Source organism: Desulfolutivibrio sp., from assembly GCF_036584575.1.
Taxonomy (GTDB): Bacteria; Desulfobacterota; Desulfovibrionia; order Desulfovibrionales; family Desulfovibrionaceae; genus Desulfolutivibrio.
Genome location: NZ_JAZHDB010000212.1, coordinates 1 through 43,444, shown reverse-complemented (window position 1 = coordinate 43,444; position 43,444 = coordinate 1). Strand labels below are relative to the sequence as shown.

The following is a 43,444-nucleotide window of genomic DNA, read 5'->3' as shown; positions in this document are numbered from 1 at the left end:
GCCGAGGGCGGCACGCTCTTTCTGGACGAGATATCCGAATTGCCTCCCGCCATGCGGCCCCGGCGGGCACGGCCAGCTTGGGCCCCACCCCCAGGCCGAAGGCCGCCCCCGAGGGCAGGATGCGGCAGGACTGGCCAAGGGCCAGCCCCACGGCGGCCGAAACCTTGATGATGTCGAACCGGCCCGCCAGGGCGGCCTCGTTTAAGTTCTCCACGTCCCAGAAAACAAAGTCCGCCCGGGGGGCGTCGGGCACAAGCCCCAGTATCCAGGCTCCGAAAATGGCCATGTCGTTGGGGCAGGGAGAGACGGCCACGCAAAGGCGCTTCATGGGGCACTCCCCAGGAGCCGGGCCAGGGCCGGTCGCAGCCCGGCCAGGGCCCCTTTGAGATCCCAGTGTCCGGAGCGGCGGCTGCCCACCAGATTGGAGACGGTGCGGATCTGCAAAAAAGGCGTTTCGGCCAGACGGCAGGCCAGGGCGGCGGCGAATCCCTCCATGTTCTCCAGCAGGGCCCCGTGACGGGCATGCAGCAGGGCCGCTCGCTCCATGGTTCCGGTCACCCCGGCCACGGTCAGGGAGGCGGCCCGGCCGAAGGCGGCGGGAAGGGCCAGCCCCATGGCCGCAGCCGCCGCGTCGGGGTCGGCGCCCAGGGTCTCGTGAACCGGGCCGTCGGGGCAGATGGCCATGGGCAGGCCGATGCCCCGGGGGGCCACGCCGTCCGCCCCCGCCAGGCCGTATTCGGGCCACGTCTCCCGGATGACGCACAACGTCGCGCCCATGGGGGCCGCCTCCAGGTCGAAGCTTCCGGCCACGCCAAGCTGGACCACCCCGGAAATCTTCGGGCGTCGGGCCAGGGCCCGGCCCAGGACGGCCGCCGTAGCCACGGGGCCCACGCCGGTGCAGACCGCCAGCACCTCGCGGCCGGAAAGCGTCAGCGGGCTTTTGGGAAAGACCTCATGCGCCGCCGCGCCCTGGTCCGGGATGCCGGTCCCGGCGGGCAGGACGGCGTGCAGTTCGGTCCTGGTGGCGCAGGCCAGAAGAAGGGTCATGCGGGTCTACAGTCTCCAGTGCCACAGGCCCGCGTCGCGCACGGCCTGACGGTCAAGCGCCCCGCGCACGTCCAGGACGATGCCCTGGCCCTCGTCCCGAAACCAGGAGCGCAGGTCCAGGGGGCTTATGTCCTGCACATAGGCGGCGTGGGGCACGGCCAGGATCAGGGCGTCCAGGTCGCGAAAGGCCGACAGGGGCTCAAGGGTCAGGCCGTATTCGTGCATGGCCTCTTCGGGGGAGGCCAGGGGGTCGTGGACCAGCACCCGCACCTGGTAGTCGGCAAGCTCGCGCACGATGTCCACCACCTTGGTGTTGCGCAGATCCGGCACGTTCTCCTTGAAGGTCAGACCCAGGACGCCCACCCGGGCCCCGCGCACCCGGTGTCCGGCCCGGATCAGGCGCTTGACGGCCGTGTCGGCCACATGCTTGCCCATGCTGTCGTTGATGTGCCGTCCGGCCAGGATGACCTGGGGGTTGTAGCCCGTGCCCTGGGCCTTGAAGGTCAGGTAATAGGGATCGACGCCGATGCAGTGGCCGCCCACCAGCCCCGGACGAAAGGGCAGGAAGTTCCACTTGGTTCCGGCGGCCTCCAGCACCTCCAGGGTGTCGATGCCCATGCGCTCGAAAATGAGCGAGAGTTCGTTCATCAGCGCGATGTTGAGGTCGCGCTGGGTGTTCTCGATGACCTTGGCCGCCTCGGCCACCTTGATGCTCGAGGCCTCGTGGACTCCGGCGGTGATGATGGTTCCGTAGAGCCGGGCCAGGAGTTTCCGGGTGGGCTCGTCCTGGCCGGACACCACCTTGACGATGCGTTCCAGGGTGTGGACCTTGTCCCCGGGATTGATGCGCTCGGGGGAATAGCCCACGGTGAAGTCCCGGCCGCAGACAAGCCCGGAATGCTCCTCCATAAGCGGCACGCAGATGTCCTCGGTGAGCCCGGGATAGACCGTGGACTCGTAGACCACCACGCTGCCGGGGCTCATGTTTTTGCCCACGGTGATCGAGGCCCCGGTGACCGGGCGCAGGTCGGGATTGCGGTTGGCGTCGATGGGGGTGGGCACGGCCACGATGATCACCCCGCAGGCGGCCAGGGCGGCGGGGTCGGTGGTGTAGTCGACCTCGACCTCGGTCAGCCGGGCGGGATCGACCTCGCCGGTGCTGTCGGCCCCGGAGCGCAGTTCGTTGACCCGGCCGGGGCTGATGTCGAAGCCGACCACCCGGAAATGCCGGGACAGGGCCACCGCCAGGGGCAGCCCCACATAACCCAGGCCAACCACGGCCACGGCGCTTTTTTGGGAGACCAAATCGTCAAAATCGATCACGGCGAAACCTTCTTGTAAATATTGAGGAGGACCAGGGAACAGCCCGCAGGCGGGGAAAGGCGGCATCATGTCCTGATGCGTCGGTTCGTCCCTCCACAGGGAGGGATTCGCCCCCGGCAGGAAGGGTCTTTAGCGAACTTCGGGCCAGGCTTCAAGGCGGCGGTTTACAACCCGTCGCGGCCGCCGCATACTGGGCATATGGAATTCGACTGGAAAACCTTCCTCACCGCCCTTGGCCTGGCCTTCGTCCTGGAGGGCCTGCCCTATTTTCTGGCGGCCGAGAGGATGCCCACGGTGCTGCGCTTTTTGTCCGAGCGTCCCGCGCCGGAGTTGCGTCGGCTGGGCCTGACCGCCATCCTGGCCGGCCTTCTCGTTGTGACGCTTGTGCGCTGGTGAGGCTGACGCCGTGTTACTGCCCGCCGCCGAGAAGGCTGGAGCCCGGCCTGGGGTCGAAGGGGGCGGGCGAGAGGGGGATCTCGGCGAAGACCTTTTTTTCGGCCTCGGTCAGGGTGCGGGTGACGGTGGGTTTTTTGGGGACGAGCGAGGCGGCGGCGTCCTCTTTTTTCAGGCTGACGGGCTTGCTTAAGTGGGTGACCACCACTTCGGTCTTTGACTTGGACTGCCGCAGGGCGTGCAGTTCGGTTTCCACGATGCGTTCGGGTTTCCCGTCCGTGATTTCTTCCCGGACCTGGATCAGGTGGTCGGTGGTGGTGCCGCGGATGCCGATGCTGGCCAGGGGGGATTCGATGTGCAGGCGATCCGGGTCATGGGCCACGATTTTCCCCGTGGCGTAGCGGAAAAGCCCCTTGGCCATGTGGATTCCCTGGCGGAAATTGTCGCGATCCGTGGTGTCGTAGGCGAACTCCGCAATGCGGACCTCGCTGTCCGGGCCGATCTCCAAAACCGAATCGTCGGCGAAGACCACCTTGCCCTTGTCCGCCGGGCCGGTGGCGAGGGTGTCGGATACGAATACGGGGGCGTCCTTGGCCAGGGTGCGCGGATCGCCGCCGTCTTGTCTGGCGCTGACCACCCCGCGCAGGTCCGCCAAGACGCCCGCCGGGGCGTGGGAATCCGCCACATCGCCCGCCGGGGAGGCGGCGTTTTCGGCGGCCGGAGCCAGGGCGGAAAGGGCCGAAAAACACAGCAGGCAGACCGTTGCCGACATCAAAAGGTACCGATTCATGGCCTGTGTCCTCGCGTAGGCGTCAGGGATGGTCGCGGGCGCTGCCGCTTCTGGCCAAAAGACTGCGAATGTCGCTTAATTCCGCATGGATAACGCGCAGCAGCTCGGCCGCATCGCCTTTTTCCTCAAGTTTTTTTCGCGCGCCCTCAATGGTCAACCCGTCCTCGTGGAGCAGGGTTCTGATACGGGCGATGAGCCGCACATGCTCGTCGGTGTAGAGCCGTTGCCCTTTCGGGGTGCGGATGGGGGAAAGACCGGGGAACTCGCTTTCCCAAAAGCGCAGGACAAAGGGCTTGACGCCGCACAGCCGGGCCGCCTCGCCGATTTTATAGGTTTTCGGGTCCATGACCGGACTGATGTGCGCCAAGTCGTGTCCCACGGTCAAGCCCCCATGTCCGAGGCGATACGGGTCCGGGCGCGGCCCGGGGGCGTCAGGAGAAGCGCACGGGGAGGACCGTGGCCAGATGTCTGGTCAGGGCCTCGCGTTCCTTGTCCACGTCCTTGTCCTTGAGGGTGCGTTCGTCGTGGCGGTAGGTCAGGCGGAAGGTCAGGTTGCGCTCGGCGCCGCCCTCGGGGACGAACAGGTCGGCCAAAAACACGTCGCGCAGAAGCGGCGTTTTTTTTGCGGCGAGGGCCTCCAGGACGGCTCTGACGGACAGCTCGGCCGGGGCGATGACCGTGATGTCGCGGCGCACAGGCGGATAGACGGGCAGCGGCCTGAAGGCGATCCTGGTCTTGGCGGACAACTCGGCCAGAAGGTCCAGGGAGACCTCGGCCAGCCACAGCTCGCGCCGGGCGTGGAAGGCGTCGGCCACCTCGGGCGTCACCCGGCCGATGTAGCCGAAGTCGCGTCCGGCCAGGGTCAGCTCCACGCGCGGCGACAGCCAGGGGCTTTCCCCGGCGGCCAGGGCATAGTCGGCCCCGGGAAGCTGGAAGGCGGCCAGAAGATTTTCCACCAGCCCCTTGATGTCTTCGTAGCCGGACGTCTCGGCCGGGAAGGGCCAGCCCTCGGGGTGGCGGCTGCCGTGCAGGGCCAGCCCCAGGCGGCCATGTTCGACGCAGCCGGTTTCGGAGGCCGCGGCGGCGTGGAAGACCTTGGCCACCTCGAAAAGGCGCAGATCGGCGTTGCCCCGGGAGATGTTGATGCGCACGCTCTGCAAAAGCCCCGGCGCAAGCTCCGGGCGCATGACGTTTTGGTCCTCGGACAGGGGGTTGGCCACGGACACCCGGCAGGCCGTATCCAGGCACAATTGGTCCAGGTCGGCGTGGCCCACGAAGCTGTAGTTGACGGCCTCGTTGAGGCCCGCGCCCACGCCCCAGGCCCGCACCCGGTTCCAGAAGGAATGGGCGGACTCGGCCGCCGTGGCCGTGTCCAGGCTGCGGGCGATGGCGGGCAGTACCGGCTCGATGCGGTCCATGCCGTAGACGCGGCCCACCTCTTCGATGAGATCCACCTCGCGTTCAAGGTCCAGGCGGTGGGACGGCGGCAGCACCGCCAGTCCATCGCCGGACTCCGCGCCCAGGACGCAGCCCAGGGCGGCCAGGGTGTCGCGGCAGAAGGCGTCCGTCAGGGGCACGCCCAGAAGTTTTTCGGCCCGGGCCTTGCGGAAGGCCAGCTGGGGGGCGGCGAAGGGCCGGGGCTCGGCCAGGGCCGTGCCCGCGAGCACCTGTCCCCCGGCGGTCTGCTGGATGAGCGACACGGCCCGGTCAAGGGCGTAGGCCGAGCCCACCTGATCCACGCCGCGCTCGAAGCGGTAGGAGGCCTCGCTTGGGATGCCCAGGCGGCGGGCGGTCTTGCGGATGGTGGCCGGGTTGAACACGGCGCACTCCAAAAAGACCTCGGTGCTTTTCGCGGTCATCTCGGAGTTTTCGCCGCCCATGACCCCGGCCAGCCCCACGGGCTTCTCGGCGTCCCAGATGAGCAGGTCGCGGCAGGTCAGGGTGCGCTTCTGGCCGTCCAGGGTGGTGAACGTCATGCCGTCTGCGGCCGGGGCCACCCGGACCACGTTTCCGGCCAGGATGTCCCGGTCGAAGGCGTGCATGGGCTGCCCAAGCTCGAAGAGCACATAGTTGGTCACGTCCACCACGTTGCTGATGGGCCGCTGGCCCACGGCCAAAAGCCGGTAGCGCAGCCAGTCCGGGCTTTTGCCCACGCTGAGATTTTTGATGCGCCTGCCCCGGTAGACCGGGCACAAGGCCGGGTCCGCGATCTCGAGGCGCACCTCCCGGGCCGCATCCTCGGCGGTAGGGGCCGTCTCCGAGAAGGCGACGGCGGGCAGGGTCAGGGGCAGCCCGAAGGCCATGGCCGTCTCCCGGGCCAGGCCCAGGACGCTTAGGCAGTCGGCCCTATTGGGGGTGATGGACACGTCGAGCACGCAGGTGTCCAGGCCAAGGGCCTCGGCCAGGGGCGTGCCCGGGGCGGGGTCGCCGGAAAGGACCATGATGCCGGAGCTTTCCTCGGAAAGGCCCAGTTCGGATTCGGAACAGATCATACCGTGCGAGGACTGGCCGCGAATCTTGCTTTTTTTGATCTCCATGCCGTTTGGCAGCACCGCGCCCACGGTGGCCACGGGCACGCACTGTCCGGCGGCCACGTTGGGCGCGCCGCACACAATGGAAAGCGCCTCGGGGCCGCCCACGTCCACGGAGCACAGCGACAGCTTGTCCGCGTCGGGATGGGGGGCCCGGGTCAGCACCTTGCCCGTCACCACGCCGGAGAGCCCGGCAAAGGGGTTGTGGATGTCCTCGACCTCAAGGCCGAGCATGGTCAGGCGGTCGGCCAGGGTCTGGGGGGGGCCGTCGTAGGGGGTGAACTCGCGCAGCCAGGCAAGACTCAAAAGCATGTCGTTTCTCCACCAAGGGTCGAAGGATGCCGGGGACAGGCCGAAGGGCCGGAAGTCTTAGGGCCTGTTCCTGTCGGACGGATATTTCGTGCAGGAGTCCCGCGCCGTCATGTCAGCCTCACGGCGTTTTGCCGGGCCAGCCGGACAAAGGGCTCGGTCGCGTTGCCCGGGGCCTTGGCGGTGACGATGTCCAGTTTCTGGTTCCCTATGCGGTCTAAAATGGCCCGGCGGATGGCCCGGCGCACCGTGCGGTCCATGCGCCCGGAATAAATGAGCAGGTCGATGTCCCCACCCCTTTTGGCGTCGTCCACCCGCGATCCGAACAGGTAGACTTCAGCCGCCGGATCGTAGGCGGCCACCACGCTGACAATGGCTTGTTTTTCCTCGTCGGAAAGGCGCATGGGCCACCGCCGTATTCCCCGGGTCGCCGCCGGGATTCGACGTTACGCGAACTGGCGCAAAAACCGGATGTCGTTTTCAAAAAACATGCGCAGGTCGCCGATGCCGTACTTGAGCATGGCCACCCGCTCCACGCCCATGCCGAAGGCGAAGCCGGTATAGAGCTCGGGATCGTAGCCGACGCTGGCGAAGACGTTGGGATCGACCATGCCGCAACCAAGGATCTCCACCCAGCCCGTGCCCTTGCACACCCGGCAGGCAGCCTCTCCGGCCGTGCCCGTTCCGCCGCACAGGACGCAGGAGATGTCCACCTCGGCGCTGGGTTCGGTGAAGGGGAAAAAGCTCGGCCGGAAACGCACCTTGGTCCCGGGGCCGAAGATGGCGCGCACGAAATGGGTCAGGGTGCCGCGCAGGTCGGCCATGGACACGTCGTGGTCCACGTACAGTCCCTCGATCTGATGGAACATGGGGGTGTGCGTGAGATCCGAGTCCCGGCGGTAGACCTTGCCCGGGGCCACCACGGCCACGGGGGGCTTTTGGGACAGCATGGTGCGCACCTGCAGCGGCGAGGTGTGGGTGCGCAGGACGATGGAGTCGGAGATGTACAGGGTGTCCTGCATGTCCCGGGCGGGGTGCTCCGGGGGCATGTTCAGGGCCTCGAAGTTGTAATAGTCGGTCTCGATCTCGGGACCGGACACGATGTCGTAGCCCAGGCGCTCGAAGACCCGGCAGATGTCGGCGGTTACGAGGTTTACGGGATGGCGGCTCCCGGCGAAGGGAGTCCGGCCCGGCAGGCTGGGGTCGAAGGCCGCAAGCCTGGCCACGCTTTCGGCCCGGGCCAGTTCGGCCAGCCGCGCGTCATGGCGCTCGGTGAGCGTCTGCTTGGCGCGGTTGGCGGCCTGCCCGGCCTCGCGGCGCTCGTCGGCGGAAAGCGACGGCAAAAGGGCCATGGCCTGGGCCAGACGCCCCTTGCGTCCGAGAAAGGCCACCCGGGCATCTTCCAGGGCCTCGAACGTCGAAGCCTGGTCGAGGAGCGACACGCACTCCCCGACCAGGCTTTCCAGTTCGGAAAGAAGGGTCGGCGCCGACACGCCTAGACCGCCTGGGCTTTGGCCAGCTCCACCAGTTTGCCGAAGCTGTCCTTTTCACGCACGGCCAGATCGGCCAGAACCTTGCGGTCCAGTTCCACGCCGGCCAGGGCCAGACCGCGAATGAACACGCTGTAGGACATGCCGTGTTCCCGGGCGGCGGCGTTGATGCGCATGATCCACAGCTTGCGGAACTCGCGCTTTTTGGTCTTGCGGTCGCGGTAGGCGTAGGCCAGGGAGCGTTCGACGGTTTCCCGTGCGGTTTCGTACAGCTTGCTGCGCGCGCCGACGTAGCCCTTGGCCAACTTCAAATATTTTTTATGCCGCTTATGGGCGGCCTGGCCTCTTTTTACTCTCATGACGTCATCTCCTTGGACGGACGGCTACGCGGCCATCCGTGTATGGTGTCGAAGCGCGGGCGGTTGACCGCACCGGGACGGCAAACGCGCTTCTTTTCGTGGCGAGGGTCTTTGGGGGAGCGCCCGGGACCACTCGATGGACTTTTGACCTCGGCGCACCAGGCGCGCCTTCCAGCCTTGTCTTACCAGCCTTGCCTCCCCGCGTTTCCGGCGGGGCCATGACCTGGACCGCACCCATTCCCCATGGCGCTCACCCGGGGTAGACGCGGGCCAATGCCGACGCTAGGCGTAGGGCAGAAGCTTTTTGACGGCCTTGATGTTGGCCGAATCGACCAGGGTTCCCTGGCCCAGGCGGCGGGTGCGCTTGGCGTTTTTCTTGGTCAGAATGTGACGCAGGTTCTGACGGCGCCGTTTGAACTTGCCGCTTCCGGTCACGCTGAAACGCTTGGCGGCGCTTCTATTGGTCTTCATCTTGGGCATTTGCGGACTCCTTTATGGATTCCCGGGCCATGCAGGCGACCGGGGGATCACTTCCGGGGATCACTTCTTCGGTTGCGGGGCCAGAAGCATGGTCATGGTGCGGCCCTCGGACTTGGGCTCCTGCTCCGTCTTGGCCAGTTCGCCCAGATCGACCACGATCCGGTTCAAAATGGTCAGCCCCCGGTCCTTGTGCACAATCTCGCGGCCTCGGAAAAACACGGTGACCTTGCAGCGGTCCCCGGCCTCGAGAAACCGCCGGATATGCTTGAGCTTGGTCAGATAGTCATGTTCATCCGTCTTCGGGCGGACCTTGATTTCCTTGAGCTGGATGACGGTCTGCTTTTTCCGGGCTTCCTGCTGCTTTTTTTGCTGCTGATACTTGAACTTCCCGAAATCCATGATGCGGCAGACCGGAGGTTCGGCGCCAGACGCCACCTCGACCAGATCAAGCCCCTTTTCCTGGGCGATGCGGAGGGCCTCGGAAGTGGGAATGATGCCCAATTGTTGACCGTCATCCGCAATGACCCGCACTTCGCGGGCGCGAATCCTGTGGTTGCACCGGGGTTCACTGGGAGCAGAATTTATAGCTCATACCTCCACGCTTAAACGGTTCCTGGCAGTCGGCCAGGATCAAGAAAATCACTTCGTCAAGCGGTTTGAGCCCCAGGTTTTCCCCGGAGCGCAGCCGGACGTTGACCCCGCCGAGTTCCTTTTCCTTGTCCCCTATCACCAACATGTAGGGGATCTTTTCCATCTGGGCCTCGCGTACCTTGAAGCCCAGCTTTTCATTGCGATCATCCAGCTCGACCCGGATTCCGGCCTCGCGCAGCCGGTCCATGACTTGGCCCGCAAATTCGTCCTGGGCCTCGGTGACCGTGAGCACCCGGGCCTGCACCGGCGTCAGCCACGTGGGCAGCGCCCCGGCCGTGTGCTCGATCAAAACGCCCAAGAAACGCTCCACCGCGCCAAGAATCACCCGATGCAGCATCACCGGCCGCTTCCGGGCTCCATCCGAGTCCGTGTAAACCAGATCGAAGCGTTCCGGCAAGGTGAAATCGCACTGGATGGTGGCGCATTGCCACCGGCGCTCTAAGGCATCCTTGAGCTTGATGTCAATCTTGGGGCCGTAAAACGCCCCGTCGCCGGCGTTGATCTCGTAGGGCAGCCCCAGGGCGTCCAGGGCCTCGGTCAGGGCCGAGGTGGCCCGGTCCCAGTCCTCGTCGCTGCCGATGGATTTTTCCGGCCGGGTGGACAGCTCCACCTCGAAATCGAATCCGAAAAGGCCCACCATGTCCTGCACGAAACGCACGACGCCGGTGATCTCCTCCAAAAGCTGGTCCGGACGGCACAGGATGTGGGCGTCGTCCTGGGTGAACTGGCGCACCCGCAAAAGCCCGTGCAACACGCCGGACTTCTCGTGGCGATGCACCACGCCGAGTTCGAAGTAGCGCAGCGGCAGGTCGCGATAGCTGCGGATGCGGGATTTGTAGATGAGCATGTGGGCCAGGCAGTTCATGGGCTTGATGCCGTAGACCTGCTCGTCGATGGCCGTGAAATACATGTTCTCGCGATAGTTTTCGTAGTGCCCGGAACGCTCCCACAACTCGCGCTTTAAGATCTGCGGGCCGCGCACGATGTGGTAGCCGCGCCGCAGGTGCTCCCGGCGCTCGAAATCCTCCAGGATGGTGCGGATCAGCTCGCCCTTGGGATGCCAGATGGCCATGCCCGGCCCGGCCTCGTCGGAGAAGCTGAACAGGTCGAGCTGGGTTCCGATGCGCCGATGGTCGCGCTTTTTGGCCTCCTCCAGGTGATGGAGGTAGGTCTTTAAGTCCTTTTCCGAGGCGAACGCCGTGCCGTAGATGCGTTGCAGCATGGGCCGCTTTTCGTCGCCGCGCCAGTAGGCCCCGGCCACGGACAAAAGCTTGAAGGCCTTGAGGTGTCCCGAGGACGGGATGTGCGGGCCGCGGCACAGGTCGGTGAAGGCGCCGTTGGTATATAAGGACACGGTGTCGCCCTTGGCGATCTCGTCCAAAATCTCGATCTTGTAGTCCTCGCCCGCATCCGCAAAAAAGGTCCGGGCCTCGTCGCGGGGCAACTCGCGGCGCGAAAAGGGGGTGTCGGCGGCCACGGCGCGGTGCATCTCGGCCTCGATGGCCTCCAGGTCTTCCGGCGTGAACGGGCGCTCGAAGGCGAAATCGTAGTAGAAGCCGTTCTCGATGGCCGGGCCGATGGTGACCTTGACCGAGGGGAAGAGCTTTTTCACGGCCTCGGCCATGATGTGGGCGGCGGAGTGGCGGATGACCTCCAGGCCCTCGGGGGCGTCGGCGGACACGGGTTCGAGCTCGCGACAGTCGGCAGGGATGGGGGTGGTCAGATCGATAAGGGTCTGGCCGCACCGGCACAAGAGGGTGTTTTTGACACGCTTTCCGGAAAGGGCCTTGGCCAAGACCTGGCCACAGGCTTCGCCCTGTCCGGCTTCCACTGTTTTGTCCTCGACACGGACCTGCACGGCGCTATCTCCCCAGGGCGGTTGGAACCCGCCCGCGCGTCATCTCCGACGCTCAATACAAAGAAGGGGAGGCCAGGGCCTCCCCGGGATTACATGGTAGGACCGAGGAGATTTGAACTCCTGACTTCTTGCGTGTCAAGCAAGCGCTCTCCCCCTGAGCTACGGTCCTAAGCCAAACGGGAAGGGGTTTCTTGCCCCAAAGGCGGGGGGAAGTCAAGATTGGCCCGGCGGGAAAGAGGAAATTTTTTGAGGGAGGGTGGGTTGGCGCAGGGAAGTCCGGATTTGGGCTGGGGAGGTCGAGGGGTTTTTACTCAGGGGAGGAGAGAAAATAACGTTGGGGAGGATGGGAAAATGAGAATAGTTAATAACTTCATGTTGTTAAGTATGAATATCAAGGGGTTACGAAGGTCACGTCATGCATCAACCCTACCTTTATGATTCAATAATCCGCGCTTATTGCTGATTGAAACTTGCGCCTATCGGAAAATTAATTCATAATTTATAAACCGTTGACATTTCTAGCTAACAAGCTTGAAATATTGGAGATTATTCTTTATTTAAAATATAGCTAGCACACAGATGTAACTTCGACATAGCCCTTTCACTAAAACCGGCTGAGGACTGAGTATGATAAAATTTATCTCAAAAGCAAGTTCGAAAAAACTTATTTTATTCATCCACGGATTTACGGGAGGGGAAGATTCGTGGGTAAATAATGACAGCAAACATTTCGGGGAACTGCTTAGTTCCGAAGAAAATGTAGATAAATATAGTGTTGCTGAATTTGTTTATCATACAAAAATTTCCGACAATACTGTCCCCAAAAGTATTTTTAGACGATTATGGTCACACGGAAGCGACCCAATAAAAAAGACTGTTAAAATTAACGAGATATCTGAACTTTTAAAAACAGAGATTCTTGTGACTTTACGCGAATATAATGAGATAATTATTATCGCACACAGCATGGGGGGATTAGTCACAAAATCGTATATTCTTAAATGTCTTGAGGAACAACTTAATCACAAGTGCGTTTTATTTATATCATTAGCTGTACCTCACAAAGGTTCAGAAATTGCAACACTTGGAAATTTATTTTCCAGTAACGAGCAGATTTCCGACCTTCGTCCTCTTAGTGAATACATCAATGACGCCAACAAACAGTGGGAAGAGTGCAAACAAGAATTACTACCTCAACTAGTTTATATTTATGGAATACATGACTCAGTAGTACCGAAAGTAAGTGCCGCACCATCCCAACCGTGGCACGCCGTAGACCACGATCATTTAAGCATATCAAAGCCAAAAGACATTGACGACTTAATCGTAATTGTAGTTTTGGCAACAATAGCAAAAAATATAACTGAATTAAAATTAAAAAAGACATTTTTACTTCAACAACTTGACGATCCATCAAAATATGATCGTGAAGATTTTGTAATCAAAATGATCATTGCAGACTTGTACAGTGCAACAATTTCAAATGCTAAAACTCTTTTTTACAATACAGATATCGCTCAGCGGACCCTCAAAGATGACGACATTTCGATGCAAGCATTAGAAGATTTATATGTCAAAATTCAAGTTATATACAACGATGTATATGCTCTGTTTTGCGGTGGGAAAATAAATGACTCAAACGAACTTCTGAGCACTGTTTACAACAAAATATGCGAAGAAAACATAACGCCATTACGCGCGATTGCTGACAACATCAGTCAACATCACAAGAAAGGGATGATTCACCATTTAGCCAACGATAAATCACAAAATATCTGGTGGTCATTGCGGACTAATTATGAAGAGCTGGAAGGAATAAGAAATGCTAAACCATAACCTTCCTTTTGCAAATTTAAATAATGATTTTTATACTTATGCACTGAGAATTCTGATTTTGTTAAAACATTTAGACAAGACCGCAAAATCAAACAAGCCTATACTGACACTTAGGCGGTTATTTTTGTATGACTATTTACTCAATCGCCCTTTCTTGTTAAGAATCTTACTTAAAAAAAATGGATTAGGGGAATTAAATATTTTAGCATATGAAAAAACTGACATTCGAACCCCGAATCTGCAATATATCATTGAAAATCAGCGACTTGAAATTGTATTAAACGCACTCACATCAGCTGAGATAGCTAGCATCGCTTTTTCCAACGAACTTGGGTTAGTGTTTTTACATACTGATCGTGGCGGGGATATTTTGCAACTAATTGACACAAAATTTTTTGCTAGACTTGAAAATCACGCACAATCAATGAAACCACTTCAAACCAAGAAAGAATCATTTTTGGCATTAGAAATCAATAAAATCCATCAGGAATATTAAAGATGCAAAAACATCTACTAATCCTCACAAAACTTAGAATCATCGGATCAAGGAAAAATTACGATGTTAATTTCAGCACTGGTCTAAACATAATTCTTGGAGATTCTGACACTGGGAAGTCTAGCATTTTAGAGCTCATAAACTATTGTTTTGGGGCGTCTTCAATTAATCTTTGTGACGAACTAGAAGCAACAGGTAAGTTTTGTCTCTTAGAGCTTAGACTTGGCAGCGACATATTTACAATCAAAAGAGATTTGCTTAACAATAAGTTGTGGATAAGTATTTATAATTGTACCATCGACTCAATTACCACAAACCATACCCCTTACCTGCTGTCCACTTCCGTCCAAAAGATAGCTCCTGACGGATTGCTCTCTGATTTCATGCTTTCGAGACTCGATCTACCCATAATTAATATCAAACAAGCACCTACAAAAGATGATTCTACCATGGCGAGGTTAAGCTTTCGAGACATTTTCAAATATTTGTACCTGGATCAAGATGACATTGGCAGCAAAGGTCTCCTCGATCAGAAAAATTTTGTTATTGCTTTGAAAAATCGACAAGTTTTCAAGTACATATTTGATTTTCTTGACGAAGAGATATCTGAATTACAAGGAAATATAGCCGAAACAACCACTGCCAGAAACGCTTTTTCGCAACGCCTAAGAATTATAACTGAATTTCTCGCTGAAGCCAATTTTGAAAATAGCAAGCAAATCACCTCCGGTATGTCTATACTGCAAGAAAAACTTGAGGCTTCACAATCTGCAATTGATGATATTTCAAAAAAAATGCACTCAAACACAGAAGCAGTTTCTGATGCGCGAAAAACTTTATTTACACTGAGAAATACAGAAAATTCTTTAAGAATGTTGTTACAAAACACGCAAAAAAATATTGAACGTTATGTTAGGCTAAAGAATGATTATTTTCAAGATTTAGATAAATTAGTCACTGCAAAAAAATTAGTTCAAGCAATTCCTGACCTCACAGCCCCAACGAAATGTCCTATTTGTAGCAATATATTGAGCAAGCCAATACTTGAAAGCTATTTTCACAATCATGACGTCGAAATAATTTCTTTTGAAACTAAATCCTTAAAGCAAAAAATACGTGAGATTTCAAGCATTTTGGACTCTGAGCGACTTAAACAGCAAGACTTTGAAGTCCAACTGGAAACTCATAAACAGTCGATACGTGAGATTAGTGTTTTTTTTGACGAACAAACAAAAAATATGATTTCTCCTTATATTGAGGAAAGAGATGCACTAATAAGTCTTACAGCTAAAATTCAAGAAGAAATTAGGCACAAAAACGATTTTCTTAAAATATCAAATAAAAAAACGATGATCATTGATCAAATTGAAACATGCAATGCCTCACTAGCTTCTCTCCAAAAGAAACTAGAAGAACTTATCAGCAAAGCTCCCTCCGAAGAAGAAATCCTTGGAACCCTCTCCAATTATTTGCGTCGTTATCTTGATTTTATTTCTATTTCAAATAGAACAGGAATTCACATTAGTAGCAAAACATACCTACCGATTATTCGTGGACGTGATTATGTCAATTTAACCTCCGGAGGCCTCCGTACAATTGTGTCAGTGGGATATTTTCTATCAATCTTCAACTACTCTTTGGATAAAAATGTTTCTATTCCTTCATTTTTAATGCTCGACTCTATAGGGAAATATCTGAGCAAAACAACTAAACGAAAATATATGGACGAAACAGACGCCCGAGAAGACAAAAAAGAGAATATTAGCGATCCCAAAAAATATGAACATATGTATAAATATTTGCTTGCTTTGATTGACATCGCAACAAGGAATGGCAAAGAATCACAAATCATCATCGTTGACAATGATTTACCATTAACTATTGAGTCTGAACTTTCAGACCATATCATTATCGAATTTCATCCTGACTCTGATGGTAGCCATCCTGTTGGACTTATTGACGATGCGCCTCCAATCGATTATTCTTAACAAAGCTAGTGTGCGTCCATATTTTATTGCTTCGTGAATTGTCCTTCGTCAACTGTATCAAACTCCAGTAAATAATTAAAAAAACCCTCGTCACCCTTCTTCTCAGGACGGCGTGTGCCTATCTGCACAATATTCCAAAAAAAAGAGCTACCTAAATCTTCTCCAACACAATCTTCCCCTCTTACTCACCGAAAACCGAAACTCGTCGCCTCCGCTGAATCCGTAATTCTTCAGCAGAGTTGCCCCCAGGTGCAGGACCGTCTTTTTGATTTTCGGGGGACCGCTCACGCCCAGGCTTTCCATGCCCGTGATCTTGTAAAACTTCTTGTCCAGCATCACCAGCCGCGCCAGAGAGCATTTCACCTTCGGCATCTTGACGCCGAGGGCATCCATGATCCGCTGGGCGGATTTTTCTTCGACTTGGCCCACGGCCGACGATATTTCGGATTCTATGGAGAGACTCCGTCCTGGTCAATATCGCCAGCACGAATCCATCGTTCCTTTTTGGATTCCGGTCTGCGCCCCAGGCGCAGCCATCTTTGCAACCGCCAAAACCCTGATCACTCCCCGCCATCCATCCGCACGATCTTGAAAACTTGACTTCGCATCATAGAATGATATCATAAAAACATGAACAATCGGCTTCGCAGGACACTTGAAGCCATCCGCGCCAAGCCCGAGCGGGGCGATATCGCATGGTCCGCCGTGGAGGCGCTGTTGCTCGCGCTTGGTTGCCGAAAACTTGAAGGCGACGGGTCGCGCGTCCGCTTCGTCTCGGCGGACGGGGCCATCCTGCGCATTCACCGGCCACACCCCAGGCCGGTTCTGGACAAAGGCGCGGTCAAGTCCGTGCGCCGATTCCTCAGCGAAATGGAGATCGAACAATGAACGCGTTTCAGTACAAAGGCTATCTTGGGAAGTTTGAATTCGAGTCTGGCGATGACGCTTTTCATGGGGAAATTTCCGGAATACGCGACGTGATTCACTTCACCGGCCGTTCCGTTGACGAGTTGCGCCAGGCCTTTCAGGAGGCGGTGGATGATTATCTGGCCACCTGTGCGGAGATCGGCAAGCCCCCCGAAAAACCCTATTCCGGTCGTTTCATGGTTCGGGTTTCGCCTGAAATTCACCGTCTGGCGGAATCCGCCGCCAAAGTGACGGGAAAAAGCCTGAACGCCTTTGCCGCCGAGACCCTGGAACGGGCCGCGAGGGAGGCGATCCAGGCGTAATATGGCGCATGTGCCGTCTGTTTGCTGTCGAATATCGGTTTCGTCCCTATCGCCATCGCCAAGCTTTCATTTCTCCCCGTACTCCGCTACGCACGGACATCCCTGACGCATCGCCGTCCTGTCCCTTCACCACGCAGAGGAAAAACCATGTCCGCAAAAACGGTCCTGTCCTCCCTCATGGTCTGGATGATCCTGCTGGCTGCGGCGAACTGCTGCATAGCGGCGGACGACCTGACGCTGGCCGACGCCTGGAGGGTCATCGCCAGCAAACGGTTCGTGGACCTGACGCATGCCTTCGCGCCCGGGATTCCGCATTGGCAGGGTTTTCCCGACGAGACGCGCCAGACCGTCTACGGGTATGAACCGGGCCAGGGGACCATGGGCAGCGGGTTTTATGCGCAGACTTTCACGCATGTGGGGCAGTGGGGCACCCATGTCGACCCCCCGGCGCATTTCGTGCCGGGGCTTCGCACGGTGGATCAGATCGACGTCAAGGAGATGATCCTGCCGCTGGTGGTCCTCGACGTGCACGAGGCGGCGGCGAAAAACCCCGACTACACCGTGACCATGGACGACGTCCGGGCCTGGGAGACGCGCCACGGCCAGATCCCCCGGGGGGCGTTCGTGGCCCTGCGCACGGACTGGTCCACCCGCTGGCCGGACATGGCCGCCATGCAGAACAAGGACGCGGGCGGCATCTCCCACACGCCCGGCTGGAGCCTGGAGGTGCTGCGGTATCTCTATGAGGAGCGCGGCGTCACGGCGTCCGGCCACGAGACGACGGACACGGACCCGGGCGCGGCGACATCGCGCAATGACTATTCCCTGGAGGCCTACATTCTGGGCCGCAATCGCTATCAGATCGAGCTTCTGGCGCACCTGGACGAGGTCCCGGAATCCGGCGCGCTGGTCGTGGCGGCCTTCCCCAAGCCGAAGGAGGGATCGGGCTTCCCGGCCCGGGTGTTCGCCATCCTGCCGTGAAGGCCTGTCGCCGGGTTGCCCAATTCGCTGACGTGAAGAACGAGGCTTCTCATCGCACAGATTTTGGGGGCGAGGGAAGCCGGTCCTGGGGAAGGGCCGGGGCGGGGAAACGACAACTCCCGATTCATCCATGGACGCCGCCGTTCGATATCACGAGGCCAAGAAAACCAGAGCCGAACAGTGACCCCCTTGTCAACGCCCTTGCACATGCGCGTAATCTTTTGTTACTTGACCACAGAACGTGAGCAGAGAAGTCACCACTCTTAACGCGCCAGGATTTCCCAGTGAGGCGGACCAGGATTTCCCAGAATATCAATTGTCTCTCCAGGAATGAGGATACTATGATCCATCGTTTCAGACTCACAGGAGCCACCATCTGCGTTTCGTGTCTGCTGATGATACTTTTTGGGATCAGCGCTTCTGTCTCTTGGGCCAAGGACATCGTCCCCGTTGGTGAAAAGGTAGCGGTAGATGCCAAAGGCCACGACATTTACCAGATTAACGCCAACGGGATCAGAATCGGGTACAAGTTGGTCGGTTCCGGTGAACCACTGCTGTTGCTTACTGGGCTCGGCGGCACGATGGAGAGCTGGGTGCCTGAATTAATCGAAGAGGCGTCGAAAAAGTATCAATTGATCATCATGGACAACCGGGGAATGGGATATTCTACGGATAATGGCCAAAAATTCACGTATCGTCTTTTCGCTCAAGATGTGATTGGCTTGTTGGATGCACTTGGAGTCCAAAAAACAAACGTACTTGGGTATTCTCAATCGAGCGTGACCACACAAAATTTGCTTCTTTACTCTCCTGATCGCATCAACAAGGCTATCATCCACGCCACTTCAACCGATGGAAAAGACGTTGCCGCTGTTTTTAAGCACATAGCTTTGCCTGATAATCCTACGATAAAAAAACAAATTCAGGCTGCCATGGGCTGGAAGACCCCTTTGAAAAAGATGGCGCTGATCAAGAATCAGGTCATGTTGCTGGTAGGTACGGCGGATACTGTCGTGGGCACGAAGAGCTCAAAGATTTTGGCGAGTCTGATCCCTGGCGCCTGGTTGGTTCAGTTCAAAGGTGGAACGCACCATTTGCAATTTGAAGCACCCGCCGCCTTCACCCGGATCGTCTTGACCTTCTTGGCTATGGACGAAACGGTTCCTGCCAAGCAAAATCCATAGGGTAGGGAAGAGTGAATGGTGTGGGAAAGGGCGACAACCGAAGAGGCCCCCACCATCCGAGAACAAATAGAGCCCCCGGTGTTACCCGGGAGGCTGTCTGTTCAATAACCGTTGCTTAGGAAACGTCTCTCGAGTTTAAAAGAGTTACTTGTCATCGCTACGTAAGCACCGCCAATGTCTTGTGATATAATAAGGATAAATGTCTCTGTTCATGTGTCCTGGTCGTTTAAGAGTGACCGCATCCAATGATCGGTCGAAAGAGGAAGTCATGGCAAACGGGGATTCAAAAAGGCCTGGCGGTATTTTGCCAAGCGACGACTTGAATATGGTCAAGCCCATCACCCGGCGGAAGTTCATGAAATATTCCGTTGGAATGGCCGCAGCGCTCTATCTGGGCAGATCGATTTCAGGCTCTGCTGGGGCCGCTGTCAACGGTCAGGCTCCAACCTACCCGATTGATTCCACGGTCCTTACGACAAAAGACCGGGTGCTGGTATTCCCCGCCATCTCGCCGGGGCTCACGGCGTCCCAGCTCCCGCAGATATCCCGGTACAGTACGTACGGCTACGGCAACGCTACGTTTGGCCCTGGGCTCGAGAACGTGCAGCGGACCGATATCATGCCGAGCGGATACAGCAATGCTTCACCGCAAAGGCTACGCCAACTCTCAAGTTTCTTTTCCTTCACCGATGTTCATATTACCGACAAGGAATCCCCGAACCAGCTCATCTCTACGCAGCAGGTTGATCCTTTTTGTTATACAAATTCTTCAATATATTCTCCGGTTATGATGTGTACGACCCAGGTTCTCGATGCCGCCATCCAAACGATAAACGCGCTTCACAAGACAACGCCGTTCGATTTCGGCATATGCTTGGGAGATGTAAGCAATACTTCGCAACACAATGAGTTGAGATGGTATATTGACGTCATAGACGGCCAGGTCATTACACCCTGCTCCGGCGACCTGCGAGGGAACCTGACCATTGACTACCAAAAGACGTTCCAGGCCGCCGGACTCGACCCATCCATCCCCTGGTATCAGACTCTTGGCAACCATGATCATTTCTGGATAGGTACCCTCCCGGTCGACGCCGATAGCACCCTCGGCCTTCGGCAATCGTATATCACCGGTAACGTCATGGCTTCCGGATTGTTAGCCCCTGTCGATGCAGGGGCGCTGTTCCCATGCATGTACGATGTCTCGGCCAGCCTGAAAGAGCGGTCGGATTACATGGGCGTGCTCGACGGGGCAACCGCTGACGGCGCAATTGTCAAGGCTGGGCCCATTGGACAGTATTCTTCGCCTCCGACTGTCACGGCGGACAGTGCTCGCTACGCGGTGACGAAGACTCAATGGATGCAGGAATTTTTTCATACAGCCACAACGCCAATCGGCCACGGCTTCAATCTGGTTGACCCTTCGAGAATTGAAAAGGGTTTTGCCTGTTATAGTTTTGTCCCGAAATCCGATATTCCGCTCAAGATTATCGTGCTGGATAATACCCAGTCGGATACCGACGGCTCCCACGATTTCCACGCACATGGATTCCTTGACGCCGAACGTTGGGGCTGGCTTCAGGAGGAGCTTGCTGCTGGCCAGACGGCCAACCAGTTAATGATCATCGCCGCCCACATACCGATCGGTGTTTCCCCCATCGGTTCCGATATGGAATGGTGGGAGTCTGACAAAGACCCGAACGCCACGGAACACAATGCCGTCTCTTTGAACGGGTTAGTGAACGAACTCTGGAGCACTCCGAATCTTCTCATGTGGATATCGGGGCATCGCCATTTTAATACAATCAAAGCATTTCCATCACCCAATCCCAACACCCCTCAAAATGGCTTTTGGCAAGTCGAAACCTCTTCTCTAAGGGATTTCCCCCAACAGTTTCGAACATTCACGATACACCTGAACACAGACTATACCGTGTCCATCGTTGCAACCAACGTAGATCCGGCGGTGGCTGATGGAACGCCGGCCGCAACATCACGTTATTACTCCATTGCAACGGAACAAATACTGCAGAATAACTTGACTCCTAATACGCCGAATCTTGCCAACTACAATGGTATTGCTCTCGAGACAATGGACCCTAGTCGAGCGCAGAATGGCGCTTTGGATCTGACTATCAAATGGCCCCTGGTGACTGGATATGGGCCGTTTCCATCCTTACAAAGCGGCTTGTATGGTTCTCCTGTTACTAAAACAAATTCGTACCCGTCGAGCAATGCAGAGCTTTTCAAGCAGTTGAGTCCGACAATGATCGACGTTCTGAAGAAAAGGTTTCCCTAGGGGAGACATTACGGGTTCCCTTGGGTTGCTTCTCTTGACACCCTGACTGGATATGGTGGCAAGCCGGTAGGGTGCTGGGAGAAGGTCGCCAATTTGAAGGAAATGACCCACGCCAACCAACTTCCCAGGACGAAGTAGGCCTCTTTTCGCAATATGCTCATAAAAGTTGGTGACTAAACCTTCTCCAACACGATCTTCCCGGCCTCGGGCGCCGAAACCCGGAACGCATCCCCTTCGCTGAAACCGTAATTTTTCAGGAGAGTCGCCCCCAGGTGCAGCCCGGTCTTTTTGAACACCGGAGAGCCGCTCACGGCCCGTCCATCCATGCCCGCGATCTTGTAGAATTTTTCATCCAGCATCATCAGCCGCGCCAGATACGTCTTCAGCATGGGCTTTTTGACGCCCAGGGCGTCCATGATCTGCTGGGCGGATTTTCCTTCAGTGATGAGGGCACGAAGCTTCACGGCGTCGAAGTTCGATTCACGGGGCATGGGGCATCTCCTTATTTCTTTCTGAAATCATTGAGGTCATGTGCCGAGCAATAGTCATTTCCACGGGATTTGCCAAGAGATCAATCCGGGACTTATGCGCCGCATCCAATGCAGTTGTTGCGCGGGCTGAGCCGAGGCCATTTTGATTCGCGGGGGATGAATGCGCCTTTTGGGTTGGTTTGCGTGTGATCATGCTCGGAGCAGCAGTCAGCCGCCAGCGAGGAAATCAACTGCATCGTCGAGCGGGTGTCCGCCATTTCGAGCGAAACCGTCCAGGCCATGGGCCAGGCCTCCCAGGCCGTGTCCGAACTTGCCAAGCAACGCCAGGTGTTGCAGAGTCTGATCATCGACATGAAATCCGTCGGCGAGGAATCCTTAGCCCCGAAAACCCGGGCGATTGGCGGGTCGAGGCCACTCGCTCTGTCCCGGAGAGAAGGAGACGGCGTATGAGCGCAGAGCTGGGGCTTAAGCAGGACAACGAGTTGCTGCAACTGGTGACGTTCGCCATCTCGGAAGAGGAATTCGGCATCGATATCCTGCGGGTGCAGGAGATCATCCGGATCATGCCCATCACCAAGGTTCCGAACTCGCCGCCGTCCGTGGACGGGGTGATCAATCTGCGCGGCAAGGTGATCCCGGTCATCGATCTGCGCAGGCGCTTCGGCATGGGCGCCAAGGAACACGACAACTCCACCAGGATCATCGTGATCGAGATCCACGGCATGATCGTCGGCTTCGTGGTGGATGGCGTGTCAGAGGTGCTTCGGATTCAGTCGAGCACAGTGGAGCCGCCGCCTCCCGTGGTAGCGGGCGTGGAGTCGGAATACATCAAGGGCGTGGGCAAGCTCGACGACAGGCTGCTGATCCTGCTCGACATCGACAAGCTGCTCACCAGCGAGGAAATCCGTCACGCGCATTGATCCGCGTCTGGCCGTTCGCATGAAGGGGCTGCCCTCCGTTGGAGGCGGCCCTTTTTGGCGCATCCACATGCCCTCACGGCTTGGCCCGACACGAAAACGCCCCCGGGGGACTCCGCGCGAACGCCCCGGGATGCGGCCCGGGCAGGCCCGTGATCCGGTCCCGGCCGGGAAAATCACCTCGCCGCGCGCACCATCACCTGGTACCCGGCGCCGGTGAGCGGCTCCACCGCCTCCGCCCCCACCGCAAACCCTTGCCGGGCATAAAACGGCACGCTGCGTGGATTGAAGGTCTCAAGATAGCACATGGCGCCGTGGGAATCGGCCTCGGCCAGGGTTGACGCCAAAAGCCGCCCGCCAAGGCCCTGGCCCTGTCGGGCCACGGCCACCCCCATGATGGACAGGTACCACGCCGATTCGGGGATCAGCGGCGGAAGTCTGCGTTCCATGTTGGCCACCATGGACCGGTAGTTGGCGAATCCCACGGGGCCAAGCAACCGCCCAAGGGCCGCCAGCTTGTTTTCTCTGGCGTCCAGTATCCGTTTCAGGTCGCAGCTGGTGATCCAAACGGCGCACCCGTCGTCTCCGGCCTGACGGACCTGCCCGATGTCATGGCCCTCGCGGATCGACTGCTCAAAATACCGGGCCAGGCGCACCCCGGCATCGTCCTCGCAATCCGCCACAAGGGATCGATAGAAGGGGTCGTCGCCCAAGGCTGACGCCAGCGACAGGGCGAGGCTGGAAACCGTTTCGCTTTCGTGCATGGACGTTGTCCGACCTCCCGAGATTTTCCATTTCCTATCCGATCAAAATTCCGAAGTAAATCAAACGGGGAGACGGCAACCCGGACGGGCTTTGAGCCCTGGGCGCCATGGCGCCGGAGGGTGACGCAGGGAGCCGCCCATGCCGCGCCTGGGACGCCCGCGACGGTGTGTCGCGTGAAAATCAAAATGTCAGAATTTGAACGGCTCCCCTGTTCTTCAGGGACAGCCGTGAACGGGCCTGAGGCGCGAGATGACCATTTCTGCGCAGGCTGGAGGGATATCCGGAGGAGGAGGAAACGAACAAAAAATGCATAGAGGAAAATAATGAAGGAAAAGTTGCATCACTTCTTGCACTCTACAGATGAGAAAGGGTATTCTCCAAAACATTCCAAGAAATTCCAGCACGCAGAACCTTTACAGAAACGACAATATCATGAACACCTTTCGTCAGTTGGCAATACTTTTGCAAGAAAATGAATCTTTTTTGATGAATACCGTGCTCCATTATGCATTGGCGTATGGATATTCGAAGTATACGTCCACGCTTGTGGAGGCGTGGCGACTCTCGATCTCGGGTTTGACGAACGCCATATCGCAATACATTTCTGCAAATCCTGATGCGATTCCAGACATTCGGGTCGATTCAAATTACCGGGACGATGCCGTGGCCAGTTTTGGGGTGGTGGAGGCCAAGCGACATCGCAGTCGTGGCATCGATCTGGGAATGTTTCTGGGACTTTTCAAGTATTATCGTGACTCGTATCTTGATCTTGTAAAAGAAAAAATCAAAATAAATGAACTGGCATCTCAGTATTCAAGATACCTTATTCGTTGTTTCGATAGGATAGAATTATCATTTTGCATTGAGTGGGCAACTGCCTCGGAAGACATCAAATTAGAAGAATTGCAGACGAAAAATATGCTTCTGGTGAATGAAAAAAATAAGTATCTGACGCTGTTTGAAAGCTTTTTGAGCCCGTTGATTCTTCTTCGAGATGATCATATTGAAAATATGAATATGGCAGGTGTTCAGTTGTTGGAACCTCTCGAAGGAACGGGTATTTATTATTATGATCAGGAATATAGAAGACAACTTCGACATAAGAAGTCAAAAAGCATTCTGAAATTTAAGAATAAGAATATCCTGAGATTGTTTCCATGGATGGCAAGCGCCTTAACTGCTTTTGATAAATACAATGCGACGTATAATCAATTTGTTGCCAGCATATTTAATGAAACTTCTAAGATGCAGGAAGACTATTGTATAACCATTTTTCCCATGCGTGATCTCTCGAAAAAGTTTTCGGGGAAGATTATATTTTTTGATAATATTTCTGAGAAGAAAATGGCGGAGGTGCAACTTCGAGAGAGCGAGGGCAAATACCGAACCCTTGTTGAAACCATGAACGAAGGGATCCTCGTTCTCAACGAAGAACTCGTGGTCACCTATATCAATGAAATGGTGAGCTCACTATTGGGGTATCCCAAGGATGAAATCATCGGCCAGAAAATTCTGAAGTTTCTCCATGCAGAATGCAATGAAGATTTCATTGAGCAGCAGCGATTACGTAAAGAAGGTAATGCGGATTCCCATGAGTTTGTCATGGTGAAAAGCAATGGTGAGAAGGTGTTCGTTTTGTCTTCACCCACGCCGCTCTTTGACGCATCACATAAGTTTGTGGGATCATATGAAGTTCTCACCAATATTTCAAACATCAAGCTCATCGAAATGCAACTTATTCATTCGCAAAAAATGGAGACTATCGGGGTCATGGCCTCGGGTATTGCCCATGAGATTAACACGCCGCTGCAATATGTCATTGGGAATAGCAGTTTTATAAAAGAAAATATGGAAGATGTGCTGGATTTGACGACAAAGATACGAGAATCGCTTAAAATGGCTGCCTCAGAGGATATTCATGATGCGTTGCAGGGTCTCCAGCAGGCGTTCGAAGGCCTGGATATTGAGTTCATCACCGAAGAAATGCCGCGAGCGATCTCTGAGTGCATGGAGGGTTTGAACCGAATTGCCGCGATTGTAACGTCAGTGAAGCGGTTTTCCCATCCTGATTCCGATGTGTTCAAATCAATCAATGTGAACAGGGAGATAGCGAATACAATTACAATTTCCAAGAATGAATGGAAATCCGTCGCTCAGTTGACAAGTGATTTTGAGGAGAACCTGCCGAATCTGCAATGCATACCAAGCGACTTCAATCAAGTCATTTTGAATCTGATCATTAATGCGTCCCACGCCTTGCAAGAGAAGTATGGGGATACGTCGGAAAAAGGGACTATCCATATGAAGACGTATTCTGGAAAACATCATCTGTTTGTATCCGTCACCGATAATGGAGCAGGGATCCAAAAGAGCATCAGGGATAAAATATTCAGTCCGTTTTTCACGACAAAGGATGTTGGCAAAGGCACTGGGATGGGGCTGGCCATTGTCCTGAAAATTATTGAAAAACATAAAGGGAAAATATGGTTTGAATCGGAGGAAGGCCAGGGAACCACGTTTTTTGTCCAATTCCCGCTCAAGCCCGCCTTCTCCGAAGAGGTGCAGTTGAATCTGGAGGACTATGGCGACGACAGTCAAGCGCATTGACGCAATGGCCTTGTGGACATTGAGGCGGACGGATCGGTGCGCGGCGACTGGCCGAACTTTCCCAGGCAACCGGCATCCCGCGCCGCCACATTTCCGAGATGGAGAACGGAAAGCGCCCCATTGGCAAGAAAAACGCCCGCCTGCTGGCCGAGGCTCTGAACATCGACCCCCGGCGCTAGCTGGCCGTGTAGGCGCCAAGACCACACCACCATGACCCGATCGATGCGCTGTACCTCATCTACCTGGTCCTGCTCCTGGCGGTCATCATCGCCATGCGCTGGTGGCCGGGGCTGCGCCGTCGCAAATTAGACTGGCGGCAGTTCAAGGGGAAAACGCGCAAGAAAAAGTGAGCAGGTATTTCCCACGACCAGGAACAGCGTCATGAACCTGGTCGAAAAAGGCCGAGCAGTTCAGAGGCGTCGCAAAGGGAGAAGGGCCTACGGTCTTTTTGCCGTAAGCCCTTGAAATATCTGGTGCCGAGGGACAGAATCGAACTGCCGACACGGGGATTTTCAGTCCCCGTTCCTCGCTTCACGTTAGATCATGTGGCCTTACGAAATCCTTCCCAGGACGCCGCAACTGGCCGCAATGCTCGAAAAGAAGCCACGTAGGGAACCCGGCGAACTCGTGTTCAGGAACTCCGAAGGCGCAGATGGAAACTCATGCCCGCGAGTTTCCGTAAGGCCCGGGCCGTGGCCGCCCTTGGGGTTGCCGTGGAGGCCAAGCCCGGCAGGGTGACGCCATTCCGAAAAAGGGTTGAAGGATAGCCCGGACAGCATCTTGACTATGTACTAAAAATTAGTACAGTCATCTTCAAGGGGAGGCCATGGACTGGATAGTCACCATCGCGGCCAAGACCGAAAAGCGGGTCACTCGCCTGCCGGGGCAAGTTCAAAAAGCCCTGGCCCTTCTGATTGCGGACATCGAGGCGGGCGGCCCGGTGCGCGGGGACTGGCCGAACTATTCCAGGCTGCCCGGCAACCGGCATCATTGCCACCTGAAGAAAGGCCGCCCCACATATGTGGCCGTGTGGGAAGACGTGGCCGGAAAAATCAAGGTCATCGAGGTGGTCTATGCAGGCACTCACGAAAAAGCCCCCTACTGACGCCGTGGAGCTTTGCTTTACCGGCCCGGCGGCCAAGCGCCAGGAGGCCGTGGAGCTTTTGCGCGGCCTTGGCTTCGAGGCCCGGGAAGCGCCGTCCAGGCCGTGGCGGGAGGTGCTGCCCTTCGCGGACGCGGAATTGCCCGGCGTCTTTCTGGCCGGGGCGCGGTACCGCGAGGACATGACCCAGGTCGCCCTTTCCCAGGCAACCGGCATCCCGCGCCGCCACATTTCCGAGATGGAGAACGGCAAGCGTCCCATTGGCAAGAAAAACGCCCGCCTGCTGGCCGAGGCCCTGAACATCGACCCCAGGCGCTTGCTGGCCGTGTAGGCGCCAAGACCACACCACCATGACCCGATCCGACACGCTGCACCTCATCTACCTGGTCCTGCTCCTGGCGGTCATCATCGCCATGCGCTGGTGGCCGGGGCTGCGCCGTCGCAAATTAGACTGGCGGCAGTTCAAGGGGAAAACGCGCAAGAAAAAGTGAGCAGGTATTTCCCACGACCAGGAACAGCGTCATGAACTTGGTCGAAAAAGGCCGAGCAGTTCAGAGGCTTCGCAAAAGAAGAAGGGTTCAGGCGTGGCCCTTTCATCGGTCGTGGCCGCTTGCGCGTCCGCAAAAACGAAGCCGACCAACAGGAAAAAACGAAGGTGGGGCCAGAGTGGGGCCAAGAGCCTACAAACAGCAAAAAGGGGTTCCGGTTTTCACCGTAACCCCTTGAAATATCTGGTGCCGAGGGACAGAATCGAACTGCCGACACGGGGATTTTCAGTCCCCTGCTCTACCGACTGAGCTACCTCGGCGCCGGAAAGGGGTCTTTACAAAATGCCCTGGTTGTTGGCAAGAAGTTTTCCGCCCAAGCGCCGGGAAATGTCCCGGAAAATCCGTCCGGGCCGGGACGCGCGTTTTGGCCCATGCCGGGCCGGAAAAGTGAGGAGTCATGAGCAAGGCCGATAATGTCTTTTATTTCGCAGCGCTGGCGTTTTATTATGTGGTGTTGCTCTACCTCTAGCCGGGAGTGCGGCCAGGTCTTACCGCGGGCGGCCGCCTCGGGCCGAAAACCACACCTCGCATAAAAAAAGCGCACTCGCCGTCCCCAACACGAATCCCAAAAAGAGCATTCCCAGCATGGCCGTCCTCCCTGTCTAGCCGGGCGTCTCGCCCGGAATGTCCCGGCCCTTTTGCGGCGGACCGCATGGGCGGGAAACGGGCGCTGTGACGCGGGCGCCCCGGCGTGCATGGCGCGTTTCGGGATGCGCCCCCGTCCTCATGCCGGAATATCGGGGCACACCCCATGTCCCGTATTGCAAAGCCCGGGCCGATGTGTTGCGGCAGCTTCTGCCGCCTTTGTCATATCGGGGCTGGCGTGAAGCCAGCGGTTGGTGTAGGTGCCCGGTGAAGTGACAGTGATGGGATATGAAGGGGAGGGCCGCAGCCATGCCCAGGGTGCTTATCGTGGACGACAACCGCATCGTTCGCGACATGCTCAAACGGCATATCGCCATGCTTGCTGACATCGAAATCGTGGAGGCCGGAGACGGCCTGCGCGCGGTGGAGATTGTGCAGCAGACCGCCCCGGACATGATCCTTATGGACCTCATGATGCCCGGCATGGACGGCATCGAGGCCATCCGCCGCATCCGTGAAGACCCGCAGCACGCCGACATCCCCATCCTTTTTTTGTCCACCGAGACGGATCGGGGAAAATGGGTGGAGGCCTTCGAGGCCGGGGCCAACGATTTCGTGCAAAAGCCCTACGAAAAGCGGGAGCTTCTGGCCCGCATGGACACCCATTTGCGATTGGCCGCCCTGACCCGCGAACTGCGGATGAAAAACGCCCTGCTCGAACGCGAACACTATCTGGCCGGGCATGTGCAAAGCCAGCTTTTGCCGCAACGCCTGGAGTTCCCGGGATTTACGGCCAGCGCCGTCTATCAGGCCCAGGAGCAGATCGGGGGGGACTTCTACGACGCCTGGGACGACGGCGAGACCGTACGCATCGTCATGGCCGACATCAGCGGCCACGGGGCCTCGGCGGCCCTGCTCATGGCCGTGTGCAAGGGCCTGTTGTATTCCCTGGCCACCTCACGCCCGGACCCGGCCGACATGGTGGCCGAACTCAATCGCATGCTCTACGCCATGCTTGCCGGCGGCGATCTGGACATGTACGTGACCCTGGCCTTTGCCGCCGTCAGCCGCCGGACCAACACCCTGCGGTTTCTCTCCGCCGGACATGCCCCGGCCTACGTGCTGGGCGGGTCCACGCTCACCCTCGGCCCCACCGGGCCGGGGCTGGGGTTCCACCAGGACTTCACATGGCAGACCCTGACCGTCCCCTTTGCGTCGGGTTCCACGCTTTTTTTGCTCACCGACGGGGTGACGGAGCTGCGGTCCCCGACGGGGGAGTTTTTCGGCGAAAAACGGCTGGTGGACCTCTTGCATCCTGACATCGCGCCGCGGGAACTCATCGGCCGGGTCATCGACCAGGCCCTGCCGTTCTGCATGGGGCGTCTCACCGATGATCTGGCCATGCTGGCCATCCGGCGTACGGGCTAAGAATCAGGCGCGCGGGCGGTCCCGGCCGGGACTTAGTCCCCGGCGCCATAGGCCGCCACGGCCTCTGCCCGGGTCTCGAAGATTTCGAAGATGGTTCCCAGGGTGACCACCCCCACCACCTTGCGCACGTGGGGATGCAGTTCACAGATGCCCATCCGGTTTTTCCTGGCGGCGACGGCCTTGCGGATGGCCACCATGGCCCCGATGGCCTTGCTGTCCATGAAGTTCACCTGACGCAGGTCGAGCAGCAGATCCCCCCCGCCCAGGCTCGTGTAGCGGTCGAGGACCGTTTCCTTGAAGGCGTCGGAAACGGTCAAATTCACCTCGGCCTCGCCGATCTCCACCACCACGCAGTTCCCTTTTTTTTCCGACGTCACGCGCATGGGCGCTCCTTTTGTTCTGTTGAACGACAGTCCCCGGGGCGGGTGTTTCCCGATCCCGGAGCGTTACGCTGATCATTGAATGGGTGCCAGGGCCAGGACAGGCTCACGCACCTCGTAGGTTCCGGAAAGCCGGATCAGGCGTTCCAGAACCAGGTCCGTGAGCCCCTGGCCCTTGGCCAAAAGCAGGATGCCGGAGACGGTCTTGACGTCTGCGCCAAGGATCATGCCCGGGAGCAGCTCGCGCACGGAGAGGCGTTTGGGCACGAAGCCTTCTTCAAAAAACACGGCCCGCTCGAAGGCGGTCTGAATCTCGGGATCATAGGATTCGGGATGATCCCGCATCACGGAGATGGCCTTTTCCCTGGTCATCCCCTGTTGCTCCAGGTCGTCGAAATCCAGGGCCACCTTGAGGATGCGGGCCCCCATGGGCTGCTCGAGACCAACGACATAGTTGTCCGACTGGTGGGCGATGATGGCGTTTATCTCGTCCATGCGCGGGATGTTTTCCAGAAGCTTCACCGCAATGGAGGCGTGCATGCCGTAGATCTGCTCCTCCTCGGGGCCGAGGGGCTGGCCGGAATACTTCTTGGACAGGATCTCCTCGGGGATGGACACGCAGCCGATCTGGGAGAGCATGGCCGCCAGTTCCAGACGCCAGATGTTCTTGAGCTGAAGCTCTTTGGCCGTGGCCACGACCATGCGCTTGATGCGCTCGCTGCGGCCGAAGGCCTCGGGGTTGACCAGGGACAGGATTTCCACCAGCACCTTGATGCTGCCGCGCAGGGTGCCGTGCAGAAGCTCCTTTTCGGCGGTGATCAGCCGGTACTGCTCCAGGGCCGCCTCCAGGGTCTTGATCAGGGTTCCCCCGTCGCAGGGCTTGGTCAGAAACCGGAAGACATGCCCCTCGTTCACGGCCGCAATGGCCGCCTCCAGGTCCGCATGTCCGGTCAGCATGACCCGCACGGTGCTGGGGGACATTTCGCGCACATGGCGCAGAAACTGGATGCCATCCATCTTGGGCATTTTGAGATCGGAAACCACCACGGCGAAGGGGCCGGAGTTTTGCAGGCAGACGAGACCCTCCTTGCCGCCCAGAGCCGTTTCCAGGGGGAATCGCCTGTGCAGTCCCCGGCGGAAGGTGTCCAGGATGTTGGATTCGTCGTCAACGAAGAGTATTTTCTCGTTCAAGATGGAATTCCTCCGTAAGTCGTCTGGCGCAGGCCTGCCGCCAGTCCTCAATCCTGCGCCCCATGCCGGAGACCTCCAGGAAGGTGGTGTCCATGGGGTGGGGGGCGTAATCGGCGTTGAGCACCACCAGTTCGTGTTCCAGGCTGTTGGCCGCATGCACGGCCAAAAGGGTGGAGAAGCCTGGCAGGGGGGCGGCCGGAGGCGTGTGGTGCGAGAAGATGGCCGTGACCACGTTTTCGGGAAGTCCCCACAGGCCCAGCAGGTAGGCCCCGATCTCGGCGTGGGAGGCCGAGAAGATTTCCTTTTCCATGTCATGCACCGTGCGCCGTTCCGTCCGGCTTCGGGAGAGCACCTCCTGGTAGCGCTCCTCGAAGTTGGCGGCCAGAAGCAGCTTGCCCACGTCGTGCAAAAGCCCGGAGATATAGCAGTCGTCGATCTCCTGGGGCCTGCGTTCCTCGGCCTGGGCGATGGTCTTGGCGAAAAGCCCGGTGGTCAGGCTGTGTTTCCACAAGAGCTCCAGGGAAAATTCCGGAAAACGGTCCATGTTGAAACGCGAAAACAGGTGCAGGGAGATGATCAGGGCCTTGATGATCTCGGTGCCCAGGAGGTTCACGGCGTGGACCGGGCTCGATACATGGGTTCGCAGGCCGAAAAAGGCCGAATTGACAAGTTTTAAGATGTTGGCGGACATGCCCACGTCCTGGTTGATCAACTCCCCCACGATGCGTAGGGACGGCTCTTCCCGGCGCAGTTCCTGCATGAGTTCCAGATAGGTCCGGGGCAGGCTGGGCAGGGTCTCGATCTTGGCCACCACGGTCTTGACCGCCTCGTTGGAAAAGATGTCCTGGAGGGTGGTGGCCCGGTCTATGGCGGCCCGAAGTTCCCCGGCCTGGCAGGGCTTGAGCAGGAATTGGTGGGCATGGCGAACGGATTGAAGCGCCGTGTTCGTATCGGAATGTCCGGACAGGACCAGGCGGATGACGCCGGGATGGCTTGAGCGGACTTGATCGAGCAGCGTGACGCCATCCATGCCCGGCATGCGCATGTCGGCCACGATCACGTCCTGGGGGGAGCTCTGCAGGATGTCCAGGGCCCGTTTCCCGGAGGTGGCGAAGCTCATCTCCCAGTGGTCGCGCATGCCGTGCAGCATGCGGCGCAGGGCGTCGAGCACATGCTGCTCGTCGTCAACGAACAGGATGCGTTTCTTTTTCATCGCGGGATCTCGCCTCCATGGTCGCCTCCAATGGGAATGCGGATGTGGAACGTGGCGCCTTTGCCCACCTCCGATTCCACGTCGATGGTTCCGTCATGTTTGTCCACGACGATGTCATGGACGATGGCCAGCCCCTGGCCGGTGCCCCGGCCCACCTCCTTGGTGGTGAAAAAGGGGTCGAAGATTTTTTCCCGGTTGTTCTCCGGGATGCCCGTGCCGGTGTCAGTGATGGAAAGCCGGACCAGGTCTCCCTCCCGCCGGGTGACGATGGTGATGCGGCCTTTTTCCGACGTGCCGCGGACGGCGTCGCCGATGGAGTGGGCGGCGTTGATGAGCACGTTTAGGATCACCTGGTTGAAGTCGCCGGGCAGGCAATGCACGGGCGGCAGGTCGGCATCCAGGTCGGTGACCACGTCGGCCACGTATTTCCACTCGTTCCTGGCCACCAGGATGGTGTTCTCCACGGCCTTGTTGATGTCCACGGCGGTTTTCTCCTCACCGCCCGGATGGGAGAATTTTTTCATGGCCCGGACGATGGAGGCCACCCGTTCCACGCCCTCCAGGGATTGCTCCAGGGACTTGGGCACCTCTTCGGTCAAAAAGTCCAGGTCGGCGGCGGTGCGGGCCGTGTCCACCTCCCGCAGGGCCTCTCCGGCGGCGTCGCGCACCGAGGGCAGGGCCAGGGCGGACAGGGCCGCATCCAGTATGCGGTGCAGATCGGCGTAGGCGGATTGCAGGTAGTGCAGGTTGTCGCCGATGTACTGGATGGGGGTGTTGATCTCGTGGGCCACCCCGGCGGCCAGTTCCCCCACGGATTCGAGCTTTTGGGCGATGGACAGCCGCCGTTCCAGGGCCTTGCGTTCGGTGATGTCGAACACGATTTCGTACAGCACGAGCCTGCCCCGGCGCATGCCCGAGATCACGGTCTTGGTGATGGGCACGATGCGGCCGTCGGCCTTTCGCAGGCGCATTTCCTCGTCGATGAGGTTGCCGTCCAGAAACCGGCAATGGCCGGATATCTCCCGACCGCGTTTGTCCAGCCAGCCCAGGGAGCAGCAGAATTGTCCCACAAGGGCCGCCTTGTCGATCCCGATGAGGTTTTCGGCGATGGCGTTGGCGTCCATGATCTCCATGGTCTTGGGGTCGATGATGAAGATGGCGGCCCGGATGCCCAGGAGAATCTTGCGCAGGGTCTCCTCGCTCTCGCGCAGCTCCTCGGCGGCGCGGTGGCTCTGGGTTACGTCCTGGATCACGGCGATGAGATAGTCGATGGCGCCGGAGGCCCCCCGGGCGGGGGAGAGGGTGACCAGGGCCCAGACCAGGGCGCCGTCCTTGCGGCTTAAGCGCATTTCGAAGGTGTGGGTCTCGATGCGGCCGGAAAGGATGCTGAAGGTGGCCTCGTCGGCCATCTCCAGGTCGTCTTCATAGGCCACGGCGCGCAGGGCGCTCCCGGCCAGCTCCGGGCGAGGATAGCCCAGAAGCCGACACAGTTGCTCGTTGACCCGCAGGAACCGGCCGTCGGTCAGCACATGGCACATGCCCACGGCGGCCTGTTCGAAGGTGGCCCGGAAACGTTCGGAGCTCTCCTGCAGATCCTCCTCGGCCCGTTTGCGCAGGGCCGTCTCCATGGCCACCCGGAGTTGGGAAAAATCCACCGGCTTGAACAACAGGCCGTAGGGGTTCACGGCCGCGGCCTGGGTGGTGATCTCCTCCTGGGTGTAGGCGGTGACCAGGATCACCGGAATGTGGTGGCGGCGCTGGATGACGTCGCACAGGCCGATGCCGTCCATGCTTCCGGGGATGCGGATGTCCAGGAGCACGAGATCGGGGAGGGTTGTTTTGGCCATGTCCAGGGCGGTGTCCGCATCCTGGGCGATCCCGGTGCAGAAAAATCCGAGGAGGTCCAGGCGCTTGGCCAGAACCTGGGCGGAGACGGGGTCGTCCTCCACGATCAGGACGCGTTTCTGCCGCGCGCCTTCGGCCGGACGGGGCAGGACCAGGGGAGTCGTGTACATGACCGTCTCTCGCGCCGGCGCGGGGGTGAAATGGGCATGAGACGAATGTGCGCCATGGCGGTTTGATAAAAAACCATAAAATCACGGGTGTGACAAGCCGGGAGGGAAAAACGCCCGGCCGGGGGGTGGGGGAAGGGGTTATTCCGGGCGGTCCAGGAAGGCCAGCAGGGCGTCTTCGGCGGCCGGGAAATCGATGCCGCCCGAGAATTCGAAGGTCGGCAGGCCGTGCAGGCGGCGGGCGAACGTCTCGGGATCGTGGGTTTTGGTTTGGGCGCAGCGCAGGAAGATGCCCGGACGCTTGATGATGCGGCCAAGCAGATCGGGCCGGGCGGACAGGTCCACGGGGGTGACGCGCGTTTTGCCGCCGCCGCGTCGCCAGGTGAGCACGGCCACGGCAAAAAGGTCCGCAGCCAGCCGGAACCTGCCGGGACCGAAGAGATCGTCGATGTCCGCATCGTATTTTCGTTCCACCTCCCACAGTCGATCCGTCGGCAGGGCCGCGAAGGCGGCGCGGTCGGCCTCGGGGAGCACCCGGGCCAGATTGGGGTCGGCCAGGGCCGTGCCGGGATTGATGCGCGGCATCTTGGCCAGGCCGTACATGCGGGGGCCTGGCTGCCGAGGCCCCACGAGCAGGCGGTCGTTGGACACGAAGTCCAGTCCCCGGCCCACAAGGCGCAGGGCCAGGGTGGATTTCCCGGCCCCGGCCACCCCGGCCAGGAGAATCCCCCGTTCTCCCCGGGCCACGCCCGAGGCATGGGACAGCAGGCATCCCTGGGACAAATGCCTGGCGACCATCCGGAAGTTGATGAAGTTCACGACTTGGTCCAGGTGGTCCAGGCACGGCCCGGCGGCCACATGCACGTTCTCGCCGAAGACAAAGACCATGCCCGTGCGTTTTTTGCGGACCACCCGGCCGCCTGGGAGGTCCGCCCATTGTTCCTTGGAGGCGGCGTCGCGGGGATCGAAGGGGCGGTCGGCCAGGACCATGCCGGGGCAGAAGTCCTCGGGAACCGGAGCCCGGCAGTGCAAGAGGATGGTGATGTCGGCGGGTCCGGGGGGGGCGGCGAAATCCCGAAAGGCCGCGTCCACGGCCCGGGCCGCGTCCATGGAGTCGCAGACCACGGCCACCCGGGTCTGGGCCAGGGCCAGGGACAGGCTGGCGGCCGGGGCGAACGTCCGGCACAGGGTCGCCACGGCCTGGCTCAGGCTGTAGCCCGGCGGTGCGGCGTGCGCCCGGCTCAGGGGATGGTCGCGCATCCGTTGCTCCGGATGGAGGCGGCCGGGGCCTCCGGGCAAGGGGTTAGTAGTACAGCACCCGTTCGGGCAGCTGGAAATCCTGCCAGGGGCTCCCGGCATGGGTCAGGATGCGGCTCATGAGATAGACGCAGCGCAGGAACATGTCCTTGGCGAATTCCCGGTTGAACTCGAACCGGGTGGAGGTCAGAAACGAGCGGATAAGTCCCAGGGTCAGCCGGGCGTCGAAGGTGTCGTCGTCGTGGGCCCGGGCGTAGTCCCGGGAGAAGTCCAGGAACCGGGCGATGACCTGGTTTGGCCTCTGGCGCATGTTCTGGTCCATGATAGGCAGGCGGAAGTTGGAAACCAGAAACACGGAGACGTCCTGGATGTAGTCCGTGTCCTTGGAGCGGTGCAGATCGATGTAGTGGATGCGCTGTTCGGTGTGCTCGTAGATGATGTTGTTGATGTTGCAGTCGCCGTGGATGAACACGGAAAAAGGGGCGGGCAACTGCCGTTCGAGCTCCGCCGTGGCCTCGAGCATTTCCGCGAAGGACCACAATTCCAGGTCGCCCATGGTGCGCGGCGGGGTGTCGAAATCGGGATGCAGCCGGAAGACGTCCTCCAGGCGGGCGTGGAGCTGGCGGATGTACCCGGCCGAGATCGGGCCTTCCTTTTTGGTCTTGTCCCACAAAAGGGACATGGTCTGTTCCACCAAAAACATGGCGTTGGCCGCGATTTCGGCATCGGCCGTGAGCACCACCTGTTGCAGGGTGCAGCCGCCCAGGTATTCCAGGAGCATGGAGGCCGAGTCGCCCTCGCTTTGGAATCCCTGCACCCGGGGCGGCAGGCCGGGCAGGATGGCCTCCCAGTGCTCGATGTTCTCCTTCTCCTGGATGATCTTGGTGGCGTTGCCTTCCTTGAAGAGCACCCCGTGGGATTTGGAGCCGGGCTTGTCGGGCAGCTTGCCGATGCGACACCCCGAGTGGGTGCCCCAGATGGACTGGAATTCGCCCTTGGTGATGGGCACCTCGGCCCCGCGTTGGGCCAGGGTATCTTTTAAGGCCTGATACTGGTGGATCTTGAATTTCTCTCCCACGGCGGCGAAGATGATGGCCTCGCCGATGTTTAAGATGGAATCCCCCATGCGCTCCAGGTAGCGGAAGATGTTGTGGCAGGTGATGCAGTTCTCCGGGGATTCGCCCTTGCGCAGGTCCACCAGGATGCGGTCGAAATTGTCCTTGAAGATGGCGTCCAGGTTGAATTCGGCCCGGCAGATCTTAAACGCCAGGGTCACGTCCTGGGACAGAAGGGCCTTGACGATGATGCCCAGAGCCTTGTCCACCTCGTGGAAACCGGCCAGGTAGTCGTAGCGTTTGATGAACGCCGGGTCGGACAGGTATTGGACCTGCATGACGATGTTCACGGCGTGGTCGGCCACCCGTTCCAGGTTGGCGCTGACGATGTTGATGGCCCGGGCCAGGTCCACGGCGGGTTTGTAGGCCCCGCTTGGTCCGTGAATCTTGGAATAGCACAGGTTTTCGATGACGCTTTTCAGGTTGTCGATGTAGTCGTCGCGGCTCTCTATCTTGGCGATGAGGGCGGGGTCCGGGTCTTCCAGGCAGTTGAGGGTGCTTTCCACCTGGCGGGTGACCTCAAGGACCATGAACCGCAGATTCTCTTCGATGCCTTCCAGAAACTTCATTATGGTTCTCGCGTGGCTTGCGAAACAGGTGTGGACATGCAGGGACAAAAGGCCGGGATCACGGTTTTGCCGGGTCGACGGTCAACACGTCGTGTCCGGCCCTGGGGTCGTCCTGCCCCTCGCGCCAGGCGAACTTGAGCATCAGCTTCATGCGATCCCGCTTGGCCTTGGCCTCCACTCCGAAGTGGATCAGCCCCGAGGGATGCAGTTCGATCTCGTCGTCCTTGACCGAAAACCGCATGGTCCCGGATTCGAAGCCCTGCACCAAGGCCTTCAGGTAGGTGAGCAGAATCTGCGAATCCTGGAGGGATTCGTAGGAGAATTTGCCTTTCTGGGACATGGGGATACCTTTTTCGGGCATGTCGGCATCGCGCCGCGGGCCGTCAGGACAGCCGGGAGCGATATTCCTCGATGACCTTTTTGCGGTTGACGCCGTTGATGATCAGACTTTTGCGGATGGCGTAGTCGTCCCAGGCGGGCTGCAGGCCCACCTCACGGATGGCCTTGGCCGGATCCTGCTCCGAGGGCGCCTTCAGCTTTTCGCTCAAGTGGCAGTCGTCGCCCATGAAAATCAGGATGGGACGCTTGCCGTGCCAGCCCATGCGGTTGCGGCGGTTGACCACGTTGATGAGAAACTCCGTGTACTGCTGGGACTGGGGATTCCAGACCTCGATGCCATCCACGTCGTAGTCGGCCAGAAGGATGGGCCAGAACTGCTCCGGGTGGGGGATGACCACGCCCGCGCCAAGGCTGCGGGCCTCCTCGATGACCTCCGAGGCCCGGTAGAAATAGTCCAGGGAAAAGTGACGCTTGACGATTTCTTTGGCCGCCTTGAGAAAGACCTGGGCCTTGTCGATGACCCGGTCTTGGTAGCGTTGCCGCAGGGCGTCGAAGAAGTTGCGCACCAGCTTGTTTTTGATGGCGTCGTCGGGAACCTGCTCCTCGTTTTCCAGGAGCAGATCCTTGAGTTTCTGGGCCTGGACGCGCACGAAGCCCACAATGTCCTCGTCGGTGTTGGTCTGGGCGGCGGCCATCTGCAGGCGGTCTTCGAAGGTCGGCTCCACCAGGGTGTTCAAATATTCGAAAAGCTGGGAGGAGCGGTACTTGAAGGTGTGCTTGAGCATGCATAAAAGCACCTCGGCCCGTTCCATCTTGATGTCCTTGAAATGCAAAAGAAGCTGCACCTTGCGGTTGAACCCCCGGGAATAGCAGTCCACCTCCACCCCGGAATAGTCGCCCCGGTGCAAGAGCACGTTGTGCTGGGTGGGGATGACCAGTTCCCCCTGGCGGTGGGGGTAGAGGGCGTCCAGGCGCTGGTCGACAAGCTCCATGGGCACCTGTTCGGGGTGCCAATGGACGGCCAGGACATAGTCCTGGCGGGGATAGGTCTGCTCCGGTTGGGTGATCCGGGTGATCTGCTCCGGGGAAAGCTGCGTGGAGATCACCTGGAAAAAGGCGGCCCGCTCCTCCTCGGTGGCCTCGCCGGGCACCTCCCGCAAATCGATGTCCGCGCCCCGGGCCTGGGCGCCGATTTTTTTCACTGCTTCCATGGGTATCGCCTTGTGTTCGCCCATATCAGGCTTGGTCGGCATGGCATTTTTTTTTGCACAGGGCCAGTTCCCGGTAGCCCCGGGCCATGGCCTCCAGGTCGCCGGCCGCCTGGGCGGCCTCGAGGGCGGCCACCGCCTCCAGATAGGCCGGATAGTGGTCGTCGCCCTTGCCCCGGTAGGTGGTCATGAGCCGCGAATCGGCCACGAAGGCGGCCAGGATGTCCGGCCGGGGGGCGCTCCCGGCGGCCAGGGCGGCGCCGATGTCCTTGAAATCGCGTTTCATGCGTTTTTTCAGCGCCTTGTACCGGGGGCGCAAGGAGGCCCCGGAGCCTGCTGCGGCCGTGCCCCGGCCGGGCCCGGGGGCGGCGGTCGGCTCGGGTTTGGGATATTTCAGGCGCACCTTGACGGTCAGGGCCTCTCCCGAGTCCTTGACCGAGATTTTCAGCGCCTTCATGCCCGCAAGGGGCACGGAGCCGCCGGGAAAATCCAGGGCGCCCGATTGGGCCTGAGCCGCCAACTGACGCAAAAAATCAGCCAGTTCGTCTCGTGGCAGGGTCTTTTCCAGTTTGGGCTTGATGGGCAGGGCCATATGCGCTTGCCTCCCGCTCACGCCGTGGGGTGAGGGTTCGCTGTGTCCGGCCCTCGCGCGGCGGCGCCGTGCGACGGCCATTTCGGGATACGCTACATTACGAATGTTACAGTCGTTTGGCAAAGGCAAATCCCGGGGCGTGTCGCGAGCACGTGATATGACCGAATGAGGTGGCGCATGATCTGACCGATGCCGAGAGTTCTCCGAGAAAAAAAACGGGCCGCCGACCGCCAGTCTTCCGTGTTCCTGCCTGGGAGGGGAAGGGCGTTACGCGGCTGCCGCCTGCCGGGCCTTGATCTCGGCCCGCCATTTTTTGACCAGGAAGATGAAGGGGATCAGGGCCGCCGCCTCGGCCAGCTCCCGCACGCCCGTCAGTCCCAGAAGGAGATACAGGCCGCATCCGGCGGCCAGGGCCAGACCGATGGGGGCCAGGGCGCTCAGATTGATGATGCGCATGCTGAAATGGCAGTAGGCGGTGGAGGCCAGGGCCACGGCGGCCTTGGTGACGAGCATGGCCAGGCAGGCCCCGAGCAGGGGGTCGGCCGGAATGAGCGTGGCGCACAGGACGAGGTTGACCCCCAGCCCGGCCACGTAGATGAAAAGCAGGAGCCGCTCCTTGCCCTGGCTCATCATCAGGTAGGCGGCCAGGTTGTGGATGAAGGCGCAGATGATGGTGAACACCAGGTATTTCTGCATCCACATGGCCTCATGGTAGGCCCCGCCGTAGATGGCCCCGATGATCCGGTCGGATTCGACATACAGGATGAACATCACCGGCAGGGAAATGCCGACGAGCCAGCGCAGGCAGTCCGAGGCCAGCCGGGCGAACTCCTGCCTGTCGTTTTTCCACAGCCTGACGAAAAGGGGGTACAGGACGCTGCGCAGGAGCAGGTTGGAGACCAGGATGGCCATGCCGTCCACCAGTTCCCAAGTGGCGCTGTACTGGGCCACTTTGGTGGGCCCGGCCTGGCCTTGCAGGAAATAGACGTTGGCCTTGTTGTAGAGGATGGCCGCCAGGGCCATGAGCACGAACACCGCCCCGTTTTTGGCCGTGGCCCAGGTGCGGGCCAGGGATTTGCGCTTGAGCGTCAGTCCCTCGAAATCGGTCTTGGCCAGGGCCATCCAGATGCCGCCCGCCAGGTTGACCCCGTTTTCAATGAGCTTGAAAAGCGCGATCCAGTGCGGCGCGGCCCCGGCGATCAAAAGCGAAAGCCCCCAGCCGTATCCCAAAATGGCGGCCACGGCCCGGATGCGGGCCTCCAGATCCTGGCGGCCCTCCACCCGGATGGCCACGAAAAAGGAGCTGGCCAGGGCCTCCAGCCCCACCCCGGCGCTGATGACCAACACCAGATTCGTCAGCCCCGGGGTATAGTCCTGCCACACGACGAAGATCAGCACCCCCAGCCATCCGGCCGTGAGGATGCCCCCCTTGAGCAGGGTGTACTGGGCCAGGATGTCGCCCTTGTGGGTGAATTTTTTGCTTAAGGAGGCCACCAGGGGTTGATTGAGGCCGAACTCCCCCAGAAAGAGGATGATGGAGGCCAGGCCGAAGGCCACCATGAATTCGCCGTAATCGCTGGTGCTCTGCCGGGCCAGGTAGACCAAAAAGACCGTGTGCAGGCCGTCGCGCAGCCATTGGGCCCCGGCCAGATGCAGGAACTTGGCGAGGATGCCGTGGGAATAGGCGGCGTCTTTCTTCTCGGGAGGCGATGTGTTTTCTTGGGTGTGGGCCATGGTTCCTGCGTGCGGCGGCTTAGGCCGCATCCTGGTCCAGCACCCCGGCCAGGGCCCCGGGGGCTCCGGCGGGCGGTTTCCCGGCCAGCCGTCCCAGGAGGGGGACGTTTTGCACCGCGTCGCGGAAACGTCCGGAGCGGCGGATATTGATGAAAAGCAGGGTCAGGATCATGACCGGAAAGGGCGCGATCTGGAACAGCGTGCTGGAAAGCCCGGGCAGGAAGTCCTGGAGGTGGATGCCCATGACCTGGATGAGCGCGAAGAAATAGGCCCCGAGCACCACCCGCGACGGCCGCCAGCCGCCGAAGATGACGATGGCCAGGGCGATCCAGCCCGCGCCCTCGGCCCCCTGGGGATGGCCCCAGCCAGGCTTGACCCCCAGGGAATAGGCCGCCCCGGCCAGCCCGGAAAAGGCCCCGCCCGCCAGACAGTAGAGGACTTTCAACCGCTCCACCGGGATGCCCCGGGCGAAGGCCGCGCGCGGGGATTCCCCGGCGGCGCGCAGGCGCATCCCGGCCCGGGTGCGGTAGAGGAAAAACGAGGCCGCGGCCACGGACACGATGCTTAAAAAAACCACCGGGCTCTGGCGGCCGATGACCGTGCCCACAAAGGGGATGTCGGAAAGCCCCGGGATGGTCCATACCCCGAGGTCCGGGCCGGGCTGGCGGGCGTGGGCGTGGCCCAGGAAATAGGCCAGGTCGCGACACAAAAGGGTTAGGATGAACCCCACGGCCAGGATGGGGGCGCGCAGCCAAAGCCCCACCAGGGCCAGCACCCCGGCGACGCCAGCCCCGGCCAGGGCCCCGCCGAGCATGCCGATCCAGGCGTCGCCCGTGACCCGGGCCGTCACGAAGGCGGCCATGGCCGAAAAAAGCACGGCGCCGTCCACGGACAGGTTGATGACCCCGGCCCGCTCGGACAACGTCTCGCCCAGGGCGGCCAGGGCCAGGGGGGCCCCGGCGAAGAGCACGGCGGCCAGGGTGGCGGCGAAGACGTCCATCAGGTCTTGTCCCCCGTGAGCCTGCCCCCAAGTCTGCCGCCGATGCCCATGCGCCCGGCGGCCAGAAAGGCCAGCACCAAAACCCCCTGGATGACGCCGCTAAGCGACGAATCCAGCTCCAGGGCCATGGGCAGTTGCACCGCCCCGGCCAGGAGCACGGCGAAGAAAAAGCAGGACACGGGCACGAAGACGGGCGCCAAGGACACCATGAGCACGGCCAAAATGGCGGTGTAGCCGAAGTTCCCGGAGATGGAGGGGATCAGGCGGTGGTAGAGGCCCGTGACCAGAAGCCCCCCGGCCAGCCCGGCCAGCCCGCCGCACAGGCCCATGGCCTCAAGCAGCCGACGTTTCGGGGAAAGGCCGATGAGCCGGGCGGCCTTGAGGTTCTGGCGCACGGCGGCCAGTTTGAGCCCCCAGGTGGTGCGCCGAAGCAGCCAGACCGTCAGGGCGAAGGCGGCCACGGCCAGGACGAGCCCGGCCATGCTGGCCGGTTTCCCGGCGAACCCGGGCAGGCGGAAGGCCTCGGGCAGAGGTTCCGTGCCGCTTAAGGAGGCCATCCCGGCCCGCTTCCAGGGCCCAAGGATCAGCCACAGGGTGACCCCGGTGGCCGCGAAATTGAGCCCCAGCCCGGAAAAGATTTCATGCACCCGGCCGTACGCCCGAAGCGCCCCGGCCAAAAGCGCCCACAGCGCCCCGCCCGCAAAGGCCGCAGCCAGGGCCAGGATCAGGGCCAGGGCCGGGGGGAAGCTTCCCGGGTCGGGCAGGCGCAAAAAGCCCGCCGCGAACACCGCCCCCAACGTGATCTGCCCCTCCACGCCGATGTTCCACAGCCCGGCGGCATAGGTGGCCAAAAGCGCCGTGGCGCACAAAAAAAGCGGGATGAAGGAGGAAAAGGTCTTGAGCAGCGAGGCCGTGGAGTCAAGACCGCCGCCGAACAGCACGGCCAGGGTGGTCAAGGGCGGTGCGCCCGCGAAAAAAAGTACGGCCAGGGTCACGGCCAGGGCCAAACCCAGGGCCGACAGGATGTTGATGGATGCGGGGGAGGGGCTTTTCATGGTTTCGCGTCAAACGAGGTCCGGGCGGGGCCCGGGGCGATATCCCTGATGAAACCCAGGAACGAGTATTCCTTCATCCAGTCGTAGTTGTT

The 43,444-nt window shown here is 59.3% G+C and carries 44 protein-coding genes and 2 tRNA genes; 16 read left to right on the top strand and 30 right to left on the bottom strand.

Features of this window, described 5'->3' with window-relative positions; genetic code table 11:
• The 3 genes from V3572_RS15605 to V3572_RS15595 all read right to left on the bottom strand — a co-directional run.
• Nucleotides 1-328 (bottom strand): MqnA/MqnD/SBP family protein (locus tag V3572_RS15605; protein ID WP_332111944.1); only part of this gene is annotated, 328 nt, incomplete at its 3' end.
• Nucleotides 325-1,047, bottom strand: coding sequence for a futalosine hydrolase (mqnB, locus tag V3572_RS15600; RefSeq protein ID WP_332111942.1), 723 nt, complete (start codon nucleotides 1,045-1,047; stop codon nucleotides 325-327). The genes mqnB and V3572_RS15605, both read right to left, overlap by 4 nt.
• A 6-nt stretch (nucleotides 1,048-1,053) precedes the next feature.
• Entirely contained in the window at nucleotides 1,054-2,370 is a 1,317-nt protein-coding gene (locus V3572_RS15595; RefSeq protein ID WP_332111941.1) for a nucleotide sugar dehydrogenase, read from the bottom strand.
• Nucleotides 2,371-2,568: 198 nt separating this feature from the next.
• Between V3572_RS15595 and V3572_RS15590 the strand changes: the two genes are divergently transcribed.
• The gene (locus V3572_RS15590) at nucleotides 2,569-2,766 is read left to right on the top strand and encodes a DUF2065 domain-containing protein (RefSeq protein WP_332111940.1); all 198 of its coding nucleotides are present in this window, start codon (nucleotides 2,569-2,571) and stop codon (nucleotides 2,764-2,766) included.
• Between the two features lie 13 nt (nucleotides 2,767-2,779).
• Here the strand turns inward: V3572_RS15590 and V3572_RS15585 are convergent, their stop codons facing one another.
• From V3572_RS15585 to V3572_RS15540, 10 genes are all read right to left on the bottom strand, one after another.
• Nucleotides 2,780-3,553, bottom strand: coding sequence for a FecR family protein (locus V3572_RS15585; protein WP_332111939.1), 774 nt, complete (start codon nucleotides 3,551-3,553; stop codon nucleotides 2,780-2,782).
• 22 nt (nucleotides 3,554-3,575) lie between these two features.
• On the bottom strand, nucleotides 3,576-3,899 hold the full coding sequence (locus tag V3572_RS15580; protein WP_332111946.1) for a MerR family transcriptional regulator: 324 nt from the start codon (nucleotides 3,897-3,899) through the stop codon (nucleotides 3,576-3,578).
• 85 nt (nucleotides 3,900-3,984) lie between these two features.
• A complete protein-coding gene (gene pheT, locus V3572_RS15575) occupies nucleotides 3,985-6,396 on the bottom strand; it encodes a phenylalanine--tRNA ligase subunit beta (protein WP_332111938.1) in 2,412 nt (803 codons plus the stop codon).
• A gap of 107 nt (nucleotides 6,397-6,503) precedes the next feature.
• Nucleotides 6,504-6,797, bottom strand: a complete 294-nt coding sequence (locus tag V3572_RS15570; protein ID WP_332111937.1) for a nucleotidyltransferase domain-containing protein — start codon at nucleotides 6,795-6,797, stop codon at nucleotides 6,504-6,506.
• Nucleotides 6,798-6,839: 42 nt separating this feature from the next.
• Nucleotides 6,840-7,886 (bottom strand): phenylalanine--tRNA ligase subunit alpha, encoded by a 1,047-nt coding sequence (gene pheS / locus V3572_RS15565; RefSeq protein ID WP_332111936.1) that lies wholly within the window; start codon nucleotides 7,884-7,886, stop codon nucleotides 6,840-6,842.
• Nucleotides 7,887-7,888: 2 nt separating this feature from the next.
• Nucleotides 7,889-8,242, bottom strand: coding sequence for a 50S ribosomal protein L20 (gene rplT / locus V3572_RS15560; RefSeq protein WP_163301254.1), 354 nt, complete (start codon nucleotides 8,240-8,242; stop codon nucleotides 7,889-7,891).
• Between the two features lie 282 nt (nucleotides 8,243-8,524).
• Complete coding sequence (gene rpmI / locus V3572_RS15555; RefSeq protein ID WP_163301255.1) at nucleotides 8,525-8,722, bottom strand: 50S ribosomal protein L35; 198 nt, start codon at nucleotides 8,720-8,722, stop codon at nucleotides 8,525-8,527.
• A gap of 60 nt (nucleotides 8,723-8,782) precedes the next feature.
• Nucleotides 8,783-9,307 carry a translation initiation factor IF-3 gene (infC, locus tag V3572_RS15550; RefSeq protein WP_163301273.1) on the bottom strand — a complete coding sequence of 175 codons (525 nt, stop codon included), beginning with the start codon at nucleotides 9,305-9,307 and terminating at the stop codon, nucleotides 8,783-8,785.
• Complete coding sequence (thrS, locus tag V3572_RS15545; protein ID WP_332111935.1) at nucleotides 9,288-11,231, bottom strand: threonine--tRNA ligase; 1,944 nt, start codon at nucleotides 11,229-11,231, stop codon at nucleotides 9,288-9,290. The genes infC and thrS overlap by 20 nt, the downstream gene beginning before the upstream one ends.
• A gap of 94 nt (nucleotides 11,232-11,325) precedes the next feature.
• Nucleotides 11,326-11,400 (bottom strand) — tRNA-Val (locus V3572_RS15540).
• A gap of 458 nt (nucleotides 11,401-11,858) precedes the next feature.
• On the opposite strand from V3572_RS15540, the gene V3572_RS15535 reads away from it, so the two are divergent.
• The 3 genes from V3572_RS15535 to V3572_RS15525 are packed head-to-tail and all read left to right on the top strand — an operon-like array spanning nucleotide 11,859 to nucleotide 15,551.
• A complete protein-coding gene (locus tag V3572_RS15535; protein ID WP_332111934.1) occupies nucleotides 11,859-13,067 on the top strand; it encodes an ABC-three component system protein in 1,209 nt (402 codons plus the stop codon).
• The gene (locus V3572_RS15530; protein ID WP_332111933.1) at nucleotides 13,054-13,563 is read left to right on the top strand and encodes an ABC-three component system middle component 4; all 510 of its coding nucleotides are present in this window, start codon (nucleotides 13,054-13,056) and stop codon (nucleotides 13,561-13,563) included. The genes V3572_RS15535 and V3572_RS15530 overlap by 14 nt, the downstream gene beginning before the upstream one ends.
• A gap of 2 nt (nucleotides 13,564-13,565) precedes the next feature.
• Nucleotides 13,566-15,551: a hypothetical protein gene (locus V3572_RS15525; RefSeq protein ID WP_332111932.1), complete on the top strand. Its 1,986-nt coding sequence runs from the start codon at nucleotides 13,566-13,568 to the stop codon at nucleotides 15,549-15,551.
• Between the two features lie 147 nt (nucleotides 15,552-15,698).
• Here V3572_RS15525 and V3572_RS15520 read toward each other — a convergent pair whose 3' ends face one another.
• Nucleotides 15,699-15,980, bottom strand: a complete 282-nt coding sequence (locus V3572_RS15520; RefSeq protein ID WP_332111931.1) for an ArsR family transcriptional regulator — start codon at nucleotides 15,978-15,980, stop codon at nucleotides 15,699-15,701.
• Nucleotides 15,981-16,181: 201 nt separating this feature from the next.
• Between V3572_RS15520 and V3572_RS15515 the strand changes: the two genes are divergently transcribed.
• From V3572_RS15515 to V3572_RS15495, 5 genes are all read left to right on the top strand, one after another.
• The gene (locus tag V3572_RS15515; RefSeq protein WP_332111930.1) at nucleotides 16,182-16,439 is read left to right on the top strand and encodes a type II toxin-antitoxin system HicA family toxin; all 258 of its coding nucleotides are present in this window, start codon (nucleotides 16,182-16,184) and stop codon (nucleotides 16,437-16,439) included.
• Nucleotides 16,436-16,780, top strand: coding sequence for a type II toxin-antitoxin system HicB family antitoxin (locus tag V3572_RS15510; RefSeq protein WP_332111929.1), 345 nt, complete (start codon nucleotides 16,436-16,438; stop codon nucleotides 16,778-16,780). Before V3572_RS15515 ends, V3572_RS15510 begins: the two co-directional genes overlap by 4 nt.
• A gap of 147 nt (nucleotides 16,781-16,927) precedes the next feature.
• Nucleotides 16,928-17,761: a cyclase family protein gene (locus tag V3572_RS15505; protein WP_442877393.1), complete on the top strand. Its 834-nt coding sequence runs from the start codon at nucleotides 16,928-16,930 to the stop codon at nucleotides 17,759-17,761.
• A 341-nt stretch (nucleotides 17,762-18,102) separates the two neighbouring features.
• Nucleotides 18,103-18,945, top strand: coding sequence for an alpha/beta fold hydrolase (locus V3572_RS15500; protein WP_332111927.1), 843 nt, complete (start codon nucleotides 18,103-18,105; stop codon nucleotides 18,943-18,945).
• A gap of 268 nt (nucleotides 18,946-19,213) precedes the next feature.
• A complete protein-coding gene (locus V3572_RS15495; RefSeq protein WP_332111926.1) occupies nucleotides 19,214-21,244 on the top strand; it encodes a TIGR03768 family metallophosphoesterase in 2,031 nt (676 codons plus the stop codon).
• A gap of 173 nt (nucleotides 21,245-21,417) precedes the next feature.
• Here the strand turns inward: V3572_RS15495 and V3572_RS15490 are convergent, their stop codons facing one another.
• Together V3572_RS15490 and V3572_RS15485 are read right to left on the bottom strand one after the other, a co-directional pair.
• Nucleotides 21,418-21,735, bottom strand: coding sequence for an ArsR family transcriptional regulator (locus V3572_RS15490; RefSeq protein ID WP_332111924.1), 318 nt, complete (start codon nucleotides 21,733-21,735; stop codon nucleotides 21,418-21,420).
• Nucleotides 21,736-21,827: 92 nt separating this feature from the next.
• Nucleotides 21,828-22,016 carry a hypothetical protein gene (locus tag V3572_RS15485; protein ID WP_332111923.1) on the bottom strand — a complete coding sequence of 63 codons (189 nt, stop codon included), beginning with the start codon at nucleotides 22,014-22,016 and terminating at the stop codon, nucleotides 21,828-21,830.
• Nucleotides 22,017-22,181: 165 nt separating this feature from the next.
• Here V3572_RS15485 and V3572_RS15480 point away from each other — a divergent pair, with 165 nt between their 5' ends.
• A complete protein-coding gene (locus V3572_RS15480) occupies nucleotides 22,182-22,655 on the top strand; it encodes a chemotaxis protein CheW (protein WP_332111922.1) in 474 nt (157 codons plus the stop codon).
• Nucleotides 22,656-22,828: 173 nt separating this feature from the next.
• On the opposite strand, the gene V3572_RS15475 is transcribed toward V3572_RS15480, so the two are convergent.
• Entirely contained in the window at nucleotides 22,829-23,416 is a 588-nt protein-coding gene (locus tag V3572_RS15475) for a GNAT family N-acetyltransferase (RefSeq protein WP_332111921.1), read from the bottom strand.
• A gap of 433 nt (nucleotides 23,417-23,849) precedes the next feature.
• Here V3572_RS15475 and V3572_RS15470 point away from each other — a divergent pair, with 433 nt between their 5' ends.
• From V3572_RS15470 to V3572_RS15450, 5 genes are all read left to right on the top strand, one after another.
• A complete protein-coding gene (locus V3572_RS15470; RefSeq protein WP_332111920.1) occupies nucleotides 23,850-26,024 on the top strand; it encodes a two-component system sensor histidine kinase NtrB in 2,175 nt (724 codons plus the stop codon).
• Between the two features lie 32 nt (nucleotides 26,025-26,056).
• Nucleotides 26,057-26,203, top strand: coding sequence for a helix-turn-helix domain-containing protein (locus tag V3572_RS15465; RefSeq protein WP_442877394.1), 147 nt, complete (start codon nucleotides 26,057-26,059; stop codon nucleotides 26,201-26,203).
• A 647-nt stretch (nucleotides 26,204-26,850) separates the two neighbouring features.
• On the top strand, nucleotides 26,851-27,129 hold the full coding sequence (locus V3572_RS15460) for a cytotoxic translational repressor of toxin-antitoxin stability system (RefSeq protein WP_332111919.1): 279 nt from the start codon (nucleotides 26,851-26,853) through the stop codon (nucleotides 27,127-27,129).
• Nucleotides 27,098-27,457, top strand: coding sequence for a helix-turn-helix domain-containing protein (locus tag V3572_RS15455; RefSeq protein WP_332111918.1), 360 nt, complete (start codon nucleotides 27,098-27,100; stop codon nucleotides 27,455-27,457). The genes V3572_RS15460 and V3572_RS15455 overlap by 32 nt, the downstream gene beginning before the upstream one ends.
• Nucleotides 27,458-27,476: 19 nt before the next feature.
• On the top strand, nucleotides 27,477-27,617 hold the full coding sequence (locus tag V3572_RS15450; protein ID WP_332111917.1) for a hypothetical protein: 141 nt from the start codon (nucleotides 27,477-27,479) through the stop codon (nucleotides 27,615-27,617).
• Nucleotides 27,618-27,858: 241 nt separating this feature from the next.
• Here V3572_RS15450 and V3572_RS15445 read toward each other — a convergent pair.
• Nucleotides 27,859-27,934, bottom strand: a tRNA-Phe gene (locus V3572_RS15445).
• Nucleotides 27,935-28,568: 634 nt separating this feature from the next.
• On the opposite strand from V3572_RS15445, the gene V3572_RS15440 reads away from it, so the two are divergent.
• Nucleotides 28,569-29,687, top strand: coding sequence for a PP2C family protein-serine/threonine phosphatase (locus V3572_RS15440; protein ID WP_332111916.1), 1,119 nt, complete (start codon nucleotides 28,569-28,571; stop codon nucleotides 29,685-29,687).
• A gap of 32 nt (nucleotides 29,688-29,719) precedes the next feature.
• Here the strand turns inward: V3572_RS15440 and V3572_RS15435 are convergent, their stop codons facing one another.
• The 12 genes from V3572_RS15435 to V3572_RS15380 all read right to left on the bottom strand — a co-directional run bounded on the left by V3572_RS15435 (nucleotide 29,720) and on the right by V3572_RS15380 (nucleotide 43,352).
• The gene (locus V3572_RS15435; protein ID WP_332111915.1) at nucleotides 29,720-30,070 is read right to left on the bottom strand and encodes an STAS domain-containing protein; all 351 of its coding nucleotides are present in this window, start codon (nucleotides 30,068-30,070) and stop codon (nucleotides 29,720-29,722) included.
• Between the two features lie 72 nt (nucleotides 30,071-30,142).
• Nucleotides 30,143-31,258: an HD domain-containing phosphohydrolase gene (locus V3572_RS15430; RefSeq protein WP_332111914.1), complete on the bottom strand. Its 1,116-nt coding sequence runs from the start codon at nucleotides 31,256-31,258 to the stop codon at nucleotides 30,143-30,145.
• Nucleotides 31,233-32,471 carry a response regulator gene (locus tag V3572_RS15425; protein WP_332111913.1) on the bottom strand — a complete coding sequence of 413 codons (1,239 nt, stop codon included), beginning with the start codon at nucleotides 32,469-32,471 and terminating at the stop codon, nucleotides 31,233-31,235. The genes V3572_RS15430 and V3572_RS15425 overlap by 26 nt, the downstream gene beginning before the upstream one ends.
• A complete protein-coding gene (locus tag V3572_RS15420; RefSeq protein WP_332111912.1) occupies nucleotides 32,468-34,486 on the bottom strand; it encodes a PAS domain S-box protein in 2,019 nt (672 codons plus the stop codon). Before V3572_RS15420 ends, V3572_RS15425 begins: the two co-directional genes overlap by 4 nt.
• Nucleotides 34,487-34,624: 138 nt before the next feature.
• Nucleotides 34,625-35,743, bottom strand: coding sequence for an HprK-related kinase B (locus V3572_RS15415; protein ID WP_332111911.1), 1,119 nt, complete (start codon nucleotides 35,741-35,743; stop codon nucleotides 34,625-34,627).
• A 43-nt stretch (nucleotides 35,744-35,786) separates the two neighbouring features.
• Nucleotides 35,787-37,424, bottom strand: a complete 1,638-nt coding sequence (locus V3572_RS15410; protein WP_332111910.1) for a PhoU domain-containing protein — start codon at nucleotides 37,422-37,424, stop codon at nucleotides 35,787-35,789.
• 58 nt (nucleotides 37,425-37,482) lie between these two features.
• Nucleotides 37,483-37,764, bottom strand: coding sequence for an amphi-Trp domain-containing protein (locus tag V3572_RS15405; protein ID WP_332111909.1), 282 nt, complete (start codon nucleotides 37,762-37,764; stop codon nucleotides 37,483-37,485).
• A 43-nt stretch (nucleotides 37,765-37,807) separates the two neighbouring features.
• A complete protein-coding gene (locus tag V3572_RS15400) occupies nucleotides 37,808-38,974 on the bottom strand; it encodes a hypothetical protein (RefSeq protein ID WP_332111908.1) in 1,167 nt (388 codons plus the stop codon).
• Between the two features lie 25 nt (nucleotides 38,975-38,999).
• Nucleotides 39,000-39,563 (bottom strand): GAK system XXXCH domain-containing protein, encoded by a 564-nt coding sequence (locus V3572_RS15395; protein ID WP_332111907.1) that lies wholly within the window; start codon nucleotides 39,561-39,563, stop codon nucleotides 39,000-39,002.
• A 267-nt stretch (nucleotides 39,564-39,830) separates the two neighbouring features.
• The gene (locus V3572_RS15390; RefSeq protein ID WP_332111906.1) at nucleotides 39,831-41,297 is read right to left on the bottom strand and encodes an oligosaccharide flippase family protein; all 1,467 of its coding nucleotides are present in this window, start codon (nucleotides 41,295-41,297) and stop codon (nucleotides 39,831-39,833) included.
• 19 nt (nucleotides 41,298-41,316) lie between these two features.
• On the bottom strand, nucleotides 41,317-42,297 hold the full coding sequence (locus tag V3572_RS15385; RefSeq protein WP_332111905.1) for an ABC transporter permease: 981 nt from the start codon (nucleotides 42,295-42,297) through the stop codon (nucleotides 41,317-41,319).
• Complete coding sequence (locus V3572_RS15380) at nucleotides 42,297-43,352, bottom strand: ABC transporter permease (protein WP_332111904.1); 1,056 nt, start codon at nucleotides 43,350-43,352, stop codon at nucleotides 42,297-42,299. Before V3572_RS15380 ends, V3572_RS15385 begins: the two co-directional genes overlap by 1 nt.
• Between the last annotated feature and the right edge of the window lie 92 nt (nucleotides 43,353-43,444).

Excerpts from the sequence above, each read along its gene's own strand:
- V3572_RS15475 (WP_332111921.1), bottom strand. The coding sequence starts at position 23,416 with ATGCACGAAAGCGAAACGGTTTCCAGCCTCGCCCTGTCGCTGGCGTCA.
- V3572_RS15485 (WP_332111923.1), bottom strand. The coding sequence starts at position 22,016 with ATGGCCTGGACGGTTTCGCTCGAAATGGCGGACACCCGCTCGACGATG.
- V3572_RS15530 (WP_332111933.1), top strand. The coding sequence starts at position 13,054 with ATGCTAAACCATAACCTTCCTTTTGCAAATTTAAATAATGATTTTTAT.
- V3572_RS15505 (WP_442877393.1), top strand. The coding sequence starts at position 16,928 with ATGTCCGCAAAAACGGTCCTGTCCTCCCTCATGGTCTGGATGATCCTG.
- V3572_RS15460 (WP_332111919.1), top strand. The coding sequence starts at position 26,851 with ATGGACTGGATAGTCACCATCGCGGCCAAGACCGAAAAGCGGGTCACT.
- V3572_RS15585 (WP_332111939.1), bottom strand. The coding sequence starts at position 3,553 with ATGAATCGGTACCTTTTGATGTCGGCAACGGTCTGCCTGCTGTGTTTT.
- V3572_RS15490 (WP_332111924.1), bottom strand. The coding sequence starts at position 21,735 with ATGCCCCGTGAATCGAACTTCGACGCCGTGAAGCTTCGTGCCCTCATC.
- mqnB (WP_332111942.1), bottom strand. The coding sequence starts at position 1,047 with ATGACCCTTCTTCTGGCCTGCGCCACCAGGACCGAACTGCACGCCGTC.
- rplT (WP_163301254.1), bottom strand. The coding sequence starts at position 8,242 with ATGAGAGTAAAAAGAGGCCAGGCCGCCCATAAGCGGCATAAAAAATAT.
- V3572_RS15525 (WP_332111932.1), top strand. The coding sequence starts at position 13,566 with ATGCAAAAACATCTACTAATCCTCACAAAACTTAGAATCATCGGATCA.
- V3572_RS15415 (WP_332111911.1), bottom strand. The coding sequence starts at position 35,743 with ATGCGCGACCATCCCCTGAGCCGGGCGCACGCCGCACCGCCGGGCTAC.
- V3572_RS15480 (WP_332111922.1), top strand. The coding sequence starts at position 22,182 with ATGAGCGCAGAGCTGGGGCTTAAGCAGGACAACGAGTTGCTGCAACTG.
- V3572_RS15435 (WP_332111915.1), bottom strand. The coding sequence starts at position 30,070 with ATGCGCGTGACGTCGGAAAAAAAAGGGAACTGCGTGGTGGTGGAGATC.
- V3572_RS15570 (WP_332111937.1), bottom strand. The coding sequence starts at position 6,797 with ATGCGCCTTTCCGACGAGGAAAAACAAGCCATTGTCAGCGTGGTGGCC.
- V3572_RS15515 (WP_332111930.1), top strand. The coding sequence starts at position 16,182 with ATGAACAATCGGCTTCGCAGGACACTTGAAGCCATCCGCGCCAAGCCC.
- V3572_RS15500 (WP_332111927.1), top strand. The coding sequence starts at position 18,103 with ATGATCCATCGTTTCAGACTCACAGGAGCCACCATCTGCGTTTCGTGT.
- V3572_RS15395 (WP_332111907.1), bottom strand. The coding sequence starts at position 39,563 with ATGGCCCTGCCCATCAAGCCCAAACTGGAAAAGACCCTGCCACGAGAC.
- V3572_RS15455 (WP_332111918.1), top strand. The coding sequence starts at position 27,098 with ATGCAGGCACTCACGAAAAAGCCCCCTACTGACGCCGTGGAGCTTTGC.
- V3572_RS15470 (WP_332111920.1), top strand. The coding sequence starts at position 23,850 with ATGAACACCTTTCGTCAGTTGGCAATACTTTTGCAAGAAAATGAATCT.
- V3572_RS15535 (WP_332111934.1), top strand. The coding sequence starts at position 11,859 with ATGATAAAATTTATCTCAAAAGCAAGTTCGAAAAAACTTATTTTATTC.
- V3572_RS15405 (WP_332111909.1), bottom strand. The coding sequence starts at position 37,764 with ATGTCCCAGAAAGGCAAATTCTCCTACGAATCCCTCCAGGATTCGCAG.
- V3572_RS15590 (WP_332111940.1), top strand. The coding sequence starts at position 2,569 with ATGGAATTCGACTGGAAAACCTTCCTCACCGCCCTTGGCCTGGCCTTC.
- pheT (WP_332111938.1), bottom strand. The coding sequence starts at position 6,396 with ATGCTTTTGAGTCTTGCCTGGCTGCGCGAGTTCACCCCCTACGACGGC.
- V3572_RS15400 (WP_332111908.1), bottom strand. The coding sequence starts at position 38,974 with ATGGAAGCAGTGAAAAAAATCGGCGCCCAGGCCCGGGGCGCGGACATC.
- V3572_RS15440 (WP_332111916.1), top strand. The coding sequence starts at position 28,569 with ATGCCCAGGGTGCTTATCGTGGACGACAACCGCATCGTTCGCGACATG.
- V3572_RS15510 (WP_332111929.1), top strand. The coding sequence starts at position 16,436 with ATGAACGCGTTTCAGTACAAAGGCTATCTTGGGAAGTTTGAATTCGAG.
- V3572_RS15390 (WP_332111906.1), bottom strand. The coding sequence starts at position 41,297 with ATGGCCCACACCCAAGAAAACACATCGCCTCCCGAGAAGAAAGACGCC.
- V3572_RS15410 (WP_332111910.1), bottom strand. The coding sequence starts at position 37,424 with ATGAAGTTTCTGGAAGGCATCGAAGAGAATCTGCGGTTCATGGTCCTT.
- V3572_RS15425 (WP_332111913.1), bottom strand. The coding sequence starts at position 32,471 with ATGAAAAAGAAACGCATCCTGTTCGTTGACGACGAGCAGCATGTGCTC.
- V3572_RS15450 (WP_332111917.1), top strand. The coding sequence starts at position 27,477 with ATGACCCGATCCGACACGCTGCACCTCATCTACCTGGTCCTGCTCCTG.
- V3572_RS15380 (WP_332111904.1), bottom strand. The coding sequence starts at position 43,352 with ATGAAAAGCCCCTCCCCCGCATCCATCAACATCCTGTCGGCCCTGGGT.
- V3572_RS15580 (WP_332111946.1), bottom strand. The coding sequence starts at position 3,899 with ATGGACCCGAAAACCTATAAAATCGGCGAGGCGGCCCGGCTGTGCGGC.
- V3572_RS15495 (WP_332111926.1), top strand. The coding sequence starts at position 19,214 with ATGGCAAACGGGGATTCAAAAAGGCCTGGCGGTATTTTGCCAAGCGAC.
- V3572_RS15385 (WP_332111905.1), bottom strand. The coding sequence starts at position 42,297 with ATGGACGTCTTCGCCGCCACCCTGGCCGCCGTGCTCTTCGCCGGGGCC.
- rpmI (WP_163301255.1), bottom strand. The coding sequence starts at position 8,722 with ATGCCCAAGATGAAGACCAATAGAAGCGCCGCCAAGCGTTTCAGCGTG.
- V3572_RS15420 (WP_332111912.1), bottom strand. The coding sequence starts at position 34,486 with ATGTACACGACTCCCCTGGTCCTGCCCCGTCCGGCCGAAGGCGCGCGG.